Origin of the sequence: Paracoccus homiensis (assembly GCF_900111675.1) — a bacterium.
GTDB classification, from domain to species: Bacteria; Pseudomonadota; Alphaproteobacteria; order Rhodobacterales; family Rhodobacteraceae; genus Paracoccus; species Paracoccus homiensis.
Map to the genome: position 1 here is coordinate 56,594 of NZ_FOHO01000010.1, position 53,429 is coordinate 110,022.

At 64.5% G+C, this 53,429-nt stretch carries 45 protein-coding genes (1 of these 45 cut by a window edge); 18 read left to right on the plus strand and 27 right to left on the minus strand.

Annotated elements, in window-relative coordinates; genetic code table 11:
- From BMX67_RS13580 to BMX67_RS13590, 3 genes are all read right to left on the minus strand, one after another.
- Positions 1–640, minus strand: the 5' portion of a protein-coding gene (locus BMX67_RS13580) for an MBL fold metallo-hydrolase (RefSeq protein ID WP_090735992.1). The gene continues 245 nt to the left of window position 1, outside the view; the window shows 640 of its 885 coding nt (coding positions 1–640); it begins with the start codon at positions 638–640; the stop codon falls past the left edge of the window.
- Positions 641–741: 101 nt separating this feature from the next.
- Positions 742–1,407, minus strand: a complete 666-nt coding sequence (locus BMX67_RS13585; RefSeq protein ID WP_090735995.1) for a Crp/Fnr family transcriptional regulator — start codon at positions 1,405–1,407, stop codon at positions 742–744.
- Positions 1,404–1,874 carry an RrF2 family transcriptional regulator gene (locus tag BMX67_RS13590; RefSeq protein WP_090735997.1) on the minus strand — a complete coding sequence of 157 codons (471 nt, stop codon included), beginning with the start codon at positions 1,872–1,874 and terminating at the stop codon, positions 1,404–1,406. The genes BMX67_RS13585 and BMX67_RS13590 overlap by 4 nt, the downstream gene beginning before the upstream one ends.
- 220 nt (positions 1,875–2,094) lie before the next feature.
- On the opposite strand from BMX67_RS13590, the gene BMX67_RS13595 reads away from it, so the two are divergent.
- A complete protein-coding gene (locus BMX67_RS13595) occupies positions 2,095–3,516 on the plus strand; it encodes a cytochrome ubiquinol oxidase subunit I (protein ID WP_090735999.1) in 1,422 nt (473 codons plus the stop codon).
- On the plus strand, positions 3,513–4,514 hold the full coding sequence (gene cydB / locus BMX67_RS13600) for a cytochrome d ubiquinol oxidase subunit II (RefSeq protein ID WP_090736002.1): 1,002 nt from the start codon (positions 3,513–3,515) through the stop codon (positions 4,512–4,514). Before BMX67_RS13595 ends, cydB begins: the two co-directional genes overlap by 4 nt.
- An 84-nt stretch (positions 4,515–4,598) precedes the next feature.
- On the opposite strand, the gene bhcR is transcribed toward cydB, so the two are convergent.
- A complete protein-coding gene (gene bhcR / locus BMX67_RS13610; protein WP_090736009.1) occupies positions 4,599–5,444 on the minus strand; it encodes an HTH-type transcriptional regulator BhcR in 846 nt (281 codons plus the stop codon).
- 168 nt (positions 5,445–5,612) lie between these two features.
- On the opposite strand from bhcR, the gene bhcA reads away from it, so the two are divergent.
- The 6 genes from bhcA to BMX67_RS13640 all read left to right on the plus strand — a co-directional run bounded on the left by bhcA (position 5,613) and on the right by BMX67_RS13640 (position 12,636).
- Positions 5,613–6,803: an L-aspartate--glyoxylate aminotransferase BhcA gene (bhcA, locus tag BMX67_RS13615; protein ID WP_090736011.1), complete on the plus strand. Its 1,191-nt coding sequence runs from the start codon at positions 5,613–5,615 to the stop codon at positions 6,801–6,803.
- Positions 6,803–7,774 (plus strand): beta-hydroxyaspartate dehydratase BhcB, encoded by a 972-nt coding sequence (bhcB, locus tag BMX67_RS13620; protein WP_090736014.1) that lies wholly within the window; start codon positions 6,803–6,805, stop codon positions 7,772–7,774. Before bhcA ends, bhcB begins: the two co-directional genes overlap by 1 nt.
- Positions 7,775–7,803: 29 nt before the next feature.
- Positions 7,804–8,967 (plus strand): 3-hydroxy-D-aspartate aldolase BhcC, encoded by a 1,164-nt coding sequence (gene bhcC / locus BMX67_RS13625; RefSeq protein ID WP_090736125.1) that lies wholly within the window; start codon positions 7,804–7,806, stop codon positions 8,965–8,967.
- A 93-nt stretch (positions 8,968–9,060) separates the two neighbouring features.
- Positions 9,061–10,026, plus strand: coding sequence for an iminosuccinate reductase BhcD (gene bhcD / locus BMX67_RS13630; RefSeq protein WP_090736016.1), 966 nt, complete (start codon positions 9,061–9,063; stop codon positions 10,024–10,026).
- Positions 10,027–10,172: 146 nt separating this feature from the next.
- A complete protein-coding gene (locus tag BMX67_RS13635; RefSeq protein WP_090736019.1) occupies positions 10,173–11,174 on the plus strand; it encodes a type I glyceraldehyde-3-phosphate dehydrogenase in 1,002 nt (333 codons plus the stop codon).
- Between the two features lie 85 nt (positions 11,175–11,259).
- Positions 11,260–12,636, plus strand: coding sequence for a uracil-xanthine permease family protein (locus tag BMX67_RS13640; protein WP_090736021.1), 1,377 nt, complete (start codon positions 11,260–11,262; stop codon positions 12,634–12,636).
- A 64-nt stretch (positions 12,637–12,700) separates the two neighbouring features.
- Here BMX67_RS13640 and BMX67_RS13645 read toward each other — a convergent pair whose 3' ends face one another.
- Positions 12,701–13,183 (minus strand): ureidoglycolate lyase, encoded by a 483-nt coding sequence (locus BMX67_RS13645; protein WP_090736024.1) that lies wholly within the window; start codon positions 13,181–13,183, stop codon positions 12,701–12,703.
- A gap of 188 nt (positions 13,184–13,371) precedes the next feature.
- Positions 13,372–14,289, minus strand: coding sequence for a LysR family transcriptional regulator (locus BMX67_RS13650; protein WP_090736027.1), 918 nt, complete (start codon positions 14,287–14,289; stop codon positions 13,372–13,374).
- A 101-nt stretch (positions 14,290–14,390) separates the two neighbouring features.
- Here BMX67_RS13650 and BMX67_RS13655 point away from each other — a divergent pair, with 101 nt between their 5' ends.
- The 3 genes from BMX67_RS13655 to BMX67_RS13665 all read left to right on the plus strand — a co-directional run bounded on the left by BMX67_RS13655 (position 14,391) and on the right by BMX67_RS13665 (position 19,127).
- Positions 14,391–15,623, plus strand: coding sequence for a urate hydroxylase PuuD (locus BMX67_RS13655; RefSeq protein ID WP_090736030.1), 1,233 nt, complete (start codon positions 14,391–14,393; stop codon positions 15,621–15,623).
- A 238-nt stretch (positions 15,624–15,861) separates the two neighbouring features.
- Complete coding sequence (locus BMX67_RS13660; protein WP_090736031.1) at positions 15,862–17,919, plus strand: TonB-dependent siderophore receptor; 2,058 nt, start codon at positions 15,862–15,864, stop codon at positions 17,917–17,919.
- Positions 17,919–19,127, plus strand: a complete 1,209-nt coding sequence (locus BMX67_RS13665) for an MFS transporter (RefSeq protein WP_090736033.1) — start codon at positions 17,919–17,921, stop codon at positions 19,125–19,127. The genes BMX67_RS13660 and BMX67_RS13665 overlap by 1 nt, the downstream gene beginning before the upstream one ends.
- Here BMX67_RS13665 and BMX67_RS13670 read toward each other — a convergent pair.
- The 7 genes from BMX67_RS13670 to guaB form a co-directional block, all read right to left on the minus strand.
- Complete coding sequence (locus BMX67_RS13670) at positions 19,108–20,145, minus strand: sulfotransferase (RefSeq protein ID WP_090736035.1); 1,038 nt, start codon at positions 20,143–20,145, stop codon at positions 19,108–19,110. The two genes, BMX67_RS13665 and BMX67_RS13670, sit on opposite strands and share 20 nt — an antisense overlap.
- Positions 20,142–21,389 carry a CoF synthetase gene (locus BMX67_RS13675; RefSeq protein WP_139206530.1) on the minus strand — a complete coding sequence of 416 codons (1,248 nt, stop codon included), beginning with the start codon at positions 21,387–21,389 and terminating at the stop codon, positions 20,142–20,144. The genes BMX67_RS13670 and BMX67_RS13675 overlap by 4 nt, the downstream gene beginning before the upstream one ends.
- Positions 21,386–22,207 carry an MBL fold metallo-hydrolase gene (locus BMX67_RS13680; RefSeq protein ID WP_090736041.1) on the minus strand — a complete coding sequence of 274 codons (822 nt, stop codon included), beginning with the start codon at positions 22,205–22,207 and terminating at the stop codon, positions 21,386–21,388. Before BMX67_RS13680 ends, BMX67_RS13675 begins: the two co-directional genes overlap by 4 nt.
- Positions 22,204–23,208, minus strand: a complete 1,005-nt coding sequence (locus BMX67_RS13685) for an NAD-dependent epimerase/dehydratase family protein (RefSeq protein ID WP_090736043.1) — start codon at positions 23,206–23,208, stop codon at positions 22,204–22,206. The genes BMX67_RS13680 and BMX67_RS13685 overlap by 4 nt, the downstream gene beginning before the upstream one ends.
- Entirely contained in the window at positions 23,205–24,215 is a 1,011-nt protein-coding gene (locus BMX67_RS13690) for a 3-oxoacyl-ACP synthase III family protein (protein WP_090736046.1), read from the minus strand. The genes BMX67_RS13685 and BMX67_RS13690 overlap by 4 nt, the downstream gene beginning before the upstream one ends.
- A gap of 99 nt (positions 24,216–24,314) precedes the next feature.
- Positions 24,315–25,010, minus strand: a complete 696-nt coding sequence (locus BMX67_RS13695; RefSeq protein WP_175479907.1) for a GIY-YIG nuclease family protein — start codon at positions 25,008–25,010, stop codon at positions 24,315–24,317.
- A gap of 463 nt (positions 25,011–25,473) precedes the next feature.
- The gene (gene guaB, locus BMX67_RS13700) at positions 25,474–26,922 is read right to left on the minus strand and encodes an IMP dehydrogenase (protein ID WP_090736051.1); all 1,449 of its coding nucleotides are present in this window, start codon (positions 26,920–26,922) and stop codon (positions 25,474–25,476) included.
- A gap of 265 nt (positions 26,923–27,187) precedes the next feature.
- On the opposite strand from guaB, the gene BMX67_RS13705 reads away from it, so the two are divergent.
- The 7 genes from BMX67_RS13705 to metH all read left to right on the plus strand — a co-directional run bounded on the left by BMX67_RS13705 (position 27,188) and on the right by metH (position 35,882).
- Positions 27,188–28,330, plus strand: coding sequence for an OmpP1/FadL family transporter (locus BMX67_RS13705; protein ID WP_342707922.1), 1,143 nt, complete (start codon positions 27,188–27,190; stop codon positions 28,328–28,330).
- Positions 28,331–28,450: 120 nt separating this feature from the next.
- A complete protein-coding gene (locus tag BMX67_RS13710; RefSeq protein WP_090736056.1) occupies positions 28,451–29,305 on the plus strand; it encodes an ATPase in 855 nt (284 codons plus the stop codon).
- A 1-nt stretch (position 29,306) separates the two neighbouring features.
- A complete protein-coding gene (locus BMX67_RS13715; RefSeq protein WP_090736059.1) occupies positions 29,307–30,233 on the plus strand; it encodes a homoserine O-succinyltransferase in 927 nt (308 codons plus the stop codon).
- Positions 30,234–30,236: 3 nt separating this feature from the next.
- Positions 30,237–31,106: a polyphosphate kinase 2 gene (gene ppk2 / locus BMX67_RS13720; RefSeq protein WP_090736061.1), complete on the plus strand. Its 870-nt coding sequence runs from the start codon at positions 30,237–30,239 to the stop codon at positions 31,104–31,106.
- 79 nt (positions 31,107–31,185) lie between these two features.
- A complete protein-coding gene (locus BMX67_RS13725; RefSeq protein ID WP_090736064.1) occupies positions 31,186–31,929 on the plus strand; it encodes an SDR family NAD(P)-dependent oxidoreductase in 744 nt (247 codons plus the stop codon).
- Between the two features lie 193 nt (positions 31,930–32,122).
- Positions 32,123–33,169, plus strand: a complete 1,047-nt coding sequence (locus BMX67_RS13730) for a homocysteine S-methyltransferase family protein (RefSeq protein WP_090736066.1) — start codon at positions 32,123–32,125, stop codon at positions 33,167–33,169.
- Entirely contained in the window at positions 33,162–35,882 is a 2,721-nt protein-coding gene (metH, locus tag BMX67_RS13735; RefSeq protein WP_090736069.1) for a methionine synthase, read from the plus strand. Before BMX67_RS13730 ends, metH begins: the two co-directional genes overlap by 8 nt.
- Positions 35,883–35,906: 24 nt before the next feature.
- On the opposite strand, the gene BMX67_RS13740 is transcribed toward metH, so the two are convergent.
- From BMX67_RS13740 to xsc, 14 genes are all read right to left on the minus strand, one after another.
- Positions 35,907–38,510: a nitrate reductase gene (locus tag BMX67_RS13740; protein ID WP_245739457.1), complete on the minus strand. Its 2,604-nt coding sequence runs from the start codon at positions 38,508–38,510 to the stop codon at positions 35,907–35,909.
- Between the two features lie 12 nt (positions 38,511–38,522).
- Positions 38,523–39,374, minus strand: coding sequence for a formate/nitrite transporter family protein (locus BMX67_RS13745; RefSeq protein WP_090736073.1), 852 nt, complete (start codon positions 39,372–39,374; stop codon positions 38,523–38,525).
- Positions 39,375–39,413: 39 nt separating this feature from the next.
- On the minus strand, positions 39,414–39,878 hold the full coding sequence (gene cynS / locus BMX67_RS13750) for a cyanase (protein ID WP_090736076.1): 465 nt from the start codon (positions 39,876–39,878) through the stop codon (positions 39,414–39,416).
- Positions 39,879–39,889: 11 nt separating this feature from the next.
- Positions 39,890–40,225, minus strand: a complete 336-nt coding sequence (nirD, locus tag BMX67_RS13755) for a nitrite reductase small subunit NirD (RefSeq protein ID WP_090736079.1) — start codon at positions 40,223–40,225, stop codon at positions 39,890–39,892.
- Entirely contained in the window at positions 40,222–42,660 is a 2,439-nt protein-coding gene (gene nirB, locus BMX67_RS13760) for a nitrite reductase large subunit NirB (RefSeq protein WP_090736081.1), read from the minus strand. The genes nirD and nirB overlap by 4 nt, the downstream gene beginning before the upstream one ends.
- A gap of 13 nt (positions 42,661–42,673) precedes the next feature.
- Complete coding sequence (locus BMX67_RS13765; RefSeq protein ID WP_090736084.1) at positions 42,674–43,885, minus strand: MFS transporter; 1,212 nt, start codon at positions 43,883–43,885, stop codon at positions 42,674–42,676.
- Between the two features lie 289 nt (positions 43,886–44,174).
- On the minus strand, positions 44,175–45,356 hold the full coding sequence (locus tag BMX67_RS13770) for an ABC transporter substrate-binding protein (protein WP_090736087.1): 1,182 nt from the start codon (positions 45,354–45,356) through the stop codon (positions 44,175–44,177).
- The gene (locus BMX67_RS13775) at positions 45,353–45,940 is read right to left on the minus strand and encodes an ANTAR domain-containing response regulator (protein ID WP_090736089.1); all 588 of its coding nucleotides are present in this window, start codon (positions 45,938–45,940) and stop codon (positions 45,353–45,355) included. Before BMX67_RS13775 ends, BMX67_RS13770 begins: the two co-directional genes overlap by 4 nt.
- Positions 45,941–46,051: 111 nt before the next feature.
- Entirely contained in the window at positions 46,052–46,444 is a 393-nt protein-coding gene (locus BMX67_RS13780) for a MerR family DNA-binding protein (RefSeq protein WP_090736092.1), read from the minus strand.
- Positions 46,441–48,903, minus strand: coding sequence for a heavy metal translocating P-type ATPase (locus BMX67_RS13785; protein WP_090736094.1), 2,463 nt, complete (start codon positions 48,901–48,903; stop codon positions 46,441–46,443). The genes BMX67_RS13780 and BMX67_RS13785 overlap by 4 nt, the downstream gene beginning before the upstream one ends.
- A gap of 76 nt (positions 48,904–48,979) precedes the next feature.
- Positions 48,980–49,375 carry a VOC family protein gene (locus tag BMX67_RS13790; protein ID WP_090736099.1) on the minus strand — a complete coding sequence of 132 codons (396 nt, stop codon included), beginning with the start codon at positions 49,373–49,375 and terminating at the stop codon, positions 48,980–48,982.
- Between the two features lie 75 nt (positions 49,376–49,450).
- Positions 49,451–50,410, minus strand: a complete 960-nt coding sequence (gene pta / locus BMX67_RS13795) for a phosphate acetyltransferase (protein WP_090736101.1) — start codon at positions 50,408–50,410, stop codon at positions 49,451–49,453.
- Between the two features lie 99 nt (positions 50,411–50,509).
- Positions 50,510–51,544: a YeiH family protein gene (locus tag BMX67_RS13800; protein WP_090736104.1), complete on the minus strand. Its 1,035-nt coding sequence runs from the start codon at positions 51,542–51,544 to the stop codon at positions 50,510–50,512.
- Positions 51,545–51,647: 103 nt separating this feature from the next.
- Entirely contained in the window at positions 51,648–53,429 is a 1,782-nt protein-coding gene (gene xsc / locus BMX67_RS13805; protein ID WP_090736108.1) for a sulfoacetaldehyde acetyltransferase, read from the minus strand.

The following is a 53,429-nucleotide window of genomic DNA, read 5'->3' on the forward strand; positions in this document are numbered from 1 at the left end:
CATGGCACATGAACAGCCGCATCCGATCCGGCAGCGCCAGAACCTTCTGGATGGAATCGTATAGGACGCCCGCATCCCCGCCCGGAAAATCCGCGCGGGCCGAGCCGCCATCGGGCATGAACAGCGTGTCGCCCACAAAGGCCGCGTCGCCCATGACATGCACCATGCAGGCCGGCGTGTGACCCGGCGTGTACATGGCAAAGGCCTGCATCCGGCCGATCATATAGGTGTCGCCATCCTCGAACAGGCGATCGAATTGCGAGCCATCGCGCTGAAACTCGGTCCCTTCGTTGAAGATCTTGCCGAAGGTGTCCTGCACCACCAGGATCTTCGACCCGATGCCGATCTGGCCGCCCAGTTGCTGCTGGATATAGGGCGCGGCGGACAGGTGGTCGGCATGGACATGGGTTTCGATGATCCATTCCAGCCGCAACCCCTGATCGCGGATCTGGCGGATCAGTTCATCGGCATGGTCATAGGTGATGCGGCCGGCGGCATAGTCGATATCCATAACACTGTCGACGATGGCACAGGCATCCGAGCCAGGATCCTTGACGATATAGCTGATGGTGTTCGTGGCCTTATCGAAAAAGGCCTGCACCTGGGGCTTTACGTCCATCTGGATAGGGTAATCGGTCATTCTCTCCTCCGAATTTCCGGCCCGGACAAGGGGTCTGCGGGCTAAACTTGGACCATGGATATAACTTTACGGACCAACGTTCAGTGACCTTGTCACCAAGCCTAGGGGCTGTCGGCGATGCCGCGCAGGGCGGGCCTGTCGATCAGCGCCACGCGGCCGCGCGACTGACCGATCAGGCCACGCTTCTGAAAATCCTGCAATACCCGAGAAATGACCTCGCGCGCGGTGCCCAATTCGCTGGCAAGCTGATGATGGGTGGTCTCGATTTCCTTCCGGTCGCCTGCCAGTCCCAACAGACGCCCGGCAAGGCGCACATCGATACGCCCAAAGGCCACATCATCGACCACGCGCAACAGATCGACCAACCGCCGCGAATAGGCGGCAAAGACGAAACTACGAAACGCCGCCTCTTCGGCCACCAGCCGGTCGAACACGGGCCGGGACAGGACGATCACGGTCAGCGCGGTTTCCGCGATCCCTTCGGCGTTATACGCCTCTTCGGCCAGCATGCAGGCCGTCGTCAGGACGCAGCTTTCCCCGGCATCCACGCGATACAGCACGATATCGCGCCCCTGATCCGAAGTCTGAGTGACCCGCAGCCGCCCTTCGTACAGAAAGAACAGGCTGTCGGGAACATTGTCGGGGCCAAAGACCTGCGCGCCTGCGGGGAAATGCGCGACATGCGCCTGCGCCATCAGCCGATCACGGGTCGTGCGCGGCAGGGCGCGGGTGCCCTGAAACCGCTCGGTCCAGTCACCGACCTTCATTTCGCCGCCCGCGCGGGCATGACGATGCCCTGTTCCAGGGGCGCGATCCGGGCCAGCAACTGATCGCGATTGGCCGCGATCTGATCCAGTGTCAGCTGGTCCAGAACCTGCAGGAAGGCGCGGGTCGCGGCCTGCAGGGCCCGCGACAATTTGCAGATCCCGATCAGGGGGCAGGTGTTGCTGTCGGGGTTGAAGCATTCAACCAATTCCATCGGCCCCTCGGTCAGGCGGATGACATCGCCGATGATCACATCCTGCGCCGGGCGGGCAAGACGAAACCCGCCGCCGCGACCGCGCTGGGTTTCCAGAAACCCTGCCTTGCCCAGTTCGTGCACGATCTTCACGATATGCGGTCGCGCCAGCCCGTGAACTCGGACCACGTCATCGACCCGGATCAGGTCTGGAGCCTTCAGCGCGGCCAGTTGCAGGGTCCGCAGCGCATAATTTGAATAGGCAGTCAGCTTCATCCGATCCCCCCGACGGTCTTAACATATACTACGAATGTATTTTTTCATCGTAAGTGACTTTATCACCGATCCGGGCGGCAACTGCGGCTAAGCGCAGCACCGTGGCACATGGGTATAGGCCCCCTTTTTTTCGCCCGCCCTTATTTTCTGAGGGGTGCCCGCAGCTGCCACGATCCGACGGCTTCGCCGCCATTCTGCGAAAACATCAAGGAGACCGGTCATGCTTGACGGTTTCAGCGCCGAGACACTCGCACGGGCCCAGTTCGCCTTCACCGTGTCGTTCCATATCATCTTCCCGGCCTTCTCGATCGGGCTGGCCAGCTTTCTTGCGGTGCTGAACGCGCTGTGGCTGAGAACCGGGGATCGCAGCTACCTGACCCTTTTCGACTACTGGAAAAAGATCTTCGCCGTGGCCTTCGGGATGGGCGTCGTATCGGGCATCGTCATGTCCTATCAGTTTGGCACCAACTGGTCGGTCTTTTCCGACCGGGCCGGACCGGTGATCGGGCCGCTGATGGCCTACGAGGTCCTGTCTGCCTTCTTCCTGGAAGCCGGGTTTCTGGGGATCATGCTGTTCGGGCGCGAACGGGTGGGCGACGGGCTGCACATGTTCGCCACGGCAATGGTCGCCTTTGGCACACTGATGTCAGCCACATGGATTCTCAGCGTGAACAGCTGGATGCAGACGCCGGCGGGGTTCAGCATCGCCGCGAATGGACAGTTCGTCCCCGAGGATTGGTGGGCGATCATCTTCAACCCGTCCTTCCCCTATCGGCTGGTCCATATGGTATTGGCCGCCTTTCTGACCACATCCCTTGTGGTCGGCGCGGTCGGCGCCTGGCATCTGCTGCGCGACCGCACCGACCCCGAGGCACGGCGGATGTTTTCCATGGCCATGTGGATGGCCGCAATCGTCACCCCGATCCAGATCTTTGCGGGCGACGCGCATGGGCTGAACACGCTGGAACATCAGCCCGCCAAGGTCATGGCGATGGAGGGTCACTATGATAGCCATCCGGACGGCGCGCCCCTGATCCTGTTCGGCATCCCGAACACGGCCGAGCGTCGCATTGATTACGCGATCGAGGTCCCAAAGCTCAGCTCGCTGATCCTGAAACACGATCTGAACGCGCCCCTGGCCGGGCTGGACAGCGTGCCCCAGGACGAACAGCCGCCGGTCGCGATCGTCTTCTACAGCTTTCGCGTGATGGTCGGCCTTGGCTTTGCGATGCTGGCCCTTGGGGTCGGCAGCCTGTGGCTGCGCGTTCGCGGACGGCTGTATGATGCGCCCTGGCTGCACCGGGCCGCGATCCTGATGGGGCCAACCGGCTTTGTCGCGGTGCTGGCCGGATGGATCACGACCGAGGTCGGACGTCAGCCCTATACCGTCTATGGCCTGCTGCGCACCGGCGACAGTCTTGCCCCCGTCGCCGCACCTGCGGTCGTGACGTCGCTGATCGCGTTCATCCTCGTCTATTTCTGCGTTTTCGGCGCGGGCACGATCTATATCCTGCGGATGATGAACAAACGTCCGGCGACCCCCCGACTGGGCCTGCGCGACGGCCCGATTCGCACCGCGGGCATCACGCCTGCCCCGCAGGTCGAGCGCGACTTCATCCCCGACCAAGGAGCGTCCAAATGATCTTCGATCTCGCCTTCATCTGGGCCGGTCTGATAGCCTTTGCGGTTCTGACCTATGTGATTCTTGACGGGTTCGACCTTGGGATCGGCATCCTGTTCCCCTTTGGCAGATCGGATCAGGATCGCGATCTGATGATGAATTCGGTCGCCCCGGTCTGGGACGGGAATGAAACCTGGCTAGTGCTGGGCGGTGGCGGTCTGTTCGCGGTCTTTCCGCTGGCTTATGCGATCGTCATGCCCGCGCTTTACATGCCGATCACGCTGATGCTGCTGGCCCTTGTGTTTCGGGGCGTGTCCTTCGAATACCGCTGGCGTGTCAGCAACAAGCGGGTCTGGGACGCGGCCTTTTTCGGCGGGTCGCTGATCGCGGCGCTATGTCAGGGGATCGCCCTGGGGGCGCTGGTGCAGGGCATCCGCATCGAGGGGCGGGCCTATGCCGGCGGCTGGTTCGACTGGCTGACGCCGTTTTCCGTGCTGACCGGCGTGGCGGTCGTGATCGGCTATGCGCTGCTGGGCGCGACCTGGCTGGTCCTGAAGACCGAGGGCCGGATCCAGATGCAGATGCGCGGCTATTCGTGGTGGCTGGGCGCAGCGACCCTGGGCCTGATCGGGATCGTCAGCCTGCTGACGCCGTTTCAGGATCCGATCTATCTGCAACGCTGGTTCAACATGCCGGGCAGCCTGTTTTCCGTGTTGGTGCCGCTGATCATGCTGGGCCTGTCATGGTCGTTTCTACGTGGGTTGAACGACCAGAAGGATCTGCAACCCTTTCTGTCGGCACTGGGGTTCTTCGTGGTCAGCTTTGTCGGCATCGGGATCAGTTTCTATCCGATGATGGTGCCCCCCACGCTGACGATCCAACAGGCGGCAGCCCCTGAATCGAGCTTGGCATTCGCGCTGGTCGGGGCGGCCATTCTGCTGCCGATCATCCTGGCCTATACCGTCTATGCCTATTGGGTGTTTCGCGGAAAGATCGACCCGTCGCAAGGCTATCACTGATGCGTCGGTTGCTGTGGTTCGTGGGTTTGTGGCTGGCAGGGGTGGTCGTGCTGGCCACCGTCGCCGGCCTGATCCGACTGGCGATCATGTGACCGCCAGGGGCCGTCCGCCGATGGCCAGCGTCAGGTCACGCGCGGCTTCGATCACGGGCTGGCTCAGCCGCTGAACCGCCGCCGGATTGACCCGCGTCGTCGGCCCCGACACCGAAATTCCGGCGACGACTTCCTGATTGATGTCGAAAACCGGGGCCGCGATGCACCGCATGCCTTCGTTGCGTTCTTCGTGATCGACGGCATAGCCAAGGGCGCGGATCTCGGACAGGCTGTCGCGGAGGGCGTCCTGCCGGGTAATTGTGCTGTGGGTAAAGGCCTGCAGATCACGCGCGGACAACAACCGATCCAGCCGGTCACGATCCATATGCGCCAGCAGCGCCTTGCCGATCCCCGAGGCATGCAGCGCCGACAGGGTTCCGGGCGGAAAGAATGCGCGGATGCTGGCATGGGTTTCGACCTGGCTTAGAAACAAGACAAGGCCCTCTTTCTCGACGCCCAGATTTGCGGTCTCGCCCGTGACCTCCATCAGTTTGCGCATGATCGGCCTTGCCCGCTCGACCAGGCTGGTCCGGCGCAGGAACCGCGCGCCGATAACAAAGGCGCGCGGGCCGATATGCCAGACCTGTTCATCGGGGTCGAACTCGACCAGGCCGCGCCCTTCCAGCGTCACGAGGATGCGATAGACCGTGGCCGGGGACTGACCCATGCCATCGGCCAGACGGGTCAGCGTCGTGCCCTGATCCTCGCTGAGATATTCGAACACCTGCATCGCGCGATCCAGGGATTTGATCGTGTTCTGGGCGGTCTTGTCATCCCAACCACGCGGCCGCCCGCGGGCCCGACGTTCACGAGACGGATGATTTTCCTGCGTTTCCATAAGATGCCTTTCTTTTTCAATGAAAACCGAATTCATCATATGAAAAACTCAAGTGCCTGACAATGGTGCATAATTCCTGCATTTCTTCATTCTGGAAATTCATTTCAAAATAATTCCCACATCGGAGCGGTCGTCCTATGGTGATCCCAACACCGGAAGGAGACCACCATGAGCTTTCAGAACCCTGTTTTCATCCCCGGCCCGACCAATATCCCCGAAAGCCTGCGCAAGGCCTGCGACATGCCGACGATCGACCATCGGTCGCCCTTGTTCGGCCAGATCTTGCACCCCGCCCGCGAGGGGGTGCGCAAGATCCTGAAAAGCGCCAGCGCCGAGGTGTTCATCTTTCCCGCAACCGGCACAGGCGGCTGGGAAACCGCGCTGACCAACACGCTGTCGGCGGGCGACAAGGTTCTGGCGGCACGCAACGGCATGTTCAGCCACCGCTGGATCGATATGTGCCAGCGCCACGGCTTGCAGGTCGAGATCGTCGAAACCCCCTGGGGTCAGGGCCTGCCCGCCGATCGCTATGCCGACATTCTGGCCGCCGATACCGCCCACCAGATCAAGGCGGTCCTGGCGACCCATAACGAAACCGCCACCGGCGTGAAGTCCGATATCGCCGCGGTTCGCCGGGCGCTGGACGACGCCGGCCATCCCGCGATGCTGTTCGTCGATGGTGTTTCGTCCATCGGGTCGATGGATTTCCGATTTGACGAATGGGGCGTCGATATCGCCGTCACAGGATCGCAAAAGGGCTTCATGCTGCCCGCGGGTCTGGCGATCGTGGGTTTCAGCGAAAAGGCCATGGCCGCGACACAGACCGGCACCCTGCCCCGCACCTTCTTTGACGTGCATGACATGGCCAAGGGCTATGCCAACAACGCCTATCCCTATACCCCTGCGGTGGGCCTGCTGAACGGGTTGAACCAGTCCTGCACCATGCTGCTGGCCGAGGGGCTGGAGAATGTCTTTGCCCGCCATCGCCGCATCGCCCAGGGCGTCCGCGCAGCTGTCGAAGCCTGGGGATTGCCGCTATGTGCGGCGCACCCCTCGCTTTACAGCGACACGGTCAGCGCGATCCGCACGCCAGAGGGTTTCAACGCCACCGATATCGTCACCCACGCAGCCGAGAAATATGGCGTCGCCTATGGTGTCGGTCTGGGCGAGGTCGCGGGCAAGGTGTTTCGGATCGGCCATCTGGGCAGCCTGACCGATGTGATGGCGCTGTCCGGGATCGCCACGGCGGAAATGTGCATGGCGGATCTGGGCCTTGATATCAAACTGGGTTCCGGTGTCGCGGCCGCGCAGGATTTCTATCGCGGCAACCCGGCCATCGCCTGCAAGGACGCCGCGTGATGAAGGACGCCGACATGCATATCCCGACCTATCAGGACATGCTGGATGCCGAGGAACGGATCCGTCCGCATATCCGCCGCACGCCGATCCGCCACTCGGACTATCTGGATGAGCTGACGGGCGCGCAGCTGTTCTTCAAATGCGAGAACTTCCAGGAACCGGGCGCCTTCAAGGTGCGGGGCGCTGCAAATGCGGTGTTTGGCCTTGACGACGAACAGGCCCGCAAGGGCGTGGCCACCCATTCTTCGGGCAATCACGCATCCTGCCTGTCTTATGCGGCGATGCGGCGGGGCATTCCCTGCAATGTGGTCATGCCCCGCACGGCCCCGCAGGCCAAGAAGGGCACCGTGCGCCGATTTGGCGGGGTGATCACGGAATGCGACCCTTCGACCACCTCGCGCGAGGCCACGTTCGCGCAGGTCCAGGCAGCCACCGGGGGCGATTTCGTGCATCCCTACAACGACCCGCGCGTGATCGCCGGGCAGGGCACCTGTTCCAAGGAATTCATCGAACAGACCGACGGTCTGGATATGGTGGTGGCCCCCATCGGCGGTGGCGGCATGATTTCGGGCACCTGCCTGACACTGGCGACGCTTGCCCCGGAAACGCAGGTGATCGCCGCCGAACCCGAACAGGCCAACGACGCCTATCGCAGCTTCAAGGCGGGATACATCATCGCCGATGACGCGCCCAAGACCATTGCCGACGGCCTGTTGGTGCCGCTGAAGGATCTGACCTGGCATTTCGTGTCCAACCACGTGTCGCAGATCCACACCGCCTCGGAGCAAGAGATCATCGACGCGATGAAACTGGTCTGGAAGCATCTGCGCATCGTGATGGAGCCGTCTTCGGCCGTGCCCCTGGCCATCGTGCTGAAGAACCCCGACGCCTTTCGCGGCAAGCGCGTGGGCCTGATCGTCACCGGCGGCAATGTCGATCTGGATCGGCTGCCCTGGACCCCCACCACCTGAACATCCCATCCTGACGGAGAAGCATGGACATGAAAGACATGACCAATCTTGACCAATTCGAAGTCGGCTATGACATCCCCGCCAAACCCGGCATGGACGAGGCCGACATCCAGACGCCCTGCCTGATCCTTGATCTGGACGCGCTGGAACGCAACATCACCAAGATGGGCGACTACGCCAAGGCGCATGGAATGCGCCACCGGGTGCATGGCAAGATGCACAAATCCGTGGATGTCGCGCAATTGCAGGAACGCATCGGCGGCGCGGTCGGCGTCTGCTGTCAGAAAGTGTCCGAGGCCGAGGTGTTCGTGCGCGGCGGCATCAAGGATGTGCTGGTCTCGAACCAGGTGCGCGACCCGGCCAAGATCGACCGCCTTGCACGCCTGCCGAAACTGGGCAGTCGCATCATCGTCTGCGTCGACGATCTGGCCAATGTCGCCGATCTGTCCGCCGCCGCCGTCAGGCATGGCACGCAGCTTGAGGTCTTTGTGGAAATCGACTGCGGCGCGGGCCGCTGCGGCGTGACCACGACCCCCGCCGTGGTCGAGATCGCCAAGGCCGTCCAAGCCGCCGAGAACCTGAAATTCACCGGCATTCAGGCCTATCAGGGCGCGATGCAGCATCTGGACAGCTATGAGGCGCGTCAGGAAAAGCTGGACATCGCCATCGCCATGGTCAGGGACGCCGTCGCCGGGCTGAAAGCCGAGGGGATCGAATGCGAACTGGTTTCCGGCGGGGGCACGGGGTCGTATTATTTCGAGTCGAATTCCGGCGTCTATAACGAACTTCAATGCGGCTCTTACGCCTTCATGGATGCGGATTACGGACGCATTCTGGACAGGAACGGCAAGCGGATCGATCAGGGCGAATGGGAAAACGCCTTCTTCATCCTGACCTCGGTCATGAGCCACGCCAAGGCCGACAAGGCCATCGTCGATGCTGGGCTGAAGGCGCAATCGGTCGATAGCGGCCTGCCCGTCGTCTTTGGCCGCGACGATGTGGAATATGTCAAATGCTCGGACGAACATGGCGTCGTGTCCGACCCTCAGGGCGTGCTGAAGGTCAATGACAAGCTGAAGCTGGTACCCGGCCATTGCGACCCGACGGCGAATGTCCACGACTGGTATGTGGGCGTGCGCAACGGCAAGGTCGAATGCGTCTGGCCGGTTTCGGCCCGCGGCCACGCCTATTGACCCCGCACACGACCCCCGCGCCGCGGCGGCGCGGGGGGCACGCCTTCCCGAAAACCGGTCCCGGCCTGTCGGGACCAGCCCAAGGACAAGACAATGCTGATCGTTCCCGAACGCGAAATCGCCAATCTGATGACCCGCCAGGCGGCCTTCGAGGCCGTGGAAAAGGTCTTTGCCGCCATGGCGGCTGGCGATGCCTACAACTTTCCCGTCGTGCGCGAGGCGATCGGCCATGAAGATGCGCTGTACGGGTTCAAGGGCGGGTTCGACCGGGCGGGCCTGACGCTGGGGCTAAAGGCCGGGGGGTACTGGCCGAACAATCTGGAAAAGCGGGGGCTGATCAACCACCAGTCAACCGTATTCCTGTTCGACCCCGACACCGGCAAGGTCAAGGCGATGGTCGGGGGCAACCTGCTGACCGCGCTGCGCACGGCGGCGGCATCTTCGGTTTCGATCAAGCATCTGGCCCGGCCCGACGCAAGGGTTCTGGGCATGGTCGGCGCCGGGCATCAGGCCACGTTCCAGCTGCGCGCCGCGTTGGAACAGCGCAGCTTCGACAAGGTCATCGGCTGGAACTATCATCCCGAAATGCTGCCGAATATCCAGAAGGTCGCGGATGAGGCAGGCGTGCCCTTCGAGACGGTCGAGCTGAACGGGATGCGTCAGGCGGATGTCATCATCTCGATCACCTCGGCCTTTGCGCCTTCGCTGATGGCCGATCATGTCGCTCCGGGGTGCCACGTCGCCTGCATGGGCACCGACACCAAGGGCAAGCAAGAGGTCGAGGCCGCGCTGCTGGCCCGCGCGACAGTCTTTACCGATGAGGTCGCGCAATCGGTGCAGATCGGCGAGGCCCAGCACGCCGTGGCCCAGGGGCTGATCGCGGAAAGCGATGTGACCCAGATCGGCGCGGTAATCAATGGCACCCATCCGGGCCGCGACAGCGACGATCAGATCACCCTGTTCGACGGCACCGGCGTCGGGTTGCAGGATCTGGCCGTCGCGGCATCGGTCGTCGACCTGGCGGTTCAGCAAGGCATTGCGATCACGGTCGATTTCTAGGACCGGCCGACGCAACCGGTCGATCATGCGCCGCGTCCTGTTGTCTTTGCGGATGCCCTTCCCTAGGCAGTCAGGCGGCGCGGCCTTGTTGGGCGGCAACCCGACAGCCCGATCGCCAGCGTTATTCCTTAGCTACAGGTCCAGACATGTCCCGCCCGCTGCGCGTCTTCATCAATGGCTTTGGCCGGATCGGCCGCACGATCCTGCGACAGGTGCTGCGGGGCGATCACCCCGTCGAAATCCAGGTCGTGGGCATCAACGACATCGCCCCGCTGGAAACCTGCGCCTATCTGCTGCGCTATGACAGTGTCTATGGCCCCCTGCCCGGGCAGGTCCGGACGCAGGACAGCCAGCTGATCATCGACGGATCTGCGATCCCGTTCCACTGCGTCCCGGATCTGCGGGCGCTGGATCTTGGCGATGTCGACGTGGTGCTGGAATGCACGGGGCAGGTCGGCAAACGCGACTTCGTGCAGGCCGGTCTGGATGCGGGGGCGCGTAATGTGCTGGTGTCGGGGCCGTCCCCGGTCGCGGATCGCACCATCGTACTGGGCGCGAACGATCACGAGCTGGGCGATGAAAGGATCGTGTCGAACGCGTCCTGCACCACGAACGCTATCGCGCCGCTGCTGCGCATCATCGACCTGGGCTTCGGGATCGCGCAGGCGCATATCACCACCATCCACTGCTATACCGGCAGCCAGCCGACCGTCGACCAGCCCGGCGCCAGCCTTGAACGCAGCCGCGCCGCCGCCGTGTCGATGGTGCCCACCACCACCAGTGCGGCGAACCAGATCACGCGCATCCTGCCGCAATTCCGCGACCGGCTCAGCATCGCGGCGGTGCGGGTGCCCTGCATCTCGGTTTCGGCGGTCGATGCGACCCTGCAACTGGCCGAGGATATCACCCAGCCCGCCGCCCAGTTCCTGCAAGAGGCGCTTTCCGGTTCCTCGCTGATCGGCCTGACACAGGATCCCTGCGTGTCGACCGATTTCCGCGGGCGGCCTGAATCGCTGATCGTCGCGTTGCCGGAAACGCAATCGGCGGGCGCGCGGCAGCTGCGGGTGTTTGGCTGGTACGACAACGAATGGGGCTTTTCGGCCCGAATGATCGACATGGCACAGCGCATGGCAGTGCGACCGCGATGAGGCTGTGACGCATCGGGGGCGCGCCCGTCGGCACCGATCGACCTGAACGCCCGCCCCCGGACCACTGACGGGAGGAGGACATCTCATGGAGGCCAGTCAAACGGGTTGGGGCACCAACCGGTCTGTTTTCGATTGGAATGGCAAGCCGGGCTTCGGACAGGCCGTGCCGCTGTCGCTGCAACATATTCTGGCGATGATCATGGGGGCGGTCACGGTCCCGATCATCGTGGCTGGCGCAGCCGGCGTCACGCCCGCCGAAAAGACGGTGCTGATCCAGATGTCGCTGATCTTTTCGGCGCTGTCGACACTGTTGCAGCTTTACGGGGCTTCGATCTTCGGGGCACGGCTGCCGGTGATCTTTGGTGTCGGCTTTGCCTATGTGCCCGCGCTGGTCGCGATCGCGCCGCAATATGGCATCGCGGGCATCATGGGCGCCCAGATCGCCGGCGGGATCGCGATGATCGTGATCGGTCTGTTCATGACGCGGATCCGGAAATATTTCCCCCCCATTGTCGCGGGCACCGTCGTTCTGGTGATCGGACTGTCTTTGTATCCGATTGCCATCAACTACATCGCCGGCGGGATCGGCGCGGCCGATTACGGGTCGGGTCAGAACTGGACCATCGGCATGTTCACCCTGTGCGTCGTTCTGGGCGTGTCGAAATTCGCCAGGGGGTTCCTGCGGCTGGCCTCGATCATCTGCGGGATCCTTGCGGGCTATGGGCTGTCGATGATGTTGGGCAAGGTCGATTTCAGCCCCATCGCCGCCGCGCCTTGGGTGTCGGTGCCGGTTCCGATGCAGTTCGGGATCGAGTTTCACGGCGCGGCGATCATCTCGATGGTGGTGATCTGCGCGGTGAATTCGGTCCAGACGATCGGTGACCTGTCGGCCACGACCATGGGCGGGATGGACCGTGAACTGTCCACCAAAGAGCTGTTCGGCGGATTGATGGGCAACGGGCTGTCCACCTTGCTGGGGGCGTTCTTTGGCGGCTTTCCCACCTCGTCCTTCAGCCAGAATGTCGGCATCGTCGCCATGACCCGGATCATCAGCCGCCGGGTTCTGGCCGTGGCGGCGGTCTTTCTTCTGGTCGCGGGGATCGTGCCGAAATTCGGCGCGATCATGACGACGATCCCCTTTCCGGTACTGGGCGGCGCCACGATCACGGTCTTTGGCATGATCACCATGATGGGCATCCAGCTGATCAATAAGGATGAGATGTCGGTCCGCAATGTCACCATCGTCGCGCTTGCGCTGGCGCTGGCGATGGGGCTGGACGCGGTGCCGCAATCGCTGGACCATGCGCCCGCGCTGTTGCGGCAGGTGATCGGCGGTTCGCCGATCGTGACCGCCGCCGCCGTCTCGATCCTGCTGAATATCCTGTTGCCGCAAAAGACCCTGGCCGACGAAGCCGAGGACCGGGCCAGGATCGAACGCAGGCTGAAGGACAGACAGGCCTGACCAGCAGCGAAAACGCCCGGCGGAACAGGGCCGCCGGGCGCATGGTCGTCGAGATCGCGGCCGTTCAGCGGTCGATCAGATATGGCTCGTCGAACCAGTGTTCTTCCAGGTTCGGGCTGTCGGTGACCCGATCAACCACCATGAACAGCCCCGGATCGGACAGCGGGCACAGCACCCCGTGCCAGACATTGCGCCCGATATTCACGCCCTGCCCCGGTCCGGCGATAAAGGCGCGGGGCGCATGTGGCCTGCCATCCCTGTCATCTGCCAGAACCACCAGATATTCGCCCTGCTGCATCGGCAGAAACGCCTGGCTGCCATGGGGATGACGTTCCATCATCTCCATGCGGAACGGCATCGCGAACGAGGCCGACTGAAAGACGCTGATCCCGGCCTCACCCTCGATATCCAGCGTGGCGCGGTCATGGAAACGGCCGCAAAGACCCTTGTTGATCACCTTGTCGGCCGGTCCCGCAGCCTCGATCAGTTCGGCCAGACCGGCGATCGCATCGGCGGTGATCGGCGTCGCATGAAGCGTAGTCGTCATGAAGTTTCACTTTCTTGCAGATTTTTCGGGGGACATGCGCCGTGGCGCGATATCCGTCAGGCGCGGCGCGGGCATGGAAGGGTCTGGAAACCCCCGACAATGGCCGCCCGATCCCTTGATACGCCGAAAGGTCGCGGTGGTTTTTCAAATTTTCCCGCAAGGTGACTTCGCCGATCAACCTGCGCCGATCAGCCGTGATCGGCGGGGCGGATGCTGGCGGCGATACGCTGGATCATGAAATCCATGAACAGCCGGCTTTTGGGGTCTTGCCGCCGCCGATGCGTGAACAGGCAGGCCATCTGGATCGGCACGGGCGGGGTTTCCTGCGCGACCGGCACCAATGCCCCGGCTTTCAGATGTTCGGCGATCTCAAAGACGGGCTTCAGGGCGACACCCTGCCCGGCCAGCGCCCAATCGGTCAGCACATCGCCATCGTCCGATTCATAGCGGCCCGCGACGCGAAACCGCTTTGGTCCGTCCGGCGTGGTCAATTGCCACTGGAATTCCGTCGCGCCGGGGAACCGCAGGTTCAGGCATTCGTGCTTGTCGGACACCAGATCATGTCCGCTGACCGGCATCCCGCGCCGCGCCAGATATTCGGGCGAGGCGCACAACACGCGCTGAACATCCGCGATCTTGCGGATGCGCAGGTTGCTGTCCTCGGGCTGGCCCAGAAAGAACGCCAGATCCAGCCCTTCGGTCGTCAGGTCTACATTGCGGTCGGTCAACCGCAACCGGACCGTCACCTCGGGATAGTCCTTCAGAAAGGCGGGCACCTGCGGCGCGATCAGGCGGCGCCCCACCCCCAGGGGCGCCGCGACATAGAGCGACCCTTTCGGATTGTCGGTGATATTGGCGACGCCCGCCTCGGCATTGTCGACCGCGTCCAGAATCTCGACCGCGCCCCGATAGAAGGACCGCCCCTGTTCGGTCGGGGCCAGACTGCGGGTCGTGCGCTGAAACAGCCGCACACCCAGATGTTCTTCCAACTGCGAGATGCGCGACGATGTCACCGCAGGCGAAATGCGAAGATCACGCCCCGCAGCCGACATGCTGCCCAATTCATAGACACGCACGAAGGTCCGGATATTGTCGAAATAGGACATTTTACTGTTTTTTTTGATTCTGCTTGGCCTTTAATCAGCATGACAGAATAATTGGGTTTCGCCTAGAGTTCCGGGACCACACGCAACAGGAGAGATGTGAGATGTATGATATGGCCGTCCTGTGGGACTGGATCTCTTTTTCGGTCCGCTGGCTGCATGTCATCGCCGCGATGGCCTGGATCGGGGCCTCGTTCTATTTCATCGCGCTCGACCTGATGCTGAAGCCCAACGATGCCCTGCCCGACGGTGCCTATGGCGAGGAATGGGAGGTGCATGGCGGCGGCTTCTATCACACCGTCAAATATCTGGTCGCCCCGGCCCGGATGCCCGAACATCTGACATGGCACAAATGGCAAAGCTATTCCACCTGGCTGTCGGGGGCGGCTTTGCTGATGATCGTCTACTGGGTCGGGGGCGAGCTGTTCCTGCTGGACCCGACCAAGGCCGATCTGGCGCTGTGGCAGGGGATCCTTCTGTCGGGCGGGTCGCTGACCATCGGCTGGCTGGCCTATGACCAGATGTGCAAATCGCGACTGTCGAACCATCCGACCGTGCTGATGCTGCTGCTGTTCGTCATTCTGGTGATCATGTCCTGGGGGTATCACCAGATCTTCACGGGTCGCGCCGCGCTGCTGCATCTGGGGGCGTTCACCGCCACGATCATGACCGCGAACGTGTTTTTCCAGATCATGCCGAACCAGCGGATCGTGGTCGCCGATCTGAAGGCCGGCCGCGCGCCGGACCCCAAATACGGCAAGATCGCCAAGGTCCGTTCGACCCATAACAATTACCTGACGCTGCCGGTGGTGTTCCTGATGCTGTCGACCCATTACCCGCTGGCCTTTGCGACCCAGCATGCGTGGATCATCGCCAGCCTGATCTTTCTGACCGGGGTGTCGATCCGGCATTATTTCAACACCATGCACCGCACCGGCAAGGGCCCGAACTGGACCTGGGCCGTCACGGTCGTGCTGATGATCGTGATCGCCTGGCTGTCGACCGTTCCGGCGGGTGACAGCTATGATCAGGCCGCAGCCCGCCCCCTGACCGCGCAGGAACAGAAATATGCCCAGGCCCAAGGCTTTCAGGACGCCTATGACACGGTGATCGGCAACTGCTCGATGTGCCACGCGCGCGAACCGTCCTGGACCGGCATCCGGTGGGCGCCGCGCGGCGTGGTGCTGGAAACCGAAAGCGATGTCGCCCGCCATGCCGCGCAGATCTATCTGCAGGCGGGCCTGAGCCACGCGATGCCGCCCCCCAGTGCCATCCAGATGGATGAGGATGCCCGCCGCGACATCGTGGCCTGGGTCCGCGAGGTTCGGGGACACTAGCCCCACCACCCCGACAGCCCCACACCATCTTACCGGATCGGAACATGCCGATGCGGCCTTTGGCGTTTGAACCGTCGCGGTCGCCGCCATCCGATGCCCGGGGATTGGGTCGGATTGACATTTCCGATAGATTCGCTCAGTTAATCGTCATCAACCGCCGCAAGACACGGTGACGCACCACCCGGGAAAGCCGATTTCCCGGGGCGTTCCCCTTTACTGCCCAATCAGGACGCACCCGATGACCCATCCGCTGATCGCTTTTCTTCTGGCCAGCAGCGCCGCAACCTCTGCCCTTGCGCAGGACACGACCTATGTTCTGCCGGAAATCACGCTGGAGGCGGAAAGCAACACGACACTGGTACAGGACGGCTATGTCGCCACGCGCAGCAGACAGGCCACCAAGCTGGACACCCCTGTCGGCAAGATCCCGCAGGCCGTGTCGATCATCACGCAGGATCAGGTCGAGGATCAGGCGCCGCGCTTTCTGAACGAGGCGCTTGGCTATACCGCAGGGGCGAACCCCAACAGCTATGGTTTTGACAACCGTTTCGATGCCTTTTTCCTGCGCGGCTTTCCCGCCTATTACAACGGCTATTTCCGCGACGGCCTGCGGCAGGTCAACGCGCCGACCGCCTGGTTCAAGACCGAACCCTATGGCCTTGAGGGTGTCGCCGTCCTGAAAGGCCCGAACTCGTCCCTGTTTGGTGTCAGCGGTCCGGGCGGCATCGTCAACCTTGTGACCAAGCGCCCGAAAGACAGCCCCTATCAGGAACTGCGCGCCACGACCGGCGCCAATGACCGTGCCGAGATCGCGGCCGACTGGTCCGGGCCCATCGCCGAGGGCAGCGATGTCAGCTATCGCCTGACCGGGCTTTACCGCAACGCCAACAGCGATCTGGCCGGGTACAGGGATGACAAGGTCTATGTCGCGCCCTCGCTCAGCTGGGACAATGGCTATACCCGCGCCACGGTTCTGGCGGAATATTCGCGTTCGACCACGGGGGGCACAGCCAGCTTCTACAACCCGTCCTATGGCGTGGCCTCGACCCTGTATAATGGCGACCCCGATTATAACGATTTCGATCAGGACCAGTGGCGCATCGGCTACGAGGTCGAACATGACCTGACCCCGGACCTGACCCTGCGCCAAAGCTTTCGCGCCGCGCGGGTCGCCGCCGATCTGGAATACAGCGGTTTTTACGCGCTGGATGACGGGCTGAGCCGCTATTGGGGCCATTACCGCGAAGAGGTCGAGACCCAGACCCTGGACAGCGGCATCCGCTGGCATGTCGCCACCGGCGCCCTGCAGCACGAGGTTCTTGCCGGGATCGACCTCAGCCGCACCGATTACGACAGCGCCGCGACCCTTGGCTATGTCTCGGCTGCGGATACGGCGGCTGCCGATCTGGTCTTTGACGGCGCGCAGGTTACCGAACAGGCCGGGATCTATCTGCATGACCAGATCGCGTGGCAGAACTGGCAGGCCTTTGTCAGCGCGCGCTATGACCGGGTTCGCATCGACTCGACCGCGGATGATGGCAGCGTCACGAAACAGACGGATAATGGCCGGTCGGGGCGCGTCGCCCTCAGCTATGATTTCCAGAACGGCGTCATGGCCTATGGCAGCCTTGCCACCTCGTTCGCGCCCAATACCGGCTTTGTCTATGACGGTGCGACGGATGACATGGGCCGTCCCGCCGCAGCCACCCAATCGACACAGCGCGAGATCGGCGTGAAATACGCACCCGAAGGCACCAACCTGCTGTTGTCGGCCGCCGTTTTCGACATCGATCAGCGCGACGGCGTGGTGCTGGATGCCTCCTCGGGAGTCAACCGTCAGCGGCAGCTGGACCTGAGCAGCCGCGGGTTCGAACTTGAGGCGCAGGCGACCTGGAACAATGGCTGGGGTCTGATCGCCAGCTATGCCCATCAGAAGATGACCATTGATCGCGGCGCAAGCGGCACGAATGGAAACGAGCTGTCGGCCACGCCGAACGACACATTGTCGGTCTGGGCGAAATATGATGTGACATCCGGCCCGATGCAGGGCCTGGGTCTGGGCGCCGGGCTTCGCTATGTCAGCGACAGCTTTGGCGACGACCAGAACAGCTTTGAAAATGACGACCGCACCTTCGTGGATCTGGCCGTCAGCTATGATCTGCCACAGGCCGAAGGCGTGCAGATGCAGCTGAACGTGAAGAACGTCTTTGATCAGGACAAGCAGATGTGCACCGCCGGTTATTGCTATCGCGACGAAGGCCGCACCTGGACGGCCAGCATCAGCCGGCGCTTCTGATGCCGCGCGCAGGGGACGCGATGGTTCTGTCGGGGCTTTGGGCGGCCTATATCGCCCAAAGCGTGATCGGCGGGCTGACCTGGGGCGGCTTGCCCGCCGTTCTGCGCGATCAGGGCCTGCCCCTGGACCGGATCGGGCTGCTGTCGCTGCTGATCGCGCCCTGGGCGCTGAAATTCCTGTGGTCGCCCCGGATCGAGGGTTGGCGCATCCGTCCCGGCAGGTCGCCGCGCACCGCCCAGGTGATCCTGTGGACCGGGACCGTCGCCGTGGCCGGTCTGATCCTGTCCGGCTGGTTGGGTCTGGTGCCGCTGCTGCCGGTTCTGGCCTGCCTGATGGTCGTCGCCATCGCGACCTCGACCGCCGATATCGCGGTGGACGGCCATGCCGTCGGCGTTCTGGCACGGCGACAGCATGGCTGGGGCAATGCCGCGCAGGTCGGCGGGGCCTATGTCGGGTCGGCCATCGGCGGCGGCCTGCTGCTGGTACTGACTGCGGCGATGGGCTGGCAGGGGGCCGTTTGGGCGCTGGCGGCACTGGTCGCGGCGCTGCTGGGATGGTTCGCGCTGACCGCGCGCAACGCCCCGCCTGCACCATGGAATGGCGCCGAACCCAGCCTGCGTCGCGCCCTGTCCCGCCTCGAGATCCGCAAGGGCCTGTGGCTGGCCGGCAGCTTTGTTCTGGCCCAGAAATTTGCCTTGGGGATGTTCGGGCCGTTCCTGATCGACCAGGGGCTGCCGCTGGTCACGGTCGGTCTGCTCAGCGGCTTTGGCAGTCTGGTCCTGGGCCTGACGGGCGCGGTGATCGGCGGTGCCAGCGTGCGCCGCTTCGGCGTCCATGCGACCCTGCTGGCCGCGCTGGCAGTTCAGGGGCTGTGCATGGCCGGGCTGATGCTGGGCGCGGCAGGCGGCATTCCGGTGCCCGTGCTGGCCGGGATCTGCCTTCTTTCGGGATCGGCGCTGCTGTCCTTTGGTTTCACCGCGCTTTACGCCCAGTTCATGCGCTGGTCGGATCAGGCGCAGGGCGGCGTGGATTTCACGCTGTTTCAATGCATGGATGGCGGGCTTAGCATGGCGATCGGCACAATCGCCGGATTCCTGGCCCAGCAGGCCGGATATGGCACGCTTTTCGGCACCGCGCTGACGCTTGGGCTGATCTCGGGGATGGCGCTTGTGTGGCGGCGATCCGCGATCACGACCCCTGCTGGCTAAGCAGATCCTGCTGCATCGCCTCGGCGCCGGCGGTCCAGTCGGCCAGCGCCCGTTGCGTCGAGGCAGGCAGATCAAGCCGCCGGGGCCGCACAAGGCGCGGGATCTGCGCCGCCTGTGTCAGCCAATCCGGCGCAGCACCTTGATCCAGAAAGCCCGTCAGCCGGGTCAGAACGGCGGATGGGTCACGGACCAGATCGTCGTAATGCAGGATCAGCCGGCGTTCCGGGTCGATCTGCCGAACAGCGGCCAGGCCGTGCCGCGTCAATGCCGACCAGAACGCGGCGCAGTCGCGCAACGAAGGCTGCCTTGCCAGGATCCGGTCGATGCGCAGCGTGCGCCCGCCCAGACGCGCGGCAAGATCGATCCAGCGGGCCCGCCCGATATGCCCATCCGGCGACAGCACATCCAGCCCAAGAAGCCGCGCGTTCCGCCAGAACCAGATTGCCATGCGGGCGGGCAGATAGCGCTGCATCGACAGCGCGACATCGCGACCGTCCCGCAACAGCACGACAAAGCGTGCCTCGGGAAATTCCTGCGTCAGCGTTTGCGCGGCGACCAGCGACCCACCCGACCGTTCGACCCAGAAGCCGCGCCCGGTCCGGGCGGCCAGCCATTGAAACAGGGCGTGGTAATGATCCGCCAGCGGCCTGACGGGCCGGGTCGCGAAATGTCTTTCCAGCTGATCGAACACGCTGTCGGGATCGTCGAACAGATGCGGCAGGGTGACGGCAAGGATCGGCGGGCAGGCATGGGTATAGAACCGACGCGACGGCACGCAATGATACAGAAATTCGTCAGGGGCCGCGTCGGGATTGGCCAGCTTGCGTTGCAGCCGTCCGGGCGTGGACAGCCGCGCCCAGAAATCAGGCCCCGAAACCGGGCCGGGCAAAAGCCCCGCCGTCGCCTGATTGGTGATCAGTTCCGACAGGCTGAGGATCGCGGGATGCGTTCGCAGCATCTGCGACAGCATTGTCGAGCCGCATCGCGAGGCCCCCAGAACAAAGCACCCCTTCGTCATCTGACCACCTCGACCCGGCGCAGCTTGCGATCGGCGGGCGGAACCAGATGCGCGGTCCCGGCCCTGACCTCGACCCCCGGAAAGCCTGTCTGCAAGGCGGCGGCCAGCGCGGTTCGCGCGGCGTCAAGCGTAGCCCCCGCGCAGGACCGGGGCAGCAGCAATTCGACCTGCGCCGGCCCGATCTGGCGGATGCGGAAATCGGTGATGCCGCGATCGGCATCAAGAACCGCGTTGCGCAGCACATCCGGCGTCACGCAGGCGCCATTCGGAAAGCGGAACATGTCATCCATGCGGCCCACCACCTCGGACACCGCTTGCAGCGGCGATCCGCACGGACAGGGTTCGGGCGACAGGCGCAGAAGGTCGTTCATGCGGTATCGCGCCATGATCTGAAAGCGCCGGGCAAAGCTGCTGATCAGGGGCGTGACCAACCCGTTCCCGGCATCCTCGAATTCAAAGAAGGTCGAATCCTCGGCCAGATGCAGGCTGCCTTGCGCACAGGTGACGGCGAACAGGCCTTCGCTGGCCATGTATATCTGTCCAAGCGGGACGCCAAAGCCCGCCTCGATGATGGGACGATCGATCGGGTCAAGGGTCTCGGCCGCCGAAAAGACGCGGCGCGGGGTCAAGCGCGGACCGTTTTCAACCATCAGCCGCAACAGCCGGGGCGGCGCGACAAGCACCGTGGGATCAAAGCCCCGCAACTGCGGGGTCAGGCGGTCCAGACCCTGACGCAGATCCAGGAAGCGGATGCCCAACAACCCGCTGCGCCGCGCGGTGTCATACAGGTCCGACGATTGCGGCAGAAGGATCGCCACCCGATCCCGCCCGATCCGCAGATCGGGCAGCGCCTTTGCCAGAATGGCCCCGAACCACTGCGCCCGTTCACGCGCGGTGACGCAATACAATGTGCGGTTGCCCGATGTCCCCGTGCTGACGCCCAGACTGACAGGCCCGATGCGACCTGTGTCATGAACCGCGGCCCAGCCCTGATCGGCGGTGATGCGGCCTTGGTTAAAGTCGTGGAACGCCGCCATGACCTGCGCCTTGTCGGTGATCGGCAGGTCGCCAAGCCGGGTCGGCGCCAAGCCCCGATACTGCCCGACCCGTGGCAGGTCGCGGGCCAGCCAATGGTCCATTCGCGCCGCCTGCCATTGCTGGAACTGGGACCGGGACATCCTCGGGCCGGAACAGCGACGGGCGGTGCGATAGGCCGCGATCCCGGCCAGAGCCCGGCCGATCATGTCAGATCATAGCGGTTGGGCCGCGGATCGTGGCACAGGATGACGGGATGGCCCGCCGCCTTTATCGCGGCCAGCCGGCGCAGGCTGTCACGGGCCGCGCGGGCCGAATGCAGCACCAGACGCGCGGGCGGACCGGGCAATTGGCCACAATCCAGATCCTCGCCAACCCATGCCGCGTCGCACCCATAGACCGGGCTGCCCGCGACCGTCGGAAACCACAGCCCGATATGCCCTGCCGCATGTCCCGGCAGCGGCATCGCAATCATGCTGCCATCGCCGAACAGGTCGCGGCCATCCGCGCGACCATCCGCGCGACCATCCGGGGCTGCAATCGTCGGCGCATCCTCGATGAATTCAAGTCGCTGCGGGAAATCCGGCGGCAGCAGTTCGGTGAAGACGCCATGCGACAGGGCCGCGATCGGGCCGCGACCCGGAACCGCCTGCCGCGACAGGACCAGCCGCGCATGGGGCAGCAGCGCCAGCCCCGCGACATGGTCCGCATGCAGATGGGTCAGCACAACCGTGCGGATATCGGCAGGCCGTGCGCCCACGCGGTCCAGCACCGCAGGCAAGGCCCCCTTGGCCAGCAGGTCGGGCCGCAAGACACGGGCATAGGCTTTCAGCGCGGCGCTGCGCCCTGCCCCCTGCGTGACGGCGGGACCATAGCCCGTGTCGATCAGGACCAACCCCTGCGAGGGGTGCCGGAACAGTCCAAAGCGGGTCCGCAGCACCAGCTTGCGGTGAAACGATCCCCCCGCCTGCACCAGACGCTGCCGCACGTGAAGATCCGCCGAGTTTGCAAAGAACAGTTGGCTCATGCGGCGCGGTCCTTGGGGCCGAAGGTGCGGCGCAGGCCATCGGCAAAATCGACCTGCGGCGACCAACCCAGATGATCGCGGGCCTGATCCAGACACAGGCTTTGCGCATAGGCCAGCAAGGCAAGGCCATAGCGGGTCACGGGCGGCTCATCCTGGCGGCGCAGGATCAGCCATGTCTTTTCCAGCAGCGCCGCAGTCCACAGGCTGGGCCGCAGCGGCACCGCACGCCAATGCACGCCGATACCGGCCCGTGCCGCCGCGCATTCGATGATGTCGCGCACCGCCACCACCTGACCGGACGAGATGTTGAACACACGCCCGTTGCAATCGTCGGGCGCGCGCAGCGCCGCGATCACGGCGCCGATGACATCGTCGATATGCGTCAGGTCGATCCGCCCCGCGCCACCACGAAACAGCGGCAAAGGCCCCCGCCGCGCGGCCGTCAGCAGGCGGGGCAGCAGATGCGCGTCGCCCTGCCCATAGACTCCGCGCGGACGCAGGATGATCGGGCGCAGGTCCGGATGGGACAGGACCAGTTCCTCGGCGCGACGCTTGCTGGCGGCGTAGTAGGTATAGGGGCGGGGCAGCGGATCGCTTTCCTTCAGGTCCAGTTGATCGCGCGGCGCGAAGGCGACCGACGGGGATGACACATGCACGAACCGACCCGCGCCCAGATCACGCGCAGCCCGCAGCAGATTGGCTGTCGCGGCGATATTGTCGCGCTGGAACAGATGCCAGGAACCAGCCGCAGCCGACCTCGCGGCCGCATGAATGATCGCATCGATCGGCCCGATCCGCGCCAGTCTGGCCGCCGCATCGGAAGCCGACAGGTCCAGTTGCAAGGGCACGGCCCCGTCCCGCGCCAATTGATCCAGCCGCGATTGTTGACGCCCCTGGGCCACGACCTGCGCCCCTTGATCCAGCAGATGCGCGACCAGCCCGCCGCCCAGAAAGCCCGTCGCGCCCGTCACCAGCAGCCGTTGTCCGGCAAGCGCGCTCATATCCGCACCGCCAGCCCGCCGAAACCGACCCCGGCCGACGTGCCCAGCATCAGCACCCGCGAGCCCGGCCCGATACGCCCCTCGGCGATGGATTTCGACAGGACCGTGGGGACCGAAGCCGCGATCATGTTGCCGATCTGCCCCGCGTGATCCGCGATACGGTCCGGCGGCAGGATCGTGCGCCGCGCCAGATGACGCAGGGCATGGGGGCTTGCCTGATGCGGCACGACCAGATCGATGTCATCCGGGTTCCATCCGGCCCGGTTCAGAAGGCGCGTGATGAAGGCCGGGAAATGCCGCAAGGTCAGGGCGAACAAACGCTTGCCATCCATCCGGAAGCTGGCCAGATCGCGAATATTGCCCGGGTGGTCGCGCAGATCGTGGCGGGTGCCTCCGGCCTCGATCTGACAGGCCTCCCAGCCGCTGGGATAGGCTTCCATCGCCGCCGCGCAGATGCCGTGATCGCCGCTGTCATCCGCCGACAGAACCGCCGCCGCCGCGCCATCGCCGAACAGCGCGGCAACCGCGGGATCGCTGTCCCAGGGCAACCCGCGTGTCGCCACCTCGGAACTGACGATCAGCGCATGCCGCGCCCGCCCCGCGCCCAACAGATGCGCCGCAAGGTCGAAAGCCGTCATGAAGGAAATGCAGGTCGTGTTCACATCGAAGGCGGCAAAGCTGCCATCGGCAAGACCCAGTCTGCGCGCGATCAGCGGCGCGGTCGAGGGCAGCGCCTGATACCCGATCCCGCAGGCCGAGATCACCAGGCCGATATCTGCGGCACTCAACCCCGCTGCGGTCAGGGCGCGTTCCGCCACGACCGCAGCCATGTCGATCTGATCCTCGTCCGTCGCATAGTGGCGGGTCGCCACGCCCGTCTGGCCCTGCAGGGTTCCCGCAGGCAGTCCGTGGGCGCGGTCCAGCTGATCGCTGGCAATCGGTGAACCCGGCAGGTGATGCGCGATCCCGGCAATCCGCACCGGCAGAAATGCCCCCGTCTGATCCATCGCGCTATCCCCCCTCGGCACCTTTTCAGCAAGGTTACATATGTACCAATCCGCCCAAGGTCGAGTGCCCGGCCAAAAGCCCGCCGCATCTGACCGCGATCAGAACGACGTCCTGCGCCATCGCCGCCAAGGCAGCCAGCACAGCAGCGGCACGGGCGCAAGTCCCGGCAAGGTCCAGGCCCAATGCACCCTGCCCGACAGCGCATAATCAAGCATCGCCCCCGCAAGATCCGACAGCCGCTTGCCATCACCTTCGATCAGGGCCCCAAGATAGGCACCGACCCCGTCGAACAACCGCGCCGCGTCTGCACCCTCGGCCATGCGCGTCGCAGCTGCCATCAGTGGCGGCGCCAGAACAAGGCCCACGACCAGCAGCACAAGGGTCATCAGCCATTTGACCGCCCTGACGCTGCTGCGTGCGCCGACGGCCTTGCGCAGGATCGGCGAGGCGCGCATCAGGTCCAGCCAGCCCACGTCGAACCACTCGGTGCCCATCACGTCCGACTGACGATGGGCCAATGCCTGATGAAAGGCGGCTTCGATCGCCTTGGCCCGCGCATCATGGATCACGAACAGAACGCGCGGCCTTTCCGGAAAGGCGGTCGACTGCTCGATCACGCGGTTCAGGCCGCGCCGCGAATACCCGATCTTCACGCGACCGGGATAAGAGGGAAAGCAATAGCCATAGACGATGGTCGACCGCCTGGGCGATCCCACGATCACCGCGCCCCTCATGTTCAGCTTCTGGCGCCAGGTCCGTCGTCCGGCGGGCGCGGCCTTTCTAGGCCTGGCCACCGCGTCGCCCCTTGTTTCGGGTCGAAAGCGCCGCGGGCGCAAAGGGAAACACGCCAGTCGCGCAGGAATGTCGCGGCCGGTGTCCCTGTCTTTGTTTCACGCCCTTCATCCGGACAGCCACTTCCAAAACGGGCCACCCATCGCCCCGCATCCTGCGTCAGGCCGCCCCACCGTCATTCAATACGGGCGCGTTTCAGATGATCGACGCCCGAGGAAGCCCCCCCTAGCAGCAGTCGCGGCCGGTCTGTAACCCCAAAAGAACGCATGCGGAACATTAAGCCCCGCAGGGCGATCAAAACCATGTGTGGGAAACCTTGGCCCTGCCCGGCGGCCAGCCAACGCCCTTGGCAAACCGGGGTCGGCGAAAAAGTGAAATAGCGCGCCGGTCCGAAAGACCGACGCGCCATTACAGTCACGCCAGGGCGCCCGAAGGCCACGCGATCAGGCTGATGCAGCCTGCGGATCAGCCCACGCGGTAGTTCGGCGATTCCCGCGTGATCTGCACGTCATGGACGTGGCTTTCCTTCAGACCTGCACCGGTGATGCGCACGAATTCGCAGTTGCGGCGCATCTCGGGCACGGTCGCGCAACCGGTATACCCCATCGCGGCGCGCAGACCGCCGACCATCTGATGCAGCACCGCACCGGCCGGACCCTTGTAGGGCACCTGACCTTCGATCCCCTCGGGAACCAGTTTGTCGGTCGCGGCGTCCTTCTGGAAATAGCGGTCGGCCGAACCCCGCGCCATGGCGCCAAGGCTGCCCATGCCACGATAGGATTTGAAGCTGCGGCCCTGATACAGGATCACCTCGCCGGGGCTTTCGTCGGTGCCCGCGATCGCGCTGCCAACCATGGCGCAGCTTGCGCCTGCGGCGATGGCTTTGGCGAAATCGCCCGACAGCTTGATCCCGCCATCGGCGATCACCGGGACATCGCCCGCAGCCCCCGCGGCATCCATGATCGCCGTCAGTTGCGGCACACCCACGCCCGCCACGACCCGCGTGGTACAGATCGAGCCCGGCCCGATCCCGACCTTGACCGCATCCGCGCCCGCGTCGATCAGCGCCCGCGTGGCCGCCGCCGTGGCGACGTTGCCCGCGACGACCTGAATGTTGCTGTCGATGGCCTTGATCCGCTCGACCGCCTTGGCCACACCTGCCGAGTGGCCATGCGCGGTGTCGATCACCACCATATCGACGCCCGCATCGATCAGCGCCTGGCTGCGATGGAACCCGTCATCGCCGACGGTCGAGGCCGCAGCCACGCGCAACCGACCCAGATCGTCCTTGCAGGCCATCGGGTTCAGCACGGCCTTTTCGGTGTCCTTCAGGGTCAACAGACCCGTCAACTTGCCATGTCCGTCGACGACCAGCAGCTTTTCGATCCGACGCTCTTTCATCAGGTCGATGGCCTGCTGGCGGTCGGCGGGTTCGGTCAGCATCGCCAGCCGGTCCGAGGTCATCATGACGCTGACCGGCGTGCGATCATCACTGGCAAAGCGCATGTCGCGGTTGGTCACGATACCGACCACGCGGCCGCTGTCGTCCACGACCGGAAATCCGGTGACGTTGAACCGTTCCTGCAACGCTTTGGCATCGGCCAGCGTCTGATCCGCGCGAAGCGTGATCGGCTTGTAGACGATACCGGATTCGAACCGCTTGACGCGACGGACCTCATCGGCCTGCTGGTCGATGGTCAGGTTGCGATGGATCACGCCCATCCCGCCCGACTGCGCCATGGCGATCGCCATCTTGCTTTCGGTGACGGTGTCCATGGCCGAGGACAGCAGCGGAATGTTCATCCGGATGGATTTGGTGACATGCGTGGTCACATCTGCGGTCGACGGCATGACCGTCGAGGCAGCGGGCACCAGAAGCACGTCGTCGAATGTGAGAGCCTCACGAATCTGCATGGCGGGGGTCCTTGCGGCAACTTCGTTTGGCAGTTTCCCCTTTCACGCCCTGACCGCTTTGTCCAGTGCCGGAAACGCGAAATTCCATGCAGCCCAAGGATGAAAAACGCCTAAAGCTGTATCCACCCCGTTGCATTTGGAACACTTATAACGCGGAATAAGGCGATCAACGTCACGTCACATAGTCGGCATAATTGATTTGACATAAGGGCCGGGTAAGCTTGCGACAAGGTTCAATTGGACCTGTCAGGGAGGTTGGATAATGATGAAAACATATACTGGCATCGCGCTGCTTCTGATGAGCGTTGCGCCTGTTGCCGCAGGCGGGATCGAACGTGCGCCGCAATCGCTTTCCGCGCTTTTCGAAGATGGAAATTACGTCGAGCTCAGCTTTGGCGCCGTTGACCCCGAAGTCAGCGGCACGGATCAGGTCGGTGCCGACACCGGCGATGTCGCCAATGGCTATGGCTTTGTCGGGCTGTCCTACAAGCGTCAGTTCAGCGAAAGCCTGTCGGGCGCCCTGATCATCGAACAGCCTTTCGGCGCCGATATCACCTACGCCCCCTTCGACCTTGCAACCCTCAGCGGTGGGTCACCGGTGCTGGGCGGCACCAAGGTCAGCGTCGATTCCACGACCTACACCGCGCTTCTGCGCTACAAGATGCCGAACAACCTGTCGTTCCACGGCGGTTTGCGCGGATCTTATGCCAGCGGCAATGTGACCCTGAACGGCGGGGCATATGGCCCGGTCGCGGGATACAATGTCGATCTGGATGGCGCATGGGGTCTGGGCTATGTGGTCGGCGCAGCCTATGAAATTCCGGAATATGCGGCGCGGGTCTCGCTGACCTATCACTCGAAGGTCGACCACGATTTCGACACCGTGGAAACCGGCCCGGCGATCACGACGCCTTTCGGCGATCTGCCGCTGCTGAACGCCGAAGGCTCGACCACCGTGTCCACGCCCGAAGCCGTCAATCTGGAATTCCAGACCGGCATCGCCGCCGATACGCTGCTGTTCGGCTCGATCCGCTGGGTCAACTGGAGCGAGTTCCAGGTGGACCCGACCGCCTTTACCCAGGTCACCGGCGCAGGTCTGGTCGATCTTGAAGACAGCACCACCTATACCATCGGTGTCGGTCGCAAGTTCACCGAGAACTGGTCGGGCTCGGCCTCGTTCACCTTCGAACCCGAAGGCGATGATCTGGTCTCGCCGCTGGCACCGACCAATGGCCGCAAGGGGATCACGCTGGCCGCGATCTACACGATGGACAATCTGAAGATCACCACCGGCGTCAATTATACCAAGCTGGGCGATGCAACGCCCGAAACCGTAGATACCGCACGCGCACAGATGGAAGACAACGATCTGTGGGGCGTTGGCGTTCGGATCGGATACAGCTTCTGATCCCGGTTTCAGTCCTGGCGAAGGCCCCGCACCCGCGGGGCCTTTTTCATTGCGCAGACGGCCCCTTTCCTTGCCGGGGGTCGCGGATTACCTATGGGCCGAAGTCAGGAAAGGCGGGACATGATCTACAACACCGGGGCCGAATGGCAGGCCGCAGCCCATAAACGTATCGCGTTGTTCGGCATGTCGGGCCTGGGCAAGACCTATCTGTCGGCCATGATGCGCGACACGGGCAACTGGTTTCACTATTCCGTCGATTATCGCATCGGCACCCGCTATATGGGCGAACTGATCGCCGACAACTTCAAACGTCATGCCATGCAGGTGCCTTTGCTGCGCGATCTGCTGATGAGCGACAGCGTCTATATCGCCAGCAACATCACGTTCGAAAACCTGGCCCCGCTATCGACCTATCTGGGCAAGCCTGGCGACCCGGACCGGGGCGGGCTGCCCTTCGATGAATACATGAAGCGCCAGAACCAGCACCGCACCGCCGAAATCGCGGCGATGCTGGACACCGGGCATTTCATCGAGCGGGCACAGGATATCTATCGCTATGATCATTTCATCTGCGACACCAGCGGATCGGTCTGCGAGGTGATCGACCCCGACGACCCGCAGGACCCGGTCCTGTCCGCGCTGCAGGATCAGGTGCTTCTGATCTGGATCAAGGGATCGGACGCGCATACCGAAGAACTGGTCCGCCGTTTTGATCGCGCGCCCAAGCCGATGTATTACCAGCCGGAATTCCTTCAGGATGCCTGGCAGGAATATACCGGCAGCCATGCCGGCGCGATTGACCCCGACGCCTTTATCCGCTGGACTTATGCCCGCGCCCTGGCGCATCGGCAGCCCCGCTATGCCGCCATGGCACGGCGCGGCATCACCCTGTTGGCCGAAGAGGTCGCACAGGTCCGCTCGGCCGAGGATTTCTCGGCGCTGGTGGCGAAGGCCATCGATCGCAAGGAAGACTGACATGCCCATCACGCTGAATGAAAACCTGCCCGCCTATCGCATCCTGTCGGATGAAGGCGTCATGGTCATGTCGCCCGGTCGCGCGGCTACGCAGGACATCCGCCCGCTTCGCATCGGACTGCTGAATCTGATGCCGAAGAAGATCCAGACCGAAAACCAGTTCGCGCGGCTGATCGGGGCCACGCCGCTGCAGATCGACTTTCAGTTGATCCGCATGTCCGATCACGAAAGCCGCAACACCGCCGCCGACCATATGGAAAGCTTCTATCGCCCGTTCCGCGAGGTCGAGGAAAGCGGCGAAAAGTTCGACGGGCTGGTCATCACCGGCGCGCCGATCGAACATCTGCCCTTTGAAGAGGTCACCTATTGGGACGAACTGACCCGGGTCTTTGAATGGACCCAGACCCATGTCCATTCGACCTTTGGCGTGTGCTGGGGCGGCATGGCGATGGCGTGGCATTTCCACAAGCTGGAAAAGCATATGCTGGATGAAAAGGCGTTCGGCTGTTTCCGCCATCGCAATCTTGTCCCGGCCTCGCCCTTCCTGCGCGGCTTCTCGGATGATGTGCTGGTGCCCGTCAGCCGCTGGACCGAGGTGCGGCAGGCCGATGTCGATGCCCGCAGCGACCTGACCACGCTGTTGGCCAGCGACGAGGTCGGGCCTTGCCTGGTCCAGGATCCCGGCCGGCGTGCGCTGTATATCTTCAACCACCTCGAATATGACAGCACCACGCTGAAGGACGAATATGACCGCGATGTGGCGGCGGGCAAACCGATCGAGGTGCCGCGCAACTACTACCCGTCCGACGATCCCACGCAGCCGCCGGCCAATCGTTGGCGCAGCCACGCGCATCTGCTTTATGGTAACTGGATCAACGAGATCTACCAGACCACCTGGTATGACATGTCCCAGATCGGAAAGGCCTAAGCGATGACGAACCAACCCCTTGTCGGCCAGATCAGCGCCTATCTGGAAAAAGAGGCCCCGAAGGATATTCGAAAGGCCATCGAGAACGCCGGCAAGAAAGAGGTTCTGGACCCCGGCTATCCCTATGCCTCGCAGATGGACAAGTCGGCTTACGAAGACCACATCGCCCAGCTTCAGCTGCAACTGGTGCGGATGATGCATGATGTGGTCCACAGCGGCAAACGCGTCGTCGTCCTGTTCGAGGGGCGCGACGCGGCGGGCAAGGGGGGCACGATCGAGCGTGTGCGCGAGAACCTGAACCCGCGCAGCTGCTATATCGTCGCCCTGCCGAAACCCACGGAACGCGAGGCGGGGCAGTGGTATTTCCAACGCTATGTGGACCGCCTGCCCGCCGCCGGTGAAATCGCGCTGTTCGACCGCAGCTGGTATAACCGCGGCGTGGTGGAACGGGTGTTCGGCTTTTCCAACGATGACCAGCGCAGCGCCTTCTTTCGCCAGCTTCCGTCCTTTGAACAGACACTGGTCGACGACCGGATCACGCTGGTCAAGCTGTGGCTGAATGTCGGCCGCGCCGAACAGCTGCAGCGGTTTCTGGACCGCGAACAGGACCCGTTGAAACAGTGGAAGCTGTCGCCCATCGATGTCGACGGCCTGGCGAAATGGGACGAATATTCCGACGCGATCAGGCAGACGCTGACCCTGTCGCATTCGCCGATTGCGCCCTGGACGGTGATCCGGTCTGACGACAAGAAACGCGCCCGCATCGCGGCGATCCAGACCGTTCTGAACGCGGTCGATTTCGACGGCAAGGATCCCGAGGTCATCGGCCGGATCGATCCGGCGATCTGTGGCGGTCCCGAACTGCTGGACTAGTCGCCACGCCCGTCATGAGACTGGCATGGTCGTCGCGAATATGTCAGACTTGCTGCCATATCAGATCAGGGAGGAATGAATGGATCTGCAGGACGCACGCGCCATCGTGACCGGCGCGGCCTCGGGGCTGGGCGAGGCGACGGCCCGGTATTTCCGCAAGATGGGCGCCCAGGTGGTCATCCTGGACCGCGACGAGGCCGGGGCCGCCACCGCCGCCGAAATCGGCGCGGGTTTTGTGCAAACAGACGTGACCGACGAGGACAGCGTGTCTGCGGCCATCGATCAGGCAGCGGCACGAATGGGCGGCATCGACATCTGCGTGAACTGCGCGGGCATCGTCACCGGCGAAAAGACGGTGGGTCGCGATGGGCCGCACAGCCTTGCGGGGTTCCGCCGCACCATCGAGATCAACCTGATCGGCAGCTTCAACGTGCTGCGCCTGGCCGCTGCCCAGATGGCGAAGAACGGGCGCGACGAGAACGGCGTGATCGTCAACACCGCCTCGATCGCGGCCTATGACGGGCAGAAGGGGCAGGCCGCCTATGCGGCATCCAAGGCCGGAATCGCGGGCATGACCCTGCCCATCGCGCGCGATCTGGCAGGCCAGAAGATCCGTGTCTGCGCCATCGCACCCGGCATCTTCGGCACCCCGATGATGCGCGGTCTGCCTGCCGAGGTTCAGGACAGCCTGGCCGCCGAGGTGACCTATCCCAAGCGGCTGGGCGACCCGGACGAATTTGCGCGGATGGCAGGGGTGATCGTCGAGAACGGCTATCTGAACGGCGAAGTCATTCGCCTGGACGGCGCGCTGCGCATGAGGTGACAGCGGCCGCCCGGGACAAGCCCGGGCGGCTTCCTGCCGGGGGCGATGGCCGCAGGGCCGTGCCCTGCGGCGGTCGGGACAGGCCCGCTGCGACAGGCAGGATTATCAACCTGGCTCATCATCTTCTGGAGAATTATGAATTTGCGGCTGTGCGGTGCAGCCACTATGTTGCGGGCTTCATTTGAAGGACGCGATGATGACCGGCAGACTTCCCCCCTCGCCCGCATTCGAGGCACTGAACCGCGCCGCTGCGGAACGGATCCTGATCCTTGACGGCGCGATGGGCACGCAAATTCAGAACCTTGGGCTGGGCGAGGACGACTATACCGGCCACGGCTCGGGTCATGTCTGCCGCCACCACTCGGACCATCCGCAGAAAGGCAACAACGACCTTCTGATCCTGACCCAGCCCGAAGCGGTCGAAGAGATCCATTACCGCTATGCCATGGCGGGTGCCGATATCGTGGAAACCAACACGTTTTCCTCGACCACCATCGCGCAGGCCGATTACGCGCTGGAAGCCGCCGTCCATGACCTGAATGTCGAGGGCGCGCGCGTGGTGCGCCGGGCGCTTGACCGCGCGACCGCGCAGGATGGCAAGCCGCGTTGGGTTGCAGGCGCGCTGGGGCCGACGAACCGCACGGCCTCGATCAGTCCGGACGTGAACAATCCGGGCTTTCGCGCCGTCACCTTCGACGAACTGCGCGTTGCCTATCTGCAGCAGGCCACCGGACTGATCGCGGGCGGGGCCGACATTCTGCTGATCGAAACGATCTTCGACACGCTGAATGCCAAGGCCGCGATCTTTGCCTGTATCGAGGCGATGGAGGCGCATGGTCGCGCGCTGCCGCTGATGATTTCGGGCACGATCACCGATGCCTCGGGGCGGACCCTGTCGGGGCAAACGCCGACCGCGTTCTGGCATTCGGTCCGGCATGCGAACCCCTGGACCGTCGGCCTGAACTGCGCCCTTGGCGCAGAGGCGATGCGTCCGCATCTGGCCGAAATGGCGGGCGTGGCCGACACGCTGATCTGCGCCTATCCCAATGCCGGTCTGCCCAACGCCTTTGGTGAATATGACGAAGGCCCCGACGACACCGCCCGGCAGGTCGCCGAATTTGCCCGCGAGGGGCTGGTGAATGTCGTAGGCGGCTGCTGCGGCACCACGCCCGACCATATCCGCGCCATAGCCGAGGCCGTGGCCCAGTTCAGCCCGCGAAAGGTGCCCGAATATGCCTGAACGCCAATTGCGCCTTTCGGGGCTGGAACCCTTCGTCCTGACCTCGGACATTCCCTTCGTGAACGTGGGCGAACGCACCAACGTCACCGGCAGCGCGCGTTTTCGCAAGCTGATCAAGAACCGCGACTATGCCACCGCGCTGGAGGTCGCCCGCGATCAGGTCGAAAACGGCGCGCAGATCATCGACATCAACATGGACGAGGGGCTGATCGACAGCCGCGCCGCCATGGTCGAGTTCCTGAACCTGCTGGCCGCCGAACCCGACATCGCCCGCGTGCCGATCATGATCGACAGTTCCAAATGGGAGGTGATCGAGGCCGGTCTGCAATGCGTGCAGGGCAAGCCGGTCGTGAACTCGATCAGCATGAAGGAGGGCGTCGAACAGTTCCGCCAGCAGGCGAAACTGTGCCTTGCCTATGGGGCCGCCGTCGTGGTCATGGCCTTTGACGAACAGGGCCAGGCCGACACCGCCGCCCGCAAGATCGAGATCTGCGAACGCGCCTATCGCATCCTTGTGGACGAGGTGGGCTTTCCCCCCGAAGACATCATCTTCGACCCCAACATCTTTGCCGTCGCCACGGGCATCGAGGAACACGACAATTACGGCGTCGATTTCATCGAGGCCACGCGCTGGATCCGGCAGAACCTGCCCTATGCCCATGTCTCGGGCGGGGTGTCGAACCTGTCCTTCAGCTTTCGCGGGAACGAGCCCGTGCGCGAGGCGATGCACGCGGTCTTTCTGTATCACGCGATTCAGGCCGGCATGGACATGGGCATCGTCAATGCCGGGCAGCTGGCCGTCTATGACCAGATCGACGCCGAATTGCGCGAGGCCTGCGAAGATGTCGTGCTGAACCGTGCGCCCAAGGCGGGTGGCACCGCGACCGAGCGTCTGCTGGACATCGCCGAGAAATTCCGCGGCGATGGAGGCGGACAAAAGCGTGAGAAGGACCTGTCCTGGCGCGAATGGCCCATCGAAAAGCGCCTGGAACATGCGCTGGTCAACGGCATCACCGAATATATCGAAGGCGACACCGAAGAGGCGCGTCAGGCCGCCGAACGCCCGCTGCATGTCATCGAAGGCCCGCTGATGGCCGGGATGAATGTCGTCGGCGACCTGTTCGGCGCGGGCAAGATGTTCCTGCCGCAGGTGGTGAAATCGGCCCGCGTGATGAAACAGGCCGTGGCCGTCCTGCTGCCCTATATGGAAGAGGAAAAGCGTCTGAGCGGCGCATCGGAACGCGAAAGCGCGGGCAAGATCCTGATGGCGACGGTCAAGGGCGATGTCCATGATATCGGCAAGAACATCGTCGGCGTCGTTCTGGCCTGCAACAATTACGAGGTGATCGACCTTGGCGTGATGGTGCCGCCGCAGAAGATTCTGGAGGTTGCGCGGGCCGAAAAGGTCGATGTGATCGGGCTGTCCGGGCTGATCACGCCATCGCTGGATGAAATGGTGCATATGGCCGCCGAGATGGAGCGTGAGGGTTTCGACATTCCGCTGCTGATCGGCGGGGCGACCACCTCGAAAATCCATACGGCGGTCAAGATCGCGCCGCGCTATGCCAAGGGACCGGCGGTCTATGTCACCGATGCCAGCCGCGCGGTCGGCGTGGTGTCGTCACTGTTGAGCCCGGCACAGCAGCAGGCCTATATCGACGGTATCCGTGACGATTATGCGCAGGTGGCCGAACGGCATGAACGGTCCGAGGCCGCAAAATCGCGTCTGCCGTTGCAGGCTGCGCGTGACAATGCGCTGAAACTGGACTGGACCGGATTTGCCGCCAAGACGCCGGACTTTACCGGGCTGAAGGTGGTCGAGGATTGGGACCTGGCCGAAATCGCGCGCTATATCGACTGGACCCCCTTCTTCCAGACATGGGAGCTGAAAGGCGTCTATCCCCGCATTCTGGACGACGAAAAACAGGGCGAGGCCGCGCGGAACCTGTATCGCGACGCACAGGACATGCTGGCCCGGATCATCGACGAGGCATGGTTCAAGCCCCGCGCGGTCGTCGGGTTCTGGCCCGCCAATGCGGTCGGTGACGATATTCGCCTGTTCACCGGCGAGGACCGCGAACAGGAACTGGCGACACTGCATACGCTGCGCCAACAGGTGACCAAGCGCAATGGCCGCCCGAATGTCGCGCTGTCGGATTTCGTGGCCCCCGAGGGGCATCGCGACTATGTCGGCGGCTTCGTGGTAACGGCCGGCCCCGAGGAACAGGACATCGCGCTGCGCTATGAACGCGCCAATGACGATTACGGCGCGATCATGGTCAAGGCGCTGTCCGACCGCATCGCCGAGGCGATGGCCGAGATGCTGCATGAACGGGTCCGCAAGGATTACTGGGGCTACGGTGCCGCCGAAACCTATGCGCCGCAGGACCTGATCGGTGAACCCTATGACGGCATCCGCCCGGCGCCCGGCTATCCCGCGCAGCCCGATCACACCGAAAAGCTGACCCTGTTCCGCCTGCTGGATGCCGAGGCGACCACCGGTGTGACGCTGACGGAAAGCATGGCGATGTGGCCGGGGTCGTCGGTCTCGGGCCTGTATATCGGGCATCCCGACAGCTATTATTTCGGGGTCGCCAAGATCGAGGAAGATCAGGCCCGCGATTACGCCGCCCGCAAGGGGATGGATCTGGCCGAGGCCGAACGCTGGCTGGCCCCGATCCTGAACTATGTGCGCAAGGATGCGGTCGCCTGACCCCTGCGTCGCCGCCGGGGCCGGTCAGGCCCTGGCGGTGATCTGCGCGATCAGGGCGGCGATTTCGGGTCGGCATGACCCGCAATTCGCCCCGGCCCCCAGGGCAGCGGCAATCTGATCGACGCTGACCAAATGCTGCGACCGGATCGCCTGCGTGATCGTGTTGACGCCAACCGCCGCGCAGGCACAGACAATCGCGCCCGCATCGACCCGCCCCGCACCGGGATATCCGGCCAGAATGTCGGCGGCATCCCCGCCCGACATCGCCGCGGTCACATGGCTGCGCGACAGGGCGACGGGCCGGGGCGCGACGAACAGCGCGGCCTGTAGGCGGCCGTCCTCGACAAAAGCAACCCGCGCAACGCCGCGGCGGGTATCCTCGACAATGATCGGTTCGCTGTTCAGCCCGAACAATGCCGCCGCCATCCCCGCCCAATCCGTGACAGGTTCAACGCCCGCCAGTTCGGCCTGATGGCCGCCGTCCAGCCGCGCCGTCGCCCAGTAGTCGCAATCGGGTCGCATCGCACGCCCCGCGACGGCAAAGCCATACCATGACACATGAAAGGGTCGGATCGTGACCGGCGCGGATTTCGACGCGGGCTGGCCCGAGATCGGATCGACGACCGGCGGCACCAGCGCGTTGACCCGTCCGGTCGGCGCGACCTGACCGGTCCAGTGCATCGGTGCAAAGGGTCGCCCCCGCCCCACCCGGTCCGAGATCATGACCCGCAGCACCGCCCGGCCCTGCGGTGTCGCGACCTCGGCCAGACCGGCAGCGGTCAGGCCCAGACGCGCGGCGTCATCGGGATGAATTTCCAGATAAGGCTCGGCCAGATGGCGCGACAGGCGCGGCGACAGCCCGGTGCGGGTCATGCTGTGCCAGTGATCGCGCACCCGCCCCGTATTCAGGCGGAAATCCTGCACGGGCGCGGCCTGCGGCGTCACCGCGACCATCTGCGCACGACCATTGGGCCGATGATAGATACCATCACCAAAGAAGCGCCCACCCTGTCGCGCCCCGGCGCGGGGCCAGGAAAACGGCTGCATCGCCTCGTATTCCGCCGGATCGATTCCGGCACAATCCGAGATGTCGAAATCGCTGCCCAACTTGCCCGCAATGCCGGACAGCGCCGCATATTCGGCAAAGACCTGCGCCGGATGCGACCAGTTGAAGGCCTGTTGCCACCCCATGCGGCGCCCGACCTCGGCCAGGATACGCCAATCGTCCCGCGCCTGCCCGGCCGGGGCCAGGCTGCGGCGCTGACGGCTGATCCGGCGTTCGGAATTGGTCACGGTGCCGTCCTTTTCGCCCCAGCCCGTCGCAGGCAGCAGCACATCGGCCAGTTCGGTCGTATCCGTCCGCGCCATGATGTCGGAAACCACCACGAAATCGCAACCTCTGATCGCGCGGGCAACGCGGTCGGCATCCGGCATCGACATGGCGGGATTGGTACAGATGATCCACAGCGCCTTGATCTTGCCCTGTTCGACCGCGTCGAACATCTGCACCGCCTTCAGCCCCGGTTCACAGGCCATGTTCGGGGCCTTCCAGAACGCGCCCACCGCGTCGCGGTGCGCCGGGTTTTCGATATCCAGATGACAGGCCAGCATATTGGCCAGCCCGCCCACCTCGCGGCCGCCCATAGCGTTGGGCTGGCCGGTGACGGAAAATGGGCCCATGCCGGGACGCCCGATGCGTCCGGTCGCCAAATGGCAGTTCAGGATCGCGCCAACCTTGTCGGTGCCGCAATCGGACTGGTTCACACCCTGCGAATAGACCGTGACCACCCGCGGATTGTCGCACCACAGATCGAAGAAACGCTGAAGTTCCGGATCCGGGATGCCCAGCCCGTCAGCCGAGGTCGCCCGCGCGGCGCGCAGCGCCTCGGGCAGGCCGTCGACCGGGGCGTCGGCGGGGATCAGGCCGCGGCGGTCCAGTTCTGCCAGCAACAGATTGAAGATCGCGGCATCACCTGCCCCGCTGATCGGCAGATGCAGATCGGCAATGTCGCAGGTCGCCGTCCGGCGCGGGTCGATCACCACAACGCGGGTGCCACGCGCCTGCCGTGCTGCGGCCAGCCGCTGATACAGAACCGGGTGGCACCATGCCAGATTGGACCCGACCAGCACCACGCAATCGGCCTGTTCCAGATCCTCGTAAAGGCCGGGCACCGTATCGCTGCCAAAGGCACGGCGATGCCCGGCGACCGATGAGGCCATGCACAGCCGCGAATTCGTGTCGATATTCGCACTGCCGACAAAGCCCTTCATCAGCTTGTTGGCGACGTAATAATCCTCGGTCAGCAACTGCCCCGAGACATAGAAGGCGACCGAGTCCGGGCCGTGGCGCGCAATCGTGTCGGCAAAACGGTCCGCCACGGTCTGCAACGCCTGATCCCAGCCGACATTGCGGCCAGCGATCTGCGGCGACAGCAGCCGCCCCTGCAGGCCAAGCGTTTCGCCAAGGGCCTGCCCCTTGACGCAAAGCCGCCCGAAATTGGCCGGGTGATCGGGATCGCCCGCGATGGTCAGCCCGCCTTGTGGTGTCGGCGTGGCCAGCACCCCACAACCCACCCCGCAGTAAGGACAGGTGGTTTTGACGGGGCGGGTTGCAGAGTGCATGTTCATCGCGCGATCGCCTTATTCTGCCGGAACGGCGGCGGGCTGTTCGGCAGGGGCACCGTCACGCGACAGTTCCGGCGAGGTGCGGTGATGGGTCGAATAGATCATCGCCCCGACAAAGGTCAGCCCGCCGACAAGATTGCCGACGACGGTCGGGATCTCGTTCCAGATCAGATAATCGCCGATGGTGAAATTGCCGCCCAGCAGCAGCCCCGCCGGGAACAGGAACATGTTCACGATCGAATGTTCGAAGCCCATGTAGAAAAAGACCAGGATCGGCATCCACATCGCCATCACCTTGCCCGAAACGCTGGTCGACATCATCGCCGCCACCACGCCGGTCGACACCATCCAGTTGCACATCACCGCCCGCACAAACAGCGTCAGCATGCCTGCCGCACCATGTGCCGCATAGCCGACGGTCCGGCCTTCACCGATATGGCCGATCTTTTCGCCGACCGCGCTTGGCGCCTCGGACCAGCCGAAGGTGACGATGATCGACATGAAGATCGCGACCGTGAAAGCCCCTGCGAAATTGCCGCAGAAGACAAGGCCCCAGTTGCGCAGCATGCCCTTCATCGTGACGCCGCGCCGCTTGTCGATCAGCGCCAGCGGCACCAGCGTGAACACGCCTGTCAGCAGATCGAAGCCCAACAGATACAGCATGCAGAAGCCGACGGGAAACAGCAGCGCACCGATCAGGGGGTTGCCGGTATTCACGGTGACGGTCACCGCGAATGCGGCGGCCAGCGCAAGGATCGCGCCCGCCATATAGGCGCGGATCAGCGTGTCCTTGGTCGACATGAAGACCTTGGCCTCGCCCGCGTCGATCATCTTCTTGGCGAAGTCGGGTGGATTGACGTAAGACATTGTTCTACATTCCTGTTGTCGTGGCAGCCGCGCCGTTTCTTACCAGTTGGAATAGGCCAGATACTTGCCTGAGATGGTCAGCCGCACCCGGTCGCCTTTGGGGTTCGGCTCGCGTTCCAGATCCATCGAGAAGTCGATCGCGGACATGATGCCATTGCCGAATTCCTCGTTGATCAGCGCCTTGATGGTCGGGCCGTAGACGCCGACGATTTCATAGAGGCGATAGATGCAGGGATCGGTCGGAACCGCCTGTTCCCAGACCTTCAGCGGGCTGTCGCACAGGATATCGACCGCGCTGTCGGGCAGGCCAAGCAGGTCTGCGAAGGCGCGGGCCTTGTCCTGGGGAAAGGCGTTCATGCCGGTCGCCGCCGAATGCAGCCAGACGGGCGACATGCCGATGGCCTCGGCCATCTGCGCCCAGTCCATTCCGGCACGTTTCTTGGCGCGCAGGATCATGGCGGTCACGTCGTCGCGGGTGGTTTCCTCGATGGTGATCTTGTTCATGGACTATCCTTTCAGGCGGCCCGGCTACGGGCGATAAGATCGGTGGTAATCAGGATGCGCCCGGCCTCGACCCGAACGGGCCATGTACGGACCGCACCATCATCGGCGCCCTGGGCCATGCCGGTCGTCATGTCGAAAACCCAGTTGTGCAGCGGGCAGGTGACCGAGGCGCCATGCACGATGCCTTCGGACAGGGGGCCGCCCTTGTGCGGGCAGCGGTCGTCCAGCGCAAAGACACGATCATCGGCGGTGCGAAACAGCGCGACGCATCCCTCGCGGGTCTTGATGACGCGGGCGCCTTGCGGGGGAATGTCCTCCAGCGCGGCGATATCGACGAACAGGCTCATTCGGCGGCCTCCAGTGTCAGATCGGCCAGTGGCGACCATTTCGGGGTTTCGGAGGGGGTCGAATGTTCGGCCCAGGGGTCCTTGCGATAGACCGACTGGCTCAGCTCGAACCGCTCGACCAGGGCGCGGCGGTTGTCCAGATCATCGACGACCTGCGCCTTGACCCAATCCAGCCCGACCTTGGCGACCCATTTATAGGCCCGATCCAGATATTTCGCGTGTTCGCGATACAGCTGGACAAAGGCGGCGGTGATCTGGACCGCCTCGTCTTCGGTCGGAACCGAGGCCAGATGCTCGGTCTCTTTCACCTCCATCCCGGCGGCGCCCGCGACGCTGATGTTATAGCCGCTGTCGACACAGACGATGCCCACGTCCTTGCAGGTCGCCTCGGCGCAGTTGCGCGGACAGCCCGAGACGCCCAGCTTGACCTTGTGCGGCGTCCATGACCCCCACAGCAGCTTTTCCAGACGGATGCCCAGCCCGGTCGAATCCTGCGTGCCAAAGCGGCAGAATTCGCTGCCCACGCAGGTTTTCACGGTGCGCAGCCCCTTGGAATAGGCGTGGCCGCTGACCAGCCCGGCATCGTTCAGATCGGACCACATATGCGGCAGATCCTCTTTACAGACGCCCAGAAGGTCGATGCGCTGCCCGCCCGTCACCTTGACCATGGGGACATTGTACTTGTCGGCGGCGTCGGCGATCGCGCGCAGTTCGGCCGGGGTGGTCACGCCGCCCCACATGCGCGGCACCACGGAATAGGTGCCGTCCTTCTGGATATTCGCATGATTGCGTTCGTTGACGAAACGCGACTGACGGTCGTCGCGATAGTCCAGCGGGTATTCCGCCAGCAGGTAATAGTTCAGCGCCGGGCGGCAGGAATGGCAGCCGCCGACCGATTTCCATCCCAGTTCCTGCATGACGGCGGGAATGGATTTCAGACCCATCGACTTGATCAGGCGGCGCACATCCTCGTGGCTGTGATCGGTGCATTTGCACATCCCCGCGGGCGCAGGGGCGGCGAAATCGTCGCCCAGTGTCAGCTTCATCACCTGTTCGACCAGCCCGGTGCAGGTGCCGCAGGACCCGCTGGCCTTGGTACAGCCGCGCACCGCGTCCAGCGTGGTCGCACCGTTCTGCACCGCCTGAACGATGGTGCCCTTGCAAACGCCGTTACAGCCGCAGATCTCCGCCTCAGGCGGCAAGGCTGCAACGGCCGCCATAGGGTCCAGCTTGGTCCCCCCCTGAAAGGCCGGGCCGAAGATCAGCGTGTCGCGCATCTCGGCGACGTCGGTGCCATCCTTCAGCAGGCCATAGAACCAGTTCCCATCGCCGGTTTCGCCATACATGACGACGCCGATGATGCGATCATCCTGCAGGACCAGCCGCTTGTAGATGCCGCGACCCGGATCGCGAAAGACGATATCCTCGCGGCCCTCGCCCTCGGCGAAATCGCCTGCGCTGAACAGATCGCAGCCGGTGACCTTCAGCTTGGTCGCGGTCTGCACGGGGCGGAACGCGGCCTTTTCATCCAGCAGCGTCCGGGCCAGCACCTTGGCCTGATCGTAAAGCGGCGCGACAAGGCCGAACAGCTGGCCCTGATGTTCCACGCATTCCCCCAGGGCAAAGATGTGGGGATCGCTGGTGCGCAGCGCGTCATCGACGACAACGCCGCGTTCGACCTCCAGCCGCGCATCTGTGGCGATGCGGGTTTCGGGGCGGATGCCGACGGCCATGCAGACCAGATCGGCGGGATAGACGGTGCCGTCCTCCAGCAGCACGGCTTCGGCGCGGTCATGACCCAAAATCGCCTTGGTCGCGCCGGCGCAGTGAACCTTGATGCCGCGGCGTTCCAGATCCTTTTGCAGCAGATAGCCGGCGGCGGAGTCCAGCTGCCGTTCCATCAGATGGCCCATCAGGTGAATGACCGTGACCCTGGCGCCGCGCGCGGCCATGCCCGCCGCGGCCTCCAGACCCAGCAACCCGCCACCGATCACCACCGCGTCCTTGCCCGCGACGCCCGCCTCAATCATCGCGTTGGTGTCTTCCAGATCGCGATAGGTGACGACGCCGGGCAGGTCCTTGCCGGGGACCGGGATGATGAAGGGTGCCGATCCGGTGGCAATGACCAGCGCGTCATATTCGGCACTGCCGTGGTTGGAATGGACCACGCGGTTCTCGCGGTCGATCCGGACCACCGGCTGACCAAAGCGGCAATCGACGCCATGGGCCTGATACCAGGCCTCGTCATGGGTGACGATCTCGTCATAGGTCTTTTCGCCGGACAGCACGGGCGACAGCATCAGGCGGTTGTAATTGCCGCGCGGCTCGCCGTTGAACAGCGTGACGTGATAGGCGTCGGGATCGGTCTCGAACAGATGCTCCAAGAGCCTGCCCGAGGCCATGCCGGCCCCGATGACGACAAGTTTCTTTTTCATCGGGTTCATCCTTTTATGCGGCTTGCAGGGTCGAAGGGCGGTCCATCTGGCGGATGGCAGCGTGCATCCACAGCGCGCAGGCACCGACCAGCACGAACAGGACCATGAAGCAGGTGGACCAGACGCCGGTTCCGTCCTTCAGCCAGCCAAAGACCAGCGGCAGGATAAAGCCGCCCAGCCCGCCGATCATGCCGACCAGACCGCCGACCGAACCGACATTTTCCGGGTAATAGCTGGGAATATGCTTGTAGACGGCGGCCTTGCCGAGGCTCATGACAAAACCAAGTGCGAAGATCACCACCAGGAACACCGCCAGCGGCACGCCCGAGGGGATCGACAGGATCGCGGTCGCCACCAGCGACACCGCGAAGGTCGCATACATCACCTTGCGCGCGCCGATCCGGTCCGACAGCAGCCCGCCATAGGCACGAAAGATCGAGGCGGGGATCGAATAGGCCGCGCCGACCATGCCCGCCGTCTTGACGTTCAGGCCATAGACGCCGATCAGGTAATGCGGCAGCCACAGCGCCAGCGCGACGAAGGCCCCGAAGCTGAAGAAGTAATAGGCCGAAAAGCGCCAGACCTGCAGGTTCTTCAGCGGCTCGAACTCGGCCTTCAGGCTGCGCTGCGCGATCGCGCCGTCGCGACGACCCGCAGTGACCGGATCGTCCTTGCTGAAAACCCAGAACAGAACCGCGGTCGCCGCCAGAGCCAGTGCCCAGATCTGCGCGGTGGCCTGCCAGCCAAAGGCGACCATGACGAAGGGCGCAACGAATTTGGTGACCGCCGCGCCGACATTGCCGACCCCGAAGATACCAAGCGCGGTGCCCTGCTGCCTGTCCGCGTAAAAGCGCGACACATAGGCGACGCCGACCGCGAAAGACCCGCCCGCCAGACCGACACCAAGCGCCGCGATCAGCACCTGTCCATAGGTCGTGGCCGAAGCCAGCAGAAAGGTCGCCAGCGCCGAGGCCAGCATGGTCAGCGTATAGACGACGCGCCCGCCCAGCCGGTCGGTGGCGATGCCCAGAACGATACGGGTCAGCGACCCGGTCAGGATCGGCAGCCCGACCAGAAAGCCGAACTGGGTATCCGACAGGCCAAGCTGTTCCTTGATCTGCAAGCCGATGATCGAAAAGATCGTCCAGACCGCAAAGCAGATGGTAAAGGCGAAGGTCGACAGACCCAGCGCGCGACGGGATTCGGGATGCGTGGTATGAGACATGTGAAAGCTCCGATGACAAGCTGATCGGATCGCGCGGGATCAAGCTGTCGCCCATCGGGCGCGCCAGTCACGCGATCAGGTTTCAGAAGATCCGCGTCCTCGCGGAGGTCATGCCGCATCGTTGCGAGCTGGCCCTGGGCGCGTCATTGCACCCGGCCTGTAGGAACGACTATCCGCCCGTGATCCGGATCGCGCAAGCCTGTTCCCGCCTTCCGCCGCAGCGCAGCGCAATTTATCGCACCCTGCCCCGGCGAAGGGCAGGACGCAGGCGCCGATGCCCATGAAACGATCAGCTTTCGGACGAATCCGGGGTGGGTGGATCAAAGACGAAGCCGTCAAAGAACCGATCCGCGCGCAGGACCATCTGTCCGCGTTCTGCCGGGACGGTGCGATCGGCATCGATCATGCCCTCGATCCGCAGCGATGCCCCCGGCAGGGCCGCCCCCGCCGATCGCAGGTGCTGTCGATACAGATCGGTCCGAAAATGCGGCATCGCGGCCCGCATCGCGGCCATCGGGTCCAGCCCGTGCCGCAGCGCGATGTTGCGGGCAATCAGCGCCGCCTGGCTTTTCCAGGGAAAACTGGCGCCACCGCTGTGAAAGGCCAGAAAACCCGGTGCCTGACGCAGCTCGCCGCGCGGGGTGACAGTCAGCCGTCCGGTCAGGCCACGTTCCGCCAGTTCCGAGGGCAGATCCAGATATTCGGTACGCGACATGATCTCGGCGGCGGCGCCACGGTGGTCGGGCTCGTCCAGCCAGCGCCCGGCCCGCCAGATCGCCCGCATCAGCGCCCCCGTCTCGGCGCCGCGCGTTTCGGTGAAATCGCGACGCAGCACCAGACCCTTTTCGGGCGGTGCCGCCCAGACCGCAGGCCCCGGCAGCAGCAGCGCCGCGATGCCGCGTTCCACCGCGAAGGAAGGCCAGGGCTCGCCCACGCAGAAGGCATCGACCTCGCCCGCGGCGAGGGCATCGGCCATCATCGGCGGCGGCACGGTCCGCAGGTCCAGATCTTCGGGCGCAAAGCCGCAGGCCCGCAGCCAGTGATGGGTCAGTTCCAGCTGGGTCGAGAACATGAACGGCACGCCGACCCGCAGCGGCCCCTTGATCACCCGGCGCAGCGCCGTCCCGGCGCGACGGGCATCCGCGAAATCGAAGGCATAACCTTCGGCGCGCAGCCGCGCGGCAATATCGGTATTGACGGCGAATGCCTGCCCGCCATGCGACAGATACATCACCAGATCCAGCGCCGGCATGCGCGGGCCCAGCCCGATGGCCTGCGCGACCGGGATCGGCATCAGCATATGCGCCGCATCGATCATCCCCGCACCCAGCATGTCGCGACTTTGTGCCCAGGTGTTCAGCCGGACAATGTCGAAGCGCAGCCCCTCTTCGGCGGCAAAGCCCATTTCATGGGCGACGATCAGCGGGGCCGCATCGATCAGCGGTATATAGCCCAGACGCAAGCTGCTCATCCGCCCAACAACCCCGCCGCCGTCACAAGTTGCTGCGCGATGTCGCCGATGCGCTTGCCCTGATCCATCGCCGTCTTGCGCAGCAGGCCATAGGCTTCGGCCTCGTCGATGCCACGAGCCTTCATCAGGATCGCCTTGGCGCGATCCACGATCTTGCGTTCTTCCAGCGCGGCGCGGGTGGCGGCCAGTTCGGCCCGCAGTTGTTGCAGGATGTGGAACCGCGCGACGGCGGCATCCATGATCGGCTTGATCCGGTCGGGTTGCAGCCCGGCGACCACATAGGCCGAAATCCCCGCCTCGATCGCCGAGCGGGTCATCTGTTCATCCGACCGATCGACAAACATGGCCACCGGTCGATCCGCGGGCCCCGAGGCAAGGGCCAGTTCCTCCAGAACGTCACGCGAGGGGTTGGCGATGTCGATCAACACCACATCGGGGCGCAGTTCGGCCACCTGCCGGGACAGCGAGGACTGTTCGGCAATGATGCGGACATCGTGATCGCCCGAATGGGTCAGCCCCTCGGCGATCAGTTCCGCGCGGGCCGGGTCGGGCTCGACCACGACGATCAGAAGCTTTTTCAGCATGGCGCCCCCAGATACCTGCCCCCGGTTTGTCGCAAAGACCGCGCGGCGGGCAAGGTTTCGCCATGCACAAGCCCGCCCCCAGACCGCGATTGCCCGCAAAACAGGCAGGCCCTAGCCGGGTGGTCGCGCCAGATCGTTCAGGATCGCGCAATCCGGATCATCGTCACCGCGACAGGCGGCGACCAGCGTCTGAAGCTGTGATTCCATCTCGCGCAGCTGCGCGATCTTTTCGCGCAACTCGGCCAGATGCGCGTTGGCCATGTCACGCACCTCGCGGCTGGTGCGGGTATCGTCGCAGTAAAGACCCATCAGGCGACGACATTCGTCCAGCGAAAAGCCAAGGTTCCGCGCCCGCGCCAGAAAGGCCAGCCGCTGCACATCACGCGGGCCAAAGCTGCGATAGCCATTCGGTCCGCGATCCGGGGCGATCAGGCCGATATCCTCATAATAGCGGATGGTCTTGGCGGGCAGTCCCGCCTGTTCCGCGACCTGCTTTATGTTCATTCGGCCTCCGTAACGACCGGCGTCGCGGCGCGGGTGCGGCGCAGCCGCAGCGCATTGGTGATCACAAAGACACTGGACAGCGCCATGGCCCCGGCCGCCAGAATGGGCGACAACAGCGCCCCGTTGACCGGATACAGAAGCCCCGCCGCCACCGGGATCAGCGCCACGTTATAGCCAAATGCCCAGAATAGGTTCTGCCGGATATTGCGCATCGTCGCACGGCTGATCGCAAAGGCATTGGCAACGCCGGCAAGGTTGCCCGACATCAGGACGACATCCGCGCTTTCGATGGCGACATCCGTGCCGGTGCCGATGGCAATGCCGATATCGGCGCTGGCAAGCGCGGGCGCGTCATTGATGCCATCCCCGACAAAGGCCACCGGACCGGCGGCGCGCAGATCCTTCAGCGCGGCGACCTTTCCGTCGGGCAGCACCTCGGCCACGACATGGTCGATGCCCAGTTGCCGCGCGACCGCCTGCGCGGTGGCCCGGCCATCGCCCGAGATCATGGCGACGCGCAGCCCGGCCCGGTGCAGACCGTCAATGGCCGCGCGCGCGCTGTCCTTTACCGGGTCCGCGACGGCGATCAGCGCGGCGATCCGGTCATCGCGGGCGGCAAACAGCACGGTCTGACCCTGCGCCGAAAGTTCGGCGGCACGGGGCTGAAACCCCGCGATGTCCAGACCCTGATCGCGCATCAACCGATCCGACCCGATCAGGAACCGGTGCGGCCCGACCTGCGCCGACACCCCCTGCCCGGTCAGCGATGTGAACGCGTCGGGGCGCGCAGGCGTCAGCCCCTGTTCCCGCGCGCCCTCGGTGATGGCCCGCGCTATGGGATGTTCGGACCGCTCCTCGATCCCGGCGATCTGCGCCAGCAGCGTGTCGCGATCCTGCCCCGCGGCAACCTCGAACGCGGTCAGTGCAGGTCGGCCCATGGTCAGCGTCCCGGTCTTGTCCAGCGCGACCGTCGCCACATCCTGCAAGGATTGCAGCGCATCGCCCTTGCGAAACAGCACGCCCATTTCTGCGGCCCGTCCGGTGCCGACCATGATCGAGACCGGCGTCGCCAGACCCATCGCACAGGGGCAGGCGATGATCAGGACCGATACCCCCGCGATCAGCGCATGTGTCAAGCGCGGATCGGGCCCAAGGATCAGCCACGCGGTCACGGTCAGCGCCGCCGCGACCAGCACGGCGGGCACGAAATACATGGTGATGCGATTCACCAGCCCCTGAATGGGCAGCCGCGCACCCTGCGCCTCTTCGACCATGCGGATGATCTGCGACAGCACTGTGTCGCCCCCGATCCGGCTTGCCTTCAGCACCAAGGCGCCATTGCCATTCACCGTGCCGCCGATCACCTCGGCCCCGGCGGTTTTTTCGACGGGAACCGGCTCGCCGGTCAGCATGCTTTCATCGACCCATGACCGCCCCTCGGTCACGGTCCCGTCCACGGCAATGCGCTCGCCCGGACGCACATGGATCAGATCGCCGACACCGATCTTGTCGATGGGAACCTCGCTGATGCTGCCCTTGCGCTCGACCCGCGCGGTGGTGCTGCGCATGCCCGCCAGATGGCGGATCGCCTCGCCGGTGCGGCCCTTGGCACGCGCCTCAAGGTAGCGGCCCAGCAGGATCAGCACGATGATCACCGCAGCGGCCTCGTAATAGACCGCGCGGATGGTGGCGGGCAGAAGACCCGGCAGGAAGGTCGCAACGACCGAAAACCCATAGGCCGCCGCCGTCCCCAGCGCGACCAGCGAATTCATGTCGGGCGCAGCCTTCATCAGGGCCGGGATGCCCAGACGGTAAAAGACCCGCCCCGGCCCGATCAGGACCAGTGTCGTCAGCAGAAACTGGATAACCCAGGAGGTCTGGATCCCGATACTGCCCGCGATCAGGTGGTGCAGCGCGGGGATCGCGTGGCTGCCCATTTCCAACAGGAACACCGGCAGCGCAAGCGTGCCCGCCACCCAAAGGCGCCGCCGCATCGCGGTGATTTCGGATTGTTCTTGGGCCGCGGGGTCCTGCGCCTCGGCTTCGGGGCGCGCCGGGTATCCGGCCCCGGTCACGACGGCGGCAAGATCACCCGCGCGCAGGCCGTCCAGATGGCGGATGGTGGCGCGACGGCTCGGCAGATTGACCTGCGCCTGCACGACGCCGGGAACCGCCGTCAGCGCCCGCTCGATCCGACCGACGCAAGAGGCGCAGGACATATCCTGCACCGCAAGCCGGGTTTCTGACAAGCGCGCGTGATAGCCCGCCCGGTCCAGCGTGGTCACGATATCGGCCGCACTGACGCGGCCGTCATGGTCGATGACGGCGACACCCGTCGCCAGGTTGACATCGGCGCCAATGACGCCCGGCATCGCATTCAACGCCCGTTCGACCCTGCCGACGCAGGACCCGCAATTCATGCCCGTCACGCCCAGACGCAACCTGTGATCCAAAGCCATGCCCGGCCCCCGTGATGACTGTCCGCCATCTCAGATAGGGGTTCCAGTCACTGGAAGGTCAAGGGTTCAGCATCGGTTATTTATAGCGGCCGCCGCGCTGAAGAACCTCGATCTGGTAGCCGTCGGGATCCGCGATAAAGAAGAACCGCGCGATCACTTCGCCGCCGGGGGCAAAATCGACCAGCTTGCGCGGGGCAAAGCCCTCCGCCTCAAGACGGGCGTGCAGCGCATCCACATCCTCGACCGAAAAGGCCACATGGCCATAGCCGTCGCCCAGATCATAGGGCTCGGTCCGGTCCTTGTTGACCGTCAGTTCCAGCTCTGTCTCGGATTCCGCATTCGACAGGTAGATCAGGGTGAAGCTGTCGAAATCCAGCCGCTCGGCCACGGTCAGGCCAAAACAGCGTTCATAGAACGCGGTCGAGCGTTCCTCGTCCAGAACCCGAATCATCGAGTGGATATATTTCGCCATGGGCCATGTCCTTGCAGCTTTGCGTCGGCGTCAGGCTAATGGCTGATCCCCGATGGTCAAGCGCGCCTTTTCCGCTCATTTCTGTGTTTGAATATTTGTGATGATTGCGGCGTTTATGATGTCGTTTTTGGTGCATCCCCTTGAGAGGTCGTTTGCGGGCTTTGCGAGGCCCTGGAGGATGGGGCCGATGGCGTTCAGGCCGCCGAGGCGTTGGGCGATCTTGTAGCCGATATTGCCCGAGGCGAGATCGGGGAAGACAAAGACGTTGGGGCGGCCGGTCAGGCGGCTGCCGGGGGCCTTTTTCGCGCGGATGGCATCGTCGAGGGCGGCGTCGAACTGCATCTCTCCGTCGATTTCCAGATCCGGCTCCTGATCGCGCACGATCTGCAGCGCCTGATGGATCTTGTCGAGGCTGGGATGTTTCGCCGAGCCCGCGGTCGAGAAGGACAGCAGCGCCACGCGCGGGGTTTCATGCAGGACCTGCCGGCAGGACTGCGCCGCCGAACGGGCGATGGCGGCCAGTTCGGCCGCGTCGGGATCGATGACCAGACCGCAATCGGCAAAGATCATGCCGCCCTTGATCGGGGCATCCGCGCCGCAGGACAGCATCAGGAAAAAGCTGGAGACGATGGCCGCATCGGGCGCGCGGCCGATGATCTGCAGCGCGGCGCGCACGGTCTCGGCAGTGGTGGCGACCGCGCCGCCAAGCGTGCCGTCGGCCTGGCCCTGCCGCACCCGCATCGCCGCCTGGCGGATCGGGTCGCGCATGTCCGACAGCGCCTGTTCGGCGGTCATGCCCTTGGCGGCGCGCATCCGGTGCCATTCCTCTGCCAGCTGCGGCAGGTCGGGGGCACTGTCGGCGCGGATCGCGGTCACGCCGGGCAGGTCGGGACCGTTCATCAGCGTGACCCGGGCCAGGCCCTGGGCGGTCAGCTCGGCGGCGGCTTCGGCCACGCGGGGATCATCGCCCTCGGGCAGGATGATGTGGCGCGGATTGGCGCGTGCGGCCTGGTAAAGACGTTCCAGCGGTTTCATCGCGGCACCTTTCGGCAGGGCCCCGGCACGGGGCATGACGGTTGCGGACAAGGCGCGCGGTCCCGGTTGCGGGACGCGCGCGGCAGGGCGGTTTCGGGATCAGCCCAGGAAGTGCAGCCCGGTGACCACGAAGACGCCCAGGAAGACGGTCTCAGCGACCAGCAGGCCGACGGCGGCGGGACCGACCTCCAGCATCCTGGCCAGCGAGGTCTTGATGCCCACCGCAGCGATCGCGATCAGCAGCGCCCACCGGCTGAGCGCCCCGGCCCAGTCGGCCAGAAACTGCGGGATCACCCCCAGAGAGTTCAGCGCCGCCAGCACCAGAAAGCCCAGCACGAAGCCCGGCAGCAGCGGCGGACGCTTGCCCGTGCCCGGCCCCGACAGGCCCATCTGCCGGATCGTCAGCGAGAAGCACAGCACCACCGGCGCCAGCATCGACACGCGGATCAGCTTGACCAGCGTCGCCGTCTCGCCGGTTTCCGGGCCGATGGAAAAGCCTGCGCCGACCACCTGGGCCACGTCATGGATGGTGCCGCCCAGGAACACCCCGGAATCGCGGGCATCGAAGGCAAAGAGATTGGCCAGCATCGGATAGACCACCATGGCCACCGTCGACAGCACCGTCACCGACAGCACCGTGAACACCAGATCGCGTTCGGATTTTTCATGTTTCGGCAGCACTGCCGCGATCGCCATCGCCGCCGAGGCGCCACAGATCGCGACCGACCCGCCGGTCAGCAGCGCAAAGCGCCAGCCCCGGCCCACAAAGCGCGTCGCCAGCAGCGCGAAACCGATGGTCAGCACCACCCCCGCCACCACCAGCGCGATGGCAGGACCGCCCAGTTCGGCCAGCATGTCCACGCTGATCCGCGCCCCCAGCAGCGCCACGCCCAGCCGCAGCACGCTGCGCGCGGTCACGGAAATGCCCGCCGCGGTGCGGGTGCCGTCCTCGGCCAGAAAGTTCAACGCCAGACCCAGAAGCAACGCCAGCAGCATCGCCGGGGCGCCGTAATGGTCGGACAGGAATTGCGCCGTCGCCGCCACCAGGGCCGAAACGGCAAAGCCCGGAAACAACGCGCGCAGGCGGTCGGGCGCGGGCAGGCGCGCGACAAGCCCGGTCACGGGGCTGGACATGGGCAGGCTCCTTTCGGGAAGGCAAGGGCGGCCCGGCGGAGGAGGTCGCCGGGCCGAAGGTGGTCACGGCCCGGCGGGGAAGGCGGCCGGGCCATGACCGGGATCAGGCAGCGCCTTTCTGCGGGCGCATGTCGGCGGCGTCGACACCGGCGACGACCACCGGTTTCTTCATCGCGTCGCGGCGGAAGGGCTCGCCCAGTTCCTGGTTCAGCAGCACCTCGATGAAGGTGGTCTGCTTGTCCTTCATCTGCCGTTCCACCGCGTCATGCAGCGCCGAGGTCAGTTCCTCCTGGCTGCGGACCTGCACGCCATGGGCGCCACAGGCCTTCGCGATCCCGGCATAAGAGGTGTCGCGATCCAGTTCGGTGCCCACGAAGTTGTTGTCATACCACAGCGTCGTGTTGCGCTTTTCCGCGCCCCACTGATAGTTGCGGAAGATCACCATCGTGATCGCCGGCCAGTCGTCGCGACCGCAGGCCGTCATCTCGTTCATGGAAATCCCGAAGGCGCCGTCGCCGGCAAAGCCGATCACCGGCGTGTCGGGGTTGCCGACCTTCGCGCCAAGGATCGCCGGGAAGCCATAGCCGCAGGGACCGAACAGGCCCGGCGCCAGGTATTTGCGGCCCGCCTCGAAGCTGGGATAGGCGTTGCCGATGGCGCAGTTGTTGCCGATATCGCTGCTGACGATGGCTTCGGCCGGAACCGCCTGCATGATCGCGCGCCAGGCCTGACGCGGGCTCATCAGATCGGCGTCGCGGGTCCGCGCGCCCGAGTTCCATTCGGTGCCGGGATCGTCATCCTCGTGATCCAGGCTCGACAGTTCCTGCGCCCAACGCGACTTGGTCTGCGCGACCAGATCGCGACGTTCGGACCGGCCGGCATCGCCCGCGCTGGCCGACAGCTGACCCAGGATGCCGCGCGCGACCTTGGCCGCATCGCCCTGGATGCCCACGCTGACCTTCTTGGTCAGACCGATCCGGTCGGCATTGATGTCGACCTGGATGATCTTGGCATCCTTCGGCCAGTAATCGATGCCATAGCCCGGCAGGGTCGAGAACGGGTTCAGACGCGTCCCCAGCGCCAGCACGACATCGGCCTTGGCGATGATTTCCATCCCCGCCTTGCTGCCGTTATAGCCCAGGGGGCCCATGGCCAGCGGGTGGCTGCCCGGGAAGCTGTCATTGTGCTGATAATTGCTGCAGACCGGCGCATCCAGACGCTCGGCCAGCTGGACCAGATCGGGGATCGCCCCCGACAGGACCACGCCCGCGCCCGACAGGATCACCGGGAACTTGGCCTCGCTCAGCAGCTTGGCAGCCTCGGACACGGCCTGCTCGCCGCCCGCGGGGCGTTCGAAGGCCACGACCTGCGGCAGATCGACATCGATCACCTGGGTCCACATGTCGCGCGGGATGTTCATCTGCGCCGGCGCGCTGTTGCGCCAGGCCTGCATGATCACCCGGTTCAGAACCTCGGGAATGCGCGAGGCGTCGCGGACCTCTTCCTGGTAACAGACGCTGTCGGCAAACAGGCGCATCTGCTCCATCTCCTGGAAACCGCCCTGCCCGATCGTCTTGTTGGCCGCCTGCGGCGTCACCAGAAGCAGCGGCGTGTGGTTCCAATAGGCCGTCTTGACCGGCGTCACGAAACCCGTCACGCCGGGACCGTTCTGCGCAATCGCCATCGACATCTTGCCCGTCGAGCGCGTGAAACCATCCGCCATGAGACCCGCATTCGTCTCATGCGCACAGTCCCAGAACTTGATCCCGGCCTTCGGAAACAAGTCGCTCACAGGCATCATCGCTGAACCAATGATCCCAAATGCATGCTCAATACCATGCATCTGCAAAACCTTAACAAAGGCTTCCTCTGTCGTCATCTTCAT

Excerpts from the sequence above, each read along its gene's own strand:
- BMX67_RS13585 (WP_090735995.1), bottom strand. The coding sequence starts at position 1,407 with ATGAAGGTCGGTGACTGGACCGAGCGGTTTCAGGGCACCCGCGCCCTG.
- BMX67_RS13590 (WP_090735997.1), bottom strand. The coding sequence starts at position 1,874 with ATGAAGCTGACTGCCTATTCAAATTATGCGCTGCGGACCCTGCAACTG.
- BMX67_RS13595 (WP_090735999.1), top strand. The coding sequence starts at position 2,095 with ATGCTTGACGGTTTCAGCGCCGAGACACTCGCACGGGCCCAGTTCGCC.
- cydB (WP_090736002.1), top strand. The coding sequence starts at position 3,513 with ATGATCTTCGATCTCGCCTTCATCTGGGCCGGTCTGATAGCCTTTGCG.
- bhcR (WP_090736009.1), bottom strand. The coding sequence starts at position 5,444 with ATGGAAACGCAGGAAAATCATCCGTCTCGTGAACGTCGGGCCCGCGGG.
- bhcA (WP_090736011.1), top strand. The coding sequence starts at position 5,613 with ATGAGCTTTCAGAACCCTGTTTTCATCCCCGGCCCGACCAATATCCCC.
- bhcB (WP_090736014.1), top strand. The coding sequence starts at position 6,803 with ATGAAGGACGCCGACATGCATATCCCGACCTATCAGGACATGCTGGAT.
- bhcC (WP_090736125.1), top strand. The coding sequence starts at position 7,804 with ATGAAAGACATGACCAATCTTGACCAATTCGAAGTCGGCTATGACATC.
- bhcD (WP_090736016.1), top strand. The coding sequence starts at position 9,061 with ATGCTGATCGTTCCCGAACGCGAAATCGCCAATCTGATGACCCGCCAG.
- BMX67_RS13635 (WP_090736019.1), top strand. The coding sequence starts at position 10,173 with ATGTCCCGCCCGCTGCGCGTCTTCATCAATGGCTTTGGCCGGATCGGC.
- BMX67_RS13640 (WP_090736021.1), top strand. The coding sequence starts at position 11,260 with ATGGAGGCCAGTCAAACGGGTTGGGGCACCAACCGGTCTGTTTTCGAT.
- BMX67_RS13645 (WP_090736024.1), bottom strand. The coding sequence starts at position 13,183 with ATGACGACTACGCTTCATGCGACGCCGATCACCGCCGATGCGATCGCC.
- BMX67_RS13650 (WP_090736027.1), bottom strand. The coding sequence starts at position 14,289 with ATGTCCTATTTCGACAATATCCGGACCTTCGTGCGTGTCTATGAATTG.
- BMX67_RS13655 (WP_090736030.1), top strand. The coding sequence starts at position 14,391 with ATGTATGATATGGCCGTCCTGTGGGACTGGATCTCTTTTTCGGTCCGC.
- BMX67_RS13660 (WP_090736031.1), top strand. The coding sequence starts at position 15,862 with ATGACCCATCCGCTGATCGCTTTTCTTCTGGCCAGCAGCGCCGCAACC.
- BMX67_RS13665 (WP_090736033.1), top strand. The coding sequence starts at position 17,919 with ATGCCGCGCGCAGGGGACGCGATGGTTCTGTCGGGGCTTTGGGCGGCC.
- BMX67_RS13670 (WP_090736035.1), bottom strand. The coding sequence starts at position 20,145 with ATGACGAAGGGGTGCTTTGTTCTGGGGGCCTCGCGATGCGGCTCGACA.
- BMX67_RS13675 (WP_139206530.1), bottom strand. The coding sequence starts at position 21,389 with ATGATCGGCCGGGCTCTGGCCGGGATCGCGGCCTATCGCACCGCCCGT.
- BMX67_RS13680 (WP_090736041.1), bottom strand. The coding sequence starts at position 22,207 with ATGAGCCAACTGTTCTTTGCAAACTCGGCGGATCTTCACGTGCGGCAG.
- BMX67_RS13685 (WP_090736043.1), bottom strand. The coding sequence starts at position 23,208 with ATGAGCGCGCTTGCCGGACAACGGCTGCTGGTGACGGGCGCGACGGGC.
- BMX67_RS13690 (WP_090736046.1), bottom strand. The coding sequence starts at position 24,215 with ATGGATCAGACGGGGGCATTTCTGCCGGTGCGGATTGCCGGGATCGCG.
- guaB (WP_090736051.1), bottom strand. The coding sequence starts at position 26,922 with ATGCAGATTCGTGAGGCTCTCACATTCGACGACGTGCTTCTGGTGCCC.
- BMX67_RS13705 (WP_342707922.1), top strand. The coding sequence starts at position 27,188 with ATGAAAACATATACTGGCATCGCGCTGCTTCTGATGAGCGTTGCGCCT.
- BMX67_RS13710 (WP_090736056.1), top strand. The coding sequence starts at position 28,451 with ATGATCTACAACACCGGGGCCGAATGGCAGGCCGCAGCCCATAAACGT.
- BMX67_RS13715 (WP_090736059.1), top strand. The coding sequence starts at position 29,307 with ATGCCCATCACGCTGAATGAAAACCTGCCCGCCTATCGCATCCTGTCG.
- ppk2 (WP_090736061.1), top strand. The coding sequence starts at position 30,237 with ATGACGAACCAACCCCTTGTCGGCCAGATCAGCGCCTATCTGGAAAAA.
- BMX67_RS13725 (WP_090736064.1), top strand. The coding sequence starts at position 31,186 with ATGGATCTGCAGGACGCACGCGCCATCGTGACCGGCGCGGCCTCGGGG.
- BMX67_RS13730 (WP_090736066.1), top strand. The coding sequence starts at position 32,123 with ATGATGACCGGCAGACTTCCCCCCTCGCCCGCATTCGAGGCACTGAAC.
- metH (WP_090736069.1), top strand. The coding sequence starts at position 33,162 with ATGCCTGAACGCCAATTGCGCCTTTCGGGGCTGGAACCCTTCGTCCTG.
- BMX67_RS13740 (WP_245739457.1), bottom strand. The coding sequence starts at position 38,510 with ATGAACATGCACTCTGCAACCCGCCCCGTCAAAACCACCTGTCCTTAC.
- BMX67_RS13745 (WP_090736073.1), bottom strand. The coding sequence starts at position 39,374 with ATGTCTTACGTCAATCCACCCGACTTCGCCAAGAAGATGATCGACGCG.
- cynS (WP_090736076.1), bottom strand. The coding sequence starts at position 39,878 with ATGAACAAGATCACCATCGAGGAAACCACCCGCGACGACGTGACCGCC.
- nirD (WP_090736079.1), bottom strand. The coding sequence starts at position 40,225 with ATGAGCCTGTTCGTCGATATCGCCGCGCTGGAGGACATTCCCCCGCAA.
- nirB (WP_090736081.1), bottom strand. The coding sequence starts at position 42,660 with ATGAAAAAGAAACTTGTCGTCATCGGGGCCGGCATGGCCTCGGGCAGG.
- BMX67_RS13765 (WP_090736084.1), bottom strand. The coding sequence starts at position 43,885 with ATGTCTCATACCACGCATCCCGAATCCCGTCGCGCGCTGGGTCTGTCG.
- BMX67_RS13770 (WP_090736087.1), bottom strand. The coding sequence starts at position 45,356 with ATGAGCAGCTTGCGTCTGGGCTATATACCGCTGATCGATGCGGCCCCG.
- BMX67_RS13775 (WP_090736089.1), bottom strand. The coding sequence starts at position 45,940 with ATGCTGAAAAAGCTTCTGATCGTCGTGGTCGAGCCCGACCCGGCCCGC.
- BMX67_RS13780 (WP_090736092.1), bottom strand. The coding sequence starts at position 46,444 with ATGAACATAAAGCAGGTCGCGGAACAGGCGGGACTGCCCGCCAAGACC.
- BMX67_RS13785 (WP_090736094.1), bottom strand. The coding sequence starts at position 48,903 with ATGGCTTTGGATCACAGGTTGCGTCTGGGCGTGACGGGCATGAATTGC.
- BMX67_RS13790 (WP_090736099.1), bottom strand. The coding sequence starts at position 49,375 with ATGGCGAAATATATCCACTCGATGATTCGGGTTCTGGACGAGGAACGC.
- pta (WP_090736101.1), bottom strand. The coding sequence starts at position 50,410 with ATGAAACCGCTGGAACGTCTTTACCAGGCCGCACGCGCCAATCCGCGC.
- BMX67_RS13800 (WP_090736104.1), bottom strand. The coding sequence starts at position 51,544 with ATGTCCAGCCCCGTGACCGGGCTTGTCGCGCGCCTGCCCGCGCCCGAC.
- xsc (WP_090736108.1), bottom strand. The coding sequence starts at position 53,429 with ATGAAGATGACGACAGAGGAAGCCTTTGTTAAGGTTTTGCAGATGCAT.